This window comes from Mesorhizobium sp. M0833, assembly GCF_040319905.1.
Classification (GTDB): Bacteria; Pseudomonadota; Alphaproteobacteria; order Rhizobiales; family Rhizobiaceae; genus Mesorhizobium.
On sequence record NZ_JAMYOQ010000041.1, the window covers coordinates 1 to 50416 of the forward strand.

Annotated in this window: 50 protein-coding genes and 5 pseudogenes; 28 read left to right on the forward strand and 27 right to left on the reverse strand. The window is 61.0% G+C overall.

What is annotated here, in order from left to right; translation table 11 throughout:
- Positions 1-401: 401 nt before the first annotated feature.
- Positions 402-680: pseudogene (locus NKH98_RS29210) on the forward strand (integrase core domain-containing protein); the annotation flags it as partial.
- A gap of 124 nt (positions 681-804) precedes the next feature.
- Here NKH98_RS29210 and gmd read toward each other — a convergent pair.
- Positions 805-1875 carry a GDP-mannose 4,6-dehydratase gene (gmd, locus tag NKH98_RS29215; RefSeq protein WP_023718702.1) on the reverse strand — a complete coding sequence of 357 codons (1071 nt, stop codon included), beginning with the start codon at positions 1873-1875 and terminating at the stop codon, positions 805-807.
- A 131-nt stretch (positions 1876-2006) separates the two neighbouring features.
- Positions 2007-2323, reverse strand: a pseudogene (locus tag NKH98_RS29220) (nodulation factor ABC transporter ATP-binding protein NodI); the annotation flags it as partial.
- Positions 2324-3129: 806 nt separating this feature from the next.
- Here NKH98_RS29220 and NKH98_RS29225 point away from each other — a divergent pair.
- The 11 genes from NKH98_RS29225 to NKH98_RS29275 all read left to right on the forward strand — a co-directional run bounded on the left by NKH98_RS29225 (position 3130) and on the right by NKH98_RS29275 (position 14161).
- Complete coding sequence (locus tag NKH98_RS29225) at positions 3130-3426, forward strand: hypothetical protein (protein WP_352903713.1); 297 nt, start codon at positions 3130-3132, stop codon at positions 3424-3426.
- A 533-nt stretch (positions 3427-3959) separates the two neighbouring features.
- Positions 3960-4949 (forward strand): nodulation protein NodZ, encoded by a 990-nt coding sequence (locus tag NKH98_RS29230; RefSeq protein WP_352903715.1) that lies wholly within the window; start codon positions 3960-3962, stop codon positions 4947-4949.
- A gap of 152 nt (positions 4950-5101) precedes the next feature.
- Complete coding sequence (locus NKH98_RS29235) at positions 5102-5263, forward strand: hypothetical protein (RefSeq protein WP_352479197.1); 162 nt, start codon at positions 5102-5104, stop codon at positions 5261-5263.
- A gap of 55 nt (positions 5264-5318) precedes the next feature.
- Positions 5319-6779, forward strand: coding sequence for a mannose-1-phosphate guanylyltransferase/mannose-6-phosphate isomerase (locus NKH98_RS29240; protein ID WP_352903717.1), 1461 nt, complete (start codon positions 5319-5321; stop codon positions 6777-6779).
- 629 nt (positions 6780-7408) lie between these two features.
- Complete coding sequence (locus NKH98_RS29245) at positions 7409-7645, forward strand: DUF4917 family protein (protein ID WP_352903771.1); 237 nt, start codon at positions 7409-7411, stop codon at positions 7643-7645.
- Positions 7646-7943: 298 nt separating this feature from the next.
- The gene (locus NKH98_RS29250) at positions 7944-8402 is read left to right on the forward strand and encodes a (2Fe-2S)-binding protein (protein ID WP_352739852.1); all 459 of its coding nucleotides are present in this window, start codon (positions 7944-7946) and stop codon (positions 8400-8402) included.
- Between the two features lie 3 nt (positions 8403-8405).
- Positions 8406-10607, forward strand: coding sequence for a xanthine dehydrogenase family protein molybdopterin-binding subunit (locus NKH98_RS29255; protein ID WP_352903719.1), 2202 nt, complete (start codon positions 8406-8408; stop codon positions 10605-10607).
- A gap of 1072 nt (positions 10608-11679) precedes the next feature.
- Positions 11680-11985 (forward strand): DUF982 domain-containing protein, encoded by a 306-nt coding sequence (locus NKH98_RS29260; RefSeq protein ID WP_352479369.1) that lies wholly within the window; start codon positions 11680-11682, stop codon positions 11983-11985.
- 21 nt (positions 11986-12006) lie between these two features.
- Positions 12007-12291: a DUF982 domain-containing protein gene (locus tag NKH98_RS29265; RefSeq protein ID WP_352903721.1), complete on the forward strand. Its 285-nt coding sequence runs from the start codon at positions 12007-12009 to the stop codon at positions 12289-12291.
- 354 nt (positions 12292-12645) lie between these two features.
- Complete coding sequence (locus NKH98_RS29270; protein ID WP_352479367.1) at positions 12646-13284, forward strand: DUF1326 domain-containing protein; 639 nt, start codon at positions 12646-12648, stop codon at positions 13282-13284.
- Positions 13285-13288: 4 nt separating this feature from the next.
- Positions 13289-14161 carry a DUF2182 domain-containing protein gene (locus NKH98_RS29275; protein WP_352903722.1) on the forward strand — a complete coding sequence of 291 codons (873 nt, stop codon included), beginning with the start codon at positions 13289-13291 and terminating at the stop codon, positions 14159-14161.
- 5 nt (positions 14162-14166) lie between these two features.
- Here NKH98_RS29275 and NKH98_RS29280 read toward each other — a convergent pair.
- Together NKH98_RS29280 and NKH98_RS29285 are read right to left on the reverse strand one after the other, a co-directional pair.
- A pseudogene (locus tag NKH98_RS29280) lies at positions 14167-14356 on the reverse strand (multicopper oxidase domain-containing protein); the annotation flags it as partial.
- Between the two features lie 112 nt (positions 14357-14468).
- Entirely contained in the window at positions 14469-15221 is a 753-nt protein-coding gene (locus NKH98_RS29285) for a TetR/AcrR family transcriptional regulator (RefSeq protein WP_352903724.1), read from the reverse strand.
- On the opposite strand from NKH98_RS29285, the gene NKH98_RS29290 reads away from it, so the two are divergent.
- Positions 15220-16095: a class I SAM-dependent methyltransferase gene (locus tag NKH98_RS29290; RefSeq protein WP_352903726.1), complete on the forward strand. Its 876-nt coding sequence runs from the start codon at positions 15220-15222 to the stop codon at positions 16093-16095. The two genes, NKH98_RS29285 and NKH98_RS29290, sit on opposite strands and share 2 nt — an antisense overlap.
- Before the next feature lie 489 nt (positions 16096-16584).
- Here NKH98_RS29290 and NKH98_RS29295 read toward each other — a convergent pair whose 3' ends face one another.
- The 8 genes from NKH98_RS29295 to NKH98_RS29330 form a co-directional block, all read right to left on the reverse strand.
- Positions 16585-17139 carry a hypothetical protein gene (locus NKH98_RS29295; RefSeq protein WP_352903728.1) on the reverse strand — a complete coding sequence of 185 codons (555 nt, stop codon included), beginning with the start codon at positions 17137-17139 and terminating at the stop codon, positions 16585-16587.
- Positions 17136-17924, reverse strand: coding sequence for a DsbA family protein (locus tag NKH98_RS29300; RefSeq protein ID WP_352903731.1), 789 nt, complete (start codon positions 17922-17924; stop codon positions 17136-17138). Before NKH98_RS29300 ends, NKH98_RS29295 begins: the two co-directional genes overlap by 4 nt.
- 44 nt (positions 17925-17968) lie before the next feature.
- Positions 17969-18658 (reverse strand): SCO family protein, encoded by a 690-nt coding sequence (locus tag NKH98_RS29305; RefSeq protein WP_352903773.1) that lies wholly within the window; start codon positions 18656-18658, stop codon positions 17969-17971.
- Positions 18659-18720: 62 nt separating this feature from the next.
- Complete coding sequence (locus NKH98_RS29310) at positions 18721-19269, reverse strand: TlpA disulfide reductase family protein (protein WP_352903734.1); 549 nt, start codon at positions 19267-19269, stop codon at positions 18721-18723.
- Positions 19270-19276: 7 nt separating this feature from the next.
- A complete protein-coding gene (locus NKH98_RS29315; protein WP_352691287.1) occupies positions 19277-19717 on the reverse strand; it encodes a DUF411 domain-containing protein in 441 nt (146 codons plus the stop codon).
- A gap of 28 nt (positions 19718-19745) precedes the next feature.
- Positions 19746-21182 (reverse strand): multicopper oxidase family protein, encoded by a 1437-nt coding sequence (locus NKH98_RS29320; RefSeq protein WP_352903736.1) that lies wholly within the window; start codon positions 21180-21182, stop codon positions 19746-19748.
- Positions 21183-21321: 139 nt separating this feature from the next.
- On the reverse strand, positions 21322-21708 hold the full coding sequence (locus tag NKH98_RS29325; protein ID WP_352648263.1) for a hypothetical protein: 387 nt from the start codon (positions 21706-21708) through the stop codon (positions 21322-21324).
- A 137-nt stretch (positions 21709-21845) separates the two neighbouring features.
- Entirely contained in the window at positions 21846-22514 is a 669-nt protein-coding gene (locus NKH98_RS29330; protein ID WP_254819353.1) for an ArsR/SmtB family transcription factor, read from the reverse strand.
- A 70-nt stretch (positions 22515-22584) separates the two neighbouring features.
- Between NKH98_RS29330 and NKH98_RS29335 the strand changes: the two genes are divergently transcribed.
- Positions 22585-23322 carry an MBL fold metallo-hydrolase gene (locus tag NKH98_RS29335; protein ID WP_352903739.1) on the forward strand — a complete coding sequence of 246 codons (738 nt, stop codon included), beginning with the start codon at positions 22585-22587 and terminating at the stop codon, positions 23320-23322.
- A gap of 78 nt (positions 23323-23400) precedes the next feature.
- Positions 23401-24591: an MFS transporter gene (locus tag NKH98_RS29340; RefSeq protein WP_352903741.1), complete on the forward strand. Its 1191-nt coding sequence runs from the start codon at positions 23401-23403 to the stop codon at positions 24589-24591.
- A gap of 57 nt (positions 24592-24648) precedes the next feature.
- Here the strand turns inward: NKH98_RS29340 and NKH98_RS29345 are convergent, their stop codons facing one another.
- Both NKH98_RS29345 and NKH98_RS29350 read right to left on the reverse strand, forming a co-directional pair.
- Complete coding sequence (locus NKH98_RS29345) at positions 24649-24843, reverse strand: hypothetical protein (protein WP_352903743.1); 195 nt, start codon at positions 24841-24843, stop codon at positions 24649-24651.
- 160 nt (positions 24844-25003) lie between these two features.
- Positions 25004-25260: pseudogene (locus NKH98_RS29350) on the reverse strand (KUP/HAK/KT family potassium transporter); the annotation flags it as partial.
- Between the two features lie 123 nt (positions 25261-25383).
- On the opposite strand from NKH98_RS29350, the gene NKH98_RS29355 reads away from it, so the two are divergent.
- Positions 25384-26028, forward strand: coding sequence for a hypothetical protein (locus NKH98_RS29355; RefSeq protein ID WP_352903745.1), 645 nt, complete (start codon positions 25384-25386; stop codon positions 26026-26028).
- A 167-nt stretch (positions 26029-26195) separates the two neighbouring features.
- Here the strand turns inward: NKH98_RS29355 and NKH98_RS29360 are convergent, their stop codons facing one another.
- The 11 genes from NKH98_RS29360 to NKH98_RS29410 all read right to left on the reverse strand — a co-directional run bounded on the left by NKH98_RS29360 (position 26196) and on the right by NKH98_RS29410 (position 36642).
- Positions 26196-27107 (reverse strand): ABC transporter permease, encoded by a 912-nt coding sequence (locus NKH98_RS29360; protein ID WP_352903747.1) that lies wholly within the window; start codon positions 27105-27107, stop codon positions 26196-26198.
- Positions 27104-28204, reverse strand: a complete 1101-nt coding sequence (locus NKH98_RS29365) for an ABC transporter permease (RefSeq protein ID WP_352903749.1) — start codon at positions 28202-28204, stop codon at positions 27104-27106. The genes NKH98_RS29360 and NKH98_RS29365 overlap by 4 nt, the downstream gene beginning before the upstream one ends.
- Positions 28201-29727, reverse strand: a complete 1527-nt coding sequence (locus NKH98_RS29370; protein WP_352903774.1) for an ABC transporter ATP-binding protein — start codon at positions 29725-29727, stop codon at positions 28201-28203. Before NKH98_RS29370 ends, NKH98_RS29365 begins: the two co-directional genes overlap by 4 nt.
- Before the next feature lie 2 nt (positions 29728-29729).
- On the reverse strand, positions 29730-30824 hold the full coding sequence (locus NKH98_RS29375; protein WP_352903775.1) for a BMP family ABC transporter substrate-binding protein: 1095 nt from the start codon (positions 30822-30824) through the stop codon (positions 29730-29732).
- A 25-nt stretch (positions 30825-30849) separates the two neighbouring features.
- Positions 30850-32229 carry an amidohydrolase gene (locus tag NKH98_RS29380; protein WP_352903751.1) on the reverse strand — a complete coding sequence of 460 codons (1380 nt, stop codon included), beginning with the start codon at positions 32227-32229 and terminating at the stop codon, positions 30850-30852.
- Position 32230: 1 nt separating this feature from the next.
- The gene (locus NKH98_RS29385) at positions 32231-32890 is read right to left on the reverse strand and encodes a glutathione S-transferase family protein (RefSeq protein ID WP_352903753.1); all 660 of its coding nucleotides are present in this window, start codon (positions 32888-32890) and stop codon (positions 32231-32233) included.
- The gene (locus tag NKH98_RS29390; RefSeq protein ID WP_352903755.1) at positions 32887-33732 is read right to left on the reverse strand and encodes an aromatic ring-hydroxylating dioxygenase subunit alpha; all 846 of its coding nucleotides are present in this window, start codon (positions 33730-33732) and stop codon (positions 32887-32889) included. The genes NKH98_RS29385 and NKH98_RS29390 overlap by 4 nt, the downstream gene beginning before the upstream one ends.
- Entirely contained in the window at positions 33729-34379 is a 651-nt protein-coding gene (locus NKH98_RS29395) for a Rieske 2Fe-2S domain-containing protein (protein ID WP_352903757.1), read from the reverse strand. The genes NKH98_RS29390 and NKH98_RS29395 overlap by 4 nt, the downstream gene beginning before the upstream one ends.
- Before the next feature lie 142 nt (positions 34380-34521).
- Positions 34522-34791 carry an acylphosphatase gene (locus NKH98_RS29400; protein ID WP_352903759.1) on the reverse strand — a complete coding sequence of 90 codons (270 nt, stop codon included), beginning with the start codon at positions 34789-34791 and terminating at the stop codon, positions 34522-34524.
- Positions 34792-34910: 119 nt separating this feature from the next.
- Positions 34911-35414 carry a hypothetical protein gene (locus NKH98_RS29405; protein ID WP_352903762.1) on the reverse strand — a complete coding sequence of 168 codons (504 nt, stop codon included), beginning with the start codon at positions 35412-35414 and terminating at the stop codon, positions 34911-34913.
- Positions 35415-35607: 193 nt separating this feature from the next.
- The gene (locus tag NKH98_RS29410) at positions 35608-36642 is read right to left on the reverse strand and encodes a LacI family DNA-binding transcriptional regulator (protein WP_352648280.1); all 1035 of its coding nucleotides are present in this window, start codon (positions 36640-36642) and stop codon (positions 35608-35610) included.
- Positions 36643-36808: 166 nt separating this feature from the next.
- Here NKH98_RS29410 and NKH98_RS29415 point away from each other — a divergent pair, with 166 nt between their 5' ends.
- From NKH98_RS29415 to NKH98_RS29455, 10 genes and pseudogenes are all read left to right on the forward strand, one after another.
- Complete coding sequence (locus tag NKH98_RS29415) at positions 36809-37855, forward strand: sterol desaturase family protein (RefSeq protein ID WP_352903765.1); 1047 nt, start codon at positions 36809-36811, stop codon at positions 37853-37855.
- 96 nt (positions 37856-37951) lie between these two features.
- The gene (locus NKH98_RS29420) at positions 37952-38917 is read left to right on the forward strand and encodes a sugar ABC transporter substrate-binding protein (RefSeq protein WP_352509023.1); all 966 of its coding nucleotides are present in this window, start codon (positions 37952-37954) and stop codon (positions 38915-38917) included.
- 134 nt (positions 38918-39051) lie between these two features.
- Positions 39052-40062, forward strand: a complete 1011-nt coding sequence (locus NKH98_RS29425) for an ABC transporter permease (RefSeq protein ID WP_352903777.1) — start codon at positions 39052-39054, stop codon at positions 40060-40062.
- A gap of 9 nt (positions 40063-40071) precedes the next feature.
- Positions 40072-41094, forward strand: a complete 1023-nt coding sequence (locus NKH98_RS29430) for an ABC transporter permease (RefSeq protein WP_352704698.1) — start codon at positions 40072-40074, stop codon at positions 41092-41094.
- A 58-nt stretch (positions 41095-41152) separates the two neighbouring features.
- On the forward strand, positions 41153-41947 hold the full coding sequence (locus tag NKH98_RS29435; RefSeq protein ID WP_287219718.1) for an ATP-binding cassette domain-containing protein: 795 nt from the start codon (positions 41153-41155) through the stop codon (positions 41945-41947).
- Between the two features lie 138 nt (positions 41948-42085).
- Entirely contained in the window at positions 42086-43090 is a 1005-nt protein-coding gene (locus NKH98_RS29440) for a Gfo/Idh/MocA family oxidoreductase (protein WP_352903767.1), read from the forward strand.
- Positions 43087-44046 (forward strand): sugar phosphate isomerase/epimerase family protein, encoded by a 960-nt coding sequence (locus tag NKH98_RS29445; protein ID WP_352479339.1) that lies wholly within the window; start codon positions 43087-43089, stop codon positions 44044-44046. The genes NKH98_RS29440 and NKH98_RS29445 overlap by 4 nt, the downstream gene beginning before the upstream one ends.
- Positions 44047-44057: 11 nt before the next feature.
- Positions 44058-44366, forward strand: a complete 309-nt coding sequence (locus NKH98_RS29450; RefSeq protein ID WP_352509028.1) for a MocE family 2Fe-2S type ferredoxin — start codon at positions 44058-44060, stop codon at positions 44364-44366.
- Positions 44367-44371: 5 nt separating this feature from the next.
- Positions 44372-44458, forward strand: a pseudogene (locus NKH98_RS33055) (hydroxypyruvate isomerase); the annotation flags it as partial.
- Between the two features lie 50 nt (positions 44459-44508).
- The gene (locus tag NKH98_RS29455; RefSeq protein WP_352479337.1) at positions 44509-45333 is read left to right on the forward strand and encodes a 3-methyl-2-oxobutanoate hydroxymethyltransferase; all 825 of its coding nucleotides are present in this window, start codon (positions 44509-44511) and stop codon (positions 45331-45333) included.
- Between the two features lie 999 nt (positions 45334-46332).
- On the opposite strand, the gene NKH98_RS29460 is transcribed toward NKH98_RS29455, so the two are convergent.
- Positions 46333-47202, reverse strand: coding sequence for a LysR family transcriptional regulator (locus NKH98_RS29460; protein ID WP_352648298.1), 870 nt, complete (start codon positions 47200-47202; stop codon positions 46333-46335).
- A 234-nt stretch (positions 47203-47436) separates the two neighbouring features.
- On the opposite strand from NKH98_RS29460, the gene NKH98_RS29465 reads away from it, so the two are divergent.
- Positions 47437-47592 carry a YjiS-like domain-containing protein gene (locus NKH98_RS29465; protein ID WP_352648301.1) on the forward strand — a complete coding sequence of 52 codons (156 nt, stop codon included), beginning with the start codon at positions 47437-47439 and terminating at the stop codon, positions 47590-47592.
- A gap of 10 nt (positions 47593-47602) precedes the next feature.
- A complete protein-coding gene (locus tag NKH98_RS29470; protein WP_352903769.1) occupies positions 47603-48586 on the forward strand; it encodes an aldo/keto reductase in 984 nt (327 codons plus the stop codon).
- Positions 48587-48739: 153 nt separating this feature from the next.
- Here the strand turns inward: NKH98_RS29470 and NKH98_RS29475 are convergent.
- The coding region (locus tag NKH98_RS29475) for a hypothetical protein (RefSeq protein WP_352903770.1) at positions 48740-50416 on the reverse strand (1677 nt) is incomplete at its 5' end.

The following is a 50416-nucleotide window of genomic DNA, read 5'->3' on the forward strand; positions in this document are numbered from 1 at the left end:
AAGAGAAGCGAGTGACCCGCGGGGCGACATGGTCCGGAAAAAAGACAGGAAACGCTTGACCTCACCGACCCCAATCAGAGAAGCCTGCTAGATCCTCGCCAGTGCCGGATTTGAAGGTAAGCTGCGGCGGTATGATCGCACTTCGCGCGGACGGACCGTTGGTGTGCAGCAAGAGCGCCGAGTTCATTCGGCCAAGATTCTGCACTAGGCCGAGGTAGGTGAAGGCAGATAGCTATCCGGTAATCGCTGAGATATTGGAGATGATGTTCCCCATGGAGGTGTGTACCAGTATTATAAGTTTCCAAACTTCATGTACGAACGCCGTGGACGAGCTGCTGTGTGCGCTTGCTGTAAATCGCTTCCGCGAGTTCACAGTCGGAGGTTGGCTAAGACCCTAACGCGAGAGCTTCAACGGCCCCCTTCGCGATGAACTCCTCAACGAGACGCGGTTCACGTCCCTGGCCCAGGCCCGCGCGAGGCTCAATGTATGGCGCGCCGATTACAACGGCGCGCGTCCGCACTCGCACATCGGATGGCAGACACCCAACGAATGTGCATCGACCTTCAACCCGCGACGGTCGCTCGCGCTGCGCAACGTGAAACGCTCCGCGCCAGCACCCGTCGCGTCCACCGGCCATCAGGGCAAATCCACCCCCGGAAACGAACTCACGACTGGATAAAATTTGGGGGAAACGTCAGGGCGGCCATAACTTTGCAGTCTTCAGACGCGAGGCGGCCTACAACAGCGCTGCCCACCATGCTTGTGGCCCGCGACCCACACGGCTTTTCCCTTCAGATCGTACATTATGCTTCCTTCATGATTACCGATGTCTGCATGACCTTTAGGTCTTCCCGCACCATTTCCGCGGCGAGCTCGCGCACGGATGTCTCATGCACCCAGCCGAGCTTCTCCTTCGCCTTTGTGGCATCGCCCAGGAGAAGATCGACTTCCGTGGGGCGGAAGTAGCGTGGGTCTACCTGGACTAGGCATCTGCCGGTCTCGACATCATAGCCCTTTTCGTCGACTCCCTCACCACGCCATTCGAGCTCGACGCCGACATCTTCGAAAACCCATTCGACGAATTGGCGGACAGGGGTCGTCTTGCCCGTCGCCAGCACGTAATCATCCGGTTGATCCTGCTGCATCATCATCCACATACCACGCACGTACTCACGCGCATGGCCCCAATCGCGTTGAGCATCGAGATTGCCGAGATAAAGCTTGTCCTGCTTGCCGAGGTAGATAGCAGCGGCGGCGCGGGTGATCTTGCGCGTCACAAAAGTTTCGCCGCGCAGTGGGCTTTCATGATTGAAGAGAATGCCGTTGGAAGCATGGATACCATAGGCCTCGCGATAGTTGACCACGATCCAGTAGGCGTAGAGCTTGGCGGCGGCGTAAGGGCTGCGCGGATAAAAGGGCGTTGTTTCGTTCTGCGGTACGGATTGCACGAGGCCGTAGAGCTCTGAAGTCGAGGCCTGATAGAAGCGGGTCTTGTCCTTCAGACCGAGGAGGCGGATCGCCTCAAGAAGTCGCAATGTTCCGATACCGTCGGCGTTTGCTGTGTATTCCGGCGTTTCGAACGACACCTGGACATGGCTCTGAGCGGCCAAGTTGTAAATCTCGTCTGGCTGGGATTCCTGAACTACTCGGATGAGATTAGTCGCATCAGTGAGGTCACCGTAATGCAAAATTAGGCGCGGATCGGGATCGTGCGGGTCTTGGTAGATGTCTTCGATGCGACCCGTGTTGAAGGAAGAGGAACGTCGCTTAATCCCATGAACGACGTAGCCTTTTTCCAGCAGAAGACGCGTGAGATAGGCACCATCCTGTCCCGTTATGCCCGTAACCAGAGCAACTTTCCTGTTCTCGCCCATTTTCTTCCTGCTCTATGGTAGTTGAAGTTTCGAATCTGGCTCGCCACACCGGCGGCCCGCCTCATACCCTATGGTAGGATTTCGACAGATGCGGCGCGGAGCTCGTCATTGACAGTGTCAGCCAGCGAGCACACCTGCTCCGGCTTCGAGGCATAGCAAAACAGAGTCTCGCCGCTAACCTGCCTAAGTCGCACATGCGGCCTGAGTGCCGAACTCAGCTCACGGGGTGAGCGACATAGATTTCAATCACGTCGCACCCGATTTGCTCATCAATCAGCGAGTTAGGACGCCCTTCTGGGATTCTACATCCGTTCTCAAGCACGCACAGTCGGTTGCATAGCCGCTCCGCTTCTTCCACGAAGTTGGTGGCCAGTAGAATCGTATTGCCCTGCGCCAGCAGGGCACGTAGCCGTTCCCAGATAAAATGGCGAGCATGTGGGTCCAAGCCACACTAGAACTCCACCATCCCTCTTTTGCGCTGACCAAGTAATCTTTGCCTGCTTCAGCGTCTTCTAATGGAAATTGTTTTGATCAGTGAAATCGATTGTTTGGATGAGGTGCATCCATAAAATGGATTGTTTGACAGGCAGCGCGGCACATCGGCGGCACAAAGTCGTGGGCGCGAGGTTCGCTCCGCGCGAAGACAAAGTTCGTGGCAGTCGGGGGCTTTGGGCGAACCGCACATCTGAGACGGCGGCGAAAAGCCGGTTAGGGCATTACGTATTGACCTCCAAGGAATTTCGGGCGCGCTAGCCCGAAAACGGTAGCTGGGCTTCAACGATGGGCGGGACGAGGCGACCATCAAACTGTGTTTCATACTGTAGGCGATCGCAGTGCGGCGAATTTGAACGGCCGCCTTTGCCAGCCCTCGCCATCGCATCCGGCTACAGGTGCCGAAGATCTTCTCGATCCGAGTACAAATTCTGTGGATCGGTTGGTTCCAGGCGTCGAGCTTTCGGCCTCGTCGCGCCCCCACATAGCGGTTGCGACGATGCGCGGCCTTCCACCCTTGGCGCGCACCGCGTCGCCGAGATGATTGCCTCGGTAGGGGCTGTCGGCAAACACTTCGCCGGGATTGTCGAGCAGAGCATCAGGAACGGCGTTGCCGTCCTCGGTGTGGGCGCCGTGACGGCGATCTCCTCGACAAGGGCCGTATCGGCGTAGGCACCGAAATGGGCTTTGAAGCAATGAAACGCTGGTCGGCGCTTGTACTTGACCCAATGGCCCTCTTCATCATCTTCGCTGGCCGAGGCGATGATCGCCGCATCGACAGGCGTGCCGATCTTCACCTGGATCGCTGAACTGGCGGGTGATCTCGGCGAACAACAGGTCATGAACCTCAAGGGCCTGTCGAAAACGGACGAGAGCGGGTTCGCACAGGTGTCGGCTCTGACACCGAGAACCCGCAGAACCGCCGGAACGATCCTCCACATGGCTGCAGACGCCAAAATTCCTCTCTCGGCCATCGTCGCACAGCATCGCGTGCCAGTCGCTCAGTCCAGCCGGCTCGAAAGCTATCCGGCAGGAGTTGCGCCATGTTGGCGCACTTGAAAGCGTGAGAGGGCGCCGTGTCGCATCTTTCGATGGGACCGGACGCCATGATGGCCATAAATGACGTGGATGGCCTGCGCCTGACATTCGACGGCTGGCGGGTCCTGCACATCCGTCCTTCAGGAAACGCCCGCAAATGACATGTTACGTTGAGGCAGTTAAGAATTGGACTTGAACAGGGACTTTGTGGACTGCCTCGACCGGCTGTTTCGCTTAGCAAAGCGCGGCCCCACGTCAGCAGAGGCTCATGGTCAAGGAACGCCTTAGTATCCATCACATGGATGGGCCACATTCACGCAATCAATTTTACACATGTCGCCGGGCGCATTAGAGAACGCTGAATTTAAACCGGAAGCGAGTGTACCCGGCGTCAAGATTTGCGAGCGTCACAGAGATAAGGATAGGCAGTGCTGAGGGAGCTCTTCTGCCCCACGCGCAGCCTCTACCAAATTGCCCGGCGTAACGGTCGACTAGTATCGATTAAGAGATCCCAAGCCAGATGCAACCTCGTCTCTGAAACGAGATTTCCGAAAATGCAGGTCAGTGGATTGGTAAAGCGCAGGTTCGTCGTCTCTCAGAGGCGTACGGGGTTCGGTGATTGTCTGTGGTCGCTGGCGGCCGCTTGGCGCTACGCTCAGCGGTCGGGACGAACGCTAGCCGTCGACTGGCGCGGGTCCTGCTATCTCGACCAACCCTTCACAAATGCCTTTCCGGTGTTCTTCCAACCGATCAATGACATCGCTGGCGTACCGGCTATTTGCGACGACCGGATCAACGACTTTTCCTTCCCGGGTCCATTCTTCCCGGAGTGGTGGAATAGGCCAGCGATCGACTGCCTTTACCGCCCAGATGAGCAGATTTTCCAAGAGCGCGACGAGTTGGGCGAGCTCTTTCAGGCCGAACACGATGTCGAAGCGAACACAGTAGTGTGTGACGCTTGTTTGATGTGGCGCTGCGATGAGGATGCCGAGCGGCAGGTCTTCCAGAGTGTCAAGCCTCGGTCTGAAATTCAAACACGCATAGATGCCATTTACCAAGAATGTTTTGAGGGGCACAGCATCATCGGGGTTCATGTTCGACATGGTAACGGTGAAGACATCATGGACCATGCGCCCTACTGGGCCGATCCGGAGTTCGCCGTTCGACAAGTGTGCACTGCGGTTGATAAGGCTAAAGCGTTACCGCACCCCAAGCCTGTGCGGCTGTTCTTGTGCACGGACAGCGCGCAAATCCTGGATCATCTGTCGGCCAGGTTTCCCGATCTTCTCACCGTCCCCAAGCATTTCCGATCCGATCAAGACGGCCCCTTACACACTGCAGCACTTGGGATCGACGGCGCAATTTCCGCCCTCGTTGAGATGTATCTTCTCGGGCGCTGCGATACTGTAATTCGGTTTCCTCCGACGAGCGCCTTTACACGATATGCACGCCTTTTCGTACCGCGGGTAATTGAGTTCGATCTGAAGGACCCAAGTCGTTTGATTTTGATAGAAGGCAGCCAAAGAATCTCTCATCTTGATTAAGACGGCTACCTGGGCAATTCGGCAAATGGAACGAACAGGCATAGAGACATCGACCGCAATCCACGAGAGGCGGGCCATGGCATACGCTAAATGTCCCGCAGCTGCTCAGCTTGATCCGCAGGCTTGAGGATCCGGACACACTGCAGCAGTTCTTGGCTCCATTCGGGACTGTTGCCGACGTCGATGAAACCAACGGCCTTAGGGCACGAATACAGAATGACGAGATCATTCATCTGCGGCCGTCCGGCAACGCGCCAGAACTTCGCTGTTACTCGGAGCGCCGCAAGACCATCCTAGAGCGACGGCGGTCGTGACGCTGACGCTAAGGGCGCGGGCAATGACGTCCAGAGACGAAATCGAGGTTGTTTAATGAAAGTGGTTCCCGTCATCATCAGCGGTGGAGCCGGATCGCGGCTATGGCCCGCTTCGAGGCAATCGCACCCCAAACCTTTCCTTAAAGTAGCAGATGGACATTCTCTCATTCAGCACACTGTGCTGCGCGTCGGTTCGATAAAGGGCGTAGTGGAACTCGTCGCCGTGACATCTGGGGAACACCTCTTCCTTACCAAGGACGAGTTCGACGAACTAGATTCCGTGGTCCTGCCACGCACCTTTCTGCTCGAGCCTGAAGGCCGGGATACGGCCGCAGCCGTTGCGGCAGCCGCCATCCATGCCAAGGCAACGCAAGGCCCTGACGCGATTCTATGCGTCTTCCCAGCCGATCACATGGTTGGCAACCTGCCTGCATTTTTAGACGTCATGTGCCGGGCCATCGAACATGCGAAGCTCGGGCGGATCGCCACATTGGGCATCACCCCAACCAGACCGGACACGGCATTCGGCTATATCGAAGCGGATGGTGAGAAAGTCGTCCGTTTCGTTGAAAAACCGGATCTGGACACAGCCAAAGCCTATGTCGCGTCCAAGCGCTTCTTCTGGAACGCCGGCATTTTCTGCTTTAGCGCACAAACCATGCTCGACGAGATGGCATCGCATTGCCCCGCGGTGATCCAGGCCGTCTCCGACAGCTACGAGAACGGGCGCTTCAGTCAAGGCGAAGGCTTTGCCAAAATCGAACTCGCGCCTGAGCATTTCGGCTCCGCCCCGCGAATCTCGCTCGACCACGCTGTCATGGAGAAGACGAACAAACTTGCCGTGGTTGCCTGCGACATGGATTGGAACGACATCGGATCCTGGAACGCAATGGCCGATTTGATCGCCCCCGACGAAAGCGGGAACAGGATACGCGGCGATGTGCATATGGTCGACACGACCGGCAGCTATGTGAGCTCCGACAAGCGCGTCATCGGCACGGTCGGTGTCAGCGATCTGGTGATCGTCGATTCCCCGGACGCTTTGCTTGTCGCATCCCGCGACCGCGTTCAGGACGTCAAGAAGCTGTTCGAGGGCCTCAAGGCTTCAGGACATGAAGCTCACCTGGTCCATAGCACGGTACACCGGCCGTGGGGTACCTACACGGTTCTTGAGGAAGGCAAGCGCTTCAAGATCAAACGCATCGAGGTGAAGCCCGGTCGGCGGCTGAGCCTGCAGATGCACTATCATCGTTCGGAGCACTGGGTCGTGGTCAGCGGCTCCGCGAAAATCGTCAATGGCGAGCAGGAGTTGTTCCTGGCGACAAACGAATCAGCCTACATCCCCTGCGGCCATAAGCATCGGCTGGAGAACCCAGGCAGAATTGACCTGGTGATCATTGAAGTGCAGAGCGGCGATTATCTCGGCGAGGATGATATCGTTCGCTTCGACGACGTATATGGTCGAACGCAGATTTCACCCGCGCATGACGAGAAAGGTCAACGTGTCGCTGGCTAATTGCCACTAGGAAGGCCGTCTGCCCACTCAGGACCGGATGCTTGTGGAATCGGGAATTGACCAAGGCAGCGGCGAATGACCGCAATCGGCATCAGGGTGGGACAAATCAAACGGAAAGACCGGAGAGCGTAGTAACGCAACGCAGTCCCACTCTAAGCCTTTGATATTTCTGACTTTCCAAGCACCTTCCGCGCCCACCAAAATGTTTAATGTCAATGGCTTATGGCCGACTTCGCTCTGAAGTGGGCCAAATCGGCCTCGCTATCCCCGCAGCACTCAGTTGATTATTTTCGCATGAAAACGAGCAAGGACAGGGGGAGGGCGATCTTGTGCTGGCTTGTATGTCCAATCTTGCTCCTGTTCGTCGTCAGGTTGTGTGCAGCCGCATAGCGCGGCTATCGCGAGGCTGGAAGCCTCCGATCGATAGGTGCGGCGAACGGCGGCAACGAGGTGCGAATAGGATGGGTGAGCGTATGATCGAGAATACCGCAGCTGCGGTCTAGCGCGAAATGCAGCGTCTGTGACTCATCGGTCATTGCAGCGCGATGAACCGGAAATCATGACCCTAAGCCGCCCTTCATCAGCCCACCAGCGCCCAGAAGAAGGCGAAGATCCGTCACAATGCCTACCTGTACCAAGGCTTCAAGCAGTTCACCGCGAATGTGAAGACCGCCAGCCATTGCTTCTTCATTTTCGGCCATTCGCTCGCTACGAATGACGACCACATCCTTAACCGCATAGCGCGTGGCAAGTTTCGCAAGCTCTGTGTTGGCATCTATGGTGAACCAGCATCCGCGGATAACCAGCGGATCATGAACCACGCGAACGAGCTAAGCGGTGCAGCGCAACGAAAAATCGCCGCTTGATGTCGTCTTTTATGATGCTGCTACAGTTCATGTCTGGGGTTTAGGGTTAGAAGCGGAATGACTGCCAACCAGGTCATCGAGCCGGAAACTGACCGGCCGGTCGGCCCAAAAATGACATTCAGTTGCCTCCAGCCTTTCGACACGAGCCACTTCACGATCTCGCGATTGCCAGCTAGCGGCTTGTTGCTCGAGCTGCGCGATCCTAGTCTGTGGTCGCTATGCCTCAGCAAGAAGAGTCGGGTTTCTAGCCGGGCGGAGGGGCAACGAGATAGCCAGCTCAGGACAAGGAGAGCAAGCCATGGTCGCTTTTACCCTCAATGGCGAGGCGCGAACACTCGACGTCGATCCAGAGATGCCGCTGCTCTGGGCGATCCGTGACGGCATCGGACTCACAGGAACGAAATTCGGTTGCGGCCTTGCCCAGTGCGGCGCTTGCACGGTTCACGTTAACGGCATGCCGACGCGCTCGTGCCAGACCGCAGTCGGCGACATCGAAGGAGCCTCGATCACCACCATTGAGGGCGTGTCGGGCAAGATCGGCGAAACGGTCCAGGCCGTGTGGGCCGAGTTCGACGTACCTCAATGCGGCTATTGCCAGTCTGGCCAGATCATGTCGGCCGTGGCCCTCCTGACAGCGACGCCGAAGCCGACGGACGATGATATTGATTCGGCGATGAGCGGCAATCTCTGCCGCTGCGCCACCTATCATCGGATCCGCGCGGCCATCCACGAGACCGCCAACCGGCTGGAGACTTGAGGCATGTTGCAGTTTCTCCCGAAGCATAATGCCGTGGGGCCCACGCGCCGCCAGTTCCTCCTCGGCACGGCCGTCACCACCGCGGGCCTCGCCGTGGGCTACCGGCTAATGATGGCCGCGCCCGCCAACGCACAAACGACGCCTGCAGCGGTCCAGGCGAACCCCTTCCAGACCTATGTCGAGATCACACCGGAGAACCGAATCGTCATCCACTCGTCGCAGTTCGAGATGGGACAAGGCTCCTATTTCGGCATCGCCACCCTGGTTATGGAAGAGCTCGACGGCGCCTGGGCGCAGGTCCACGTGGTCGGCGGATATGGCAATACCGCGCTCTACGGCAATCTCGCCTGGGGCGGGGCCGCGCAGGGAACCGGTGGCTCCACGTCGATGAGCTCGTCGTGGGAGCGCTACCGCAAGGCGGGTGCTGCCGCACGGGCCATGCTGGTGGCGGCCGCGGCGCAGCGGTGGGACGTGCCAGCCGGCGAGATCACAGTCGCTTCCGGGGTCGTGTCGCACGCCTCAGGGATGCAGGCGCGCTTCGGTGAGCTGGCTGAAGCCGCAGCGGGAATACCGGTTCCCGACGACGTGCCGCTAAAGCCGCGCGACAAGTGGGCCCAGATCGGATCGGACAGCCTCAAGCGCTACGATTCCGCCGGCAAGACCAATGGCGCGCAGACCTACACGATCGACCTCAAGATGGATGGACTCAATACGGCCGTTATGATCCATCCGCCGAAGTTCGGCGCTGAGATCGAGAGCTTCGACGTCTCCAAGGCCAAGGCACTCGACGGCATTGTCGATGTCGTCCAGACGCCGCGCGGCATTGCCGTGGTCGGCAGGGACATGTGGACGGCGCTCAAGGGCCGCGATCTCGTGGAGGTGACCTGGAACGAAGAGAAGGCCGAAAGGCGCGGCACGGCCGAGATCATGGCCGAATACACTAAGGCAGCAGACGATCCGGGCGCGGCCACCGCGCGCGACGACGGTAACACTCCAGCAGCGTTGGCCAGTGCTGAGAAAGTCATCCAAGGGCACTACGAATTCCCCTATCTTGTCCATGCTTCAATCGAGCCACTCAACGCGGCCGCCCGAATCAACGAAGACGGCACCATCGACGTCTGGGGCGGACACCAGATGCCCGACCTTTATCAGGCGGCTGCCGCTCAAGTAGGCGGCACCACGCCGGACAAGGTGAGGCTGCACGTGATGAAGACCGGCGGCAGCTTCGGCCGCCGAGCGGTCTCGGACGCAGATCTCATTATCGAAGCTGTTTCCACAGCGCGTGCACTGGGACCCGGCAAGCCAGTGAAGGTGCAGTGGACCCGCGAGAACGACATGCGGGGTGGGCGGTACCGGCCGGCCTATGTGCACGCAGTCAAGGCGGGGCTCGACAAGGAAGGCAATGTCGTCGCTCTCCATGACCACATCGTGGGCCAATCGATCGCGGGCGGTTCGCCCTTTGCGGCGATGATCGAGAACGGCATCGATCCGACCTCCGTGGAGGGCGCCACCAACCTGCCCTATGCGATCCCGAACCTGAAGGTCGAGCTGACCACCACGGACGTGAACATCCCAGTGCTGTGGTGGCGTTCGGTAGGCTCCACCCACACCGCTTACGCAATGGAAACCCTGATTGATGAGCTCGCCGCCGCTGCGAACCGTGATCCGGTCGACTTCCGCTTGTCGATGCTCGGTCACCATTCACGGCATGCCGGCGTGCTGAAATTGGCTGCTGAGAAGGCAGGCTGGGACAAGCCTCTGCCGGAAGGCCGTTTCCGCGGCGTGGCCCTGCATGAAAGCCTCTCGACCTATGTCGCCGAGGTGGTGGAGATCACCTTCAACGATGGAAATGATTTCAAAGTCGACCGCGTCGTCTGCGCGGTAGATTGCGGCACCGCGATAAATCCTGACCAGATCCGCGCTCAGATGGAGGGCGGTATCGGCTTCGGGCTAGGCGCGATCCTCCAGGAGGAGCTGACCCTGACGGGCGGTGTCGTAGACCAAGAGAACTACGACACCTATATGCCGCTCAGGATCGAGCAGATGCCGCGCGTCGAGGTGCACATTGTGCCGTCCGACGAGCCGCCCACGGGCGTTGGCGAGCCGGGTGTGCCGCCGATCGGCCCGGCCGTCGCCAACGCGCTACGGGCGGCGACGGGCAAGACGATCCGCAAGCTGCCGATCATAAAGAACTTGTCAGCATAGCCGGGAATGACACCATGAAAACGGCCGCGATGAAGATCGCGGTCGTAGGTCGTTTTTGAACGCCTCCTGACAGGCGATCACCTCCATTCGATCAATTTTCCGGCGGCTGCCCGGTCCACTATCCGGTTTAGAGACGGTAACCCGTGTTCTGAACGACCGCAGACGGTCGTTGGTGCTGGTAGCACTGAAGAACCGCTTTCGAGACGCAAATGCCGTACGAAAATGTCTCGAAAGGGTCACGCTAGAGACTTTTGTACCACCTATTGCATGTCTGCTATCGCTTTCTGGGCGCGAGAAGCGGCCGGTCCTCTGACGGCCCCATAACAGGACATTGATGTCTTCGCGCTGAGCGTCAGCAGTTGGCTCTACCGCGACCTTTCTCAGGAAGGCTGCACACCGACGCGATCTTCCTTTCACCTTGCGCAAACCTCCCTTCCGAGTGAGGCGTTCAGTGCGTCGGCTTGGTGGACTGAGGCACTTCTGAGTGGGACAACAACATTGAAAAACATTGGAAAAGATTTGAATGCTCTGAAGTCCCACTGATCTCTTACCAATTGATTTTTATGGCTTTCTGAATACCCTCCGGGCCCACCATTGGCTCCTGCTGCCATTGCCCGCCGGTGCGCAGGAAAGCTCGGCCTCGAGCTCCGGCAGCGGCGGCAATTCGACCACAACCGGCTGGCTGGACACCTTGCTTTTGTCTGTCTTGCACGGCTTGATCCGGATCCACTTCTCCACGGGTCGGACTGCCCAGTGCGGCAAAAGGGCGGCTGCGGCGTGAAAATAGGACAGGAGAAGAGGCCGATCTCGTCCGCGTTCTGCGCAGAGGGTGAGCGTGTGCCATAGACCAAGCGAGTGACGTTCGTTCAACCCACCGGCTGGACCGAGCGGGCCGTCGCCTGAGTAGCACTCACCGTGTCCGTCGTAACGGACGACTTTTGTCTGATAGTGCACCGGCTTCATGCGGTCTTGACGTCGAAAATCGGCCTTCACATATTTTCCGCAGGTTGCTGCCGATTGCTGGGGCGACCATCCTCAACCACCTGAAATCGTTCAAAGATTGGAGGTTTCGATGAGCGAGAGAACATTTGAGAGTCCCGTGTTCGTGAGAGCCGCGGAAGGTCTCATTCAAGAGATCGCCTGTCTTGAGGATGCTTTCGATTTTCTCGACGAATGGCCGAAGCATCGGCGAGGCGTGATCTACGAAACGGCAAAGCGCGCGTGTCACCGCGCCTACGACGGTCTCATACCGTTAAAAGTCGCGCGGGATGCGTTCGCCGGCTTTGCCCGCTCCGTGAAGATCCTCGAGGACGTCGCAACGGCGATGCCTTGGGTGGCAGCCGCAAAGTCGGGCGAGACGGGCGGCGTTGCCGCCTGACCGTTTCGGAGGGAGGAAATCATGCTTTCTCAGCCCTTCGAAAAGCCCGTTCGCGTCTGGGTCGGACTCGGATTCCCGAGGCAGCTGAATTCGGTCGTGGATGCCTACCAGTTCGTCACCGACTGGTGCGGGAACAGCCCTGAACAAAGGGCTGCGATCCGCGCCTGTAAAGCCGCATTGGCCGGCGAGATCGACGCGGAGACGGCGCGCGGCGTTCTCGTGCAGTTCGCCAGGAAGAAAGACATCCTGGTCGAAAACGGAATGATGCCGCCGGTCACCACTACCGGGCAGGTTCTGCAAGCTTGATCCGCGGGCGGTTTCAGAGGCGGTGGCCATCGGGCCGCCGCCCAAAAGGTGCGCCGTGCGAAAACGCGCGCGTCGATGCGCCGGCAGAGTTTGCTGGCGGTTTCTATGTGCACCGCACTCCACTGGGTTGGGCGGTGAGCAAGGTTAAGGTCACAAGCTGTCAGACCTTGCGCCTGTTTCGCTGACTAGATGGGGTAACGGACCGCCAAGCAACCCGCGAGCGGAGCGCGCCACCCAAGCGCCGTAGCAAAGTGAGCCGCCCGCTTAGCGGCCCATTACCCCGCCTAGGTAAGACGTGGCGCCGCGAGCGCCGATGGAGTAATCTTGCCCCATCAGTTCTCGGGAGTAAGAGCCATGAACGCAGTTCCTCGATGGCGGCTCGCAGGCGACTGGTTCGACATCTGCAGCTGCGACATCCCTTGTCCTTGCGAATTTGCACAGCGGCCGACCGGCAATCACTGCCAGGGCGTGCTCGCCTGGCACGTGCGTGAGGGCCAATACGGCGACGTGAAGCTCGACGGCCTGACGCTGGTGGCGCTCGGAGAGTTCGAAGGCAATCTCTGGGCCGGCGAGGCAAAGGCCGTCATGGGCATGTACCTTGATGAGAAGGCCAACGAGAAGCAGCGCGAGGCGCTGCAGACCATCTTCGGCGGGCAGGCCGGCGGCTGGCCGGCGGGCTTTGCCGCCAACATTGGCGAAATGCGCGGCATGGAGTTTGTGCCGATCGCCTTCGAGGTGGCGGGCGACCTCGCCACCTGGCGGGTCGAGATCCCTGGCCGCGTCGTCGGGCGTGCGGAAGCGCTTTCGGGGCCGACTACCCCACCCGGCAAACGCGTGCAGACGATCAACCCACCGGGCTCCGAGGTCGGTCCCGGCCAGGTTGCCACCTGGGGCCGTTCCGTCGAGGTCAGCACCAAGGGCTTCGGCCTCGACTGGACGGGCACTGCCCGCTCGAGCAAGCACATACCGTTCGAGTGGACCGGCCCGAGCTAAGGCGGTGGCAGACCCACGCGCCATCGGCCGGTTCTCCTTGCCGCCGCTTGTCAGAAGGCAGGGCGGCGTGCCACTCGGCCTGCTTGCTTCCCTCGCCCTCCTGACGGCGGCAGCCTGGGCGGTGACGCTCTACCAAACCCTCAGCATGAACATGCCGATGGGCATTGCCGTGCGCGGACGGATTGGAGGCGTGGAGGGTATGGCCGGCATGGCGATGGGCGGCATCGCCGCCGAGCCTTGGTCGATCGGCAACGCCGCCGTGTTTCTCGCGGTATGGACCGTGATGATGGCGGCGATGATGCTGCCTGCTGCTATGCCGATGATCTTCATGTTCGCGTCGGCACAGTCAAGGCGCGAACGCCGCCTTGCAGTTCCGACCTGGATCTTCGTCGCCGGCTATATCCTCGTCTGGGCTGGAGCCGGCTTTCTAGTGTATGCGCTGGTCCAGCTCGGCAGCGATATCGCGATGAGCTTCGATCCGCCTCAGCGTTCGCGTTGGGCGCCGCTCGCGCTCGGCGCGACGCTCGCAGCGGCTGGGCTCTACCAGTTCACGGCGGCCAAGCACATCTGCCTCGGGCACTGCCGCTCGCCACTGGCCTTCATTGCCGAGCACTGGCGCGACGGGCGGATCGGCGCCCTTCGCATGGGGCTGCGGCACGGCCTGTACTGCCTCGGCTGCTGCTGGGCGCTGTTTGCCGTTCTGGTCGCGGCCGGTGTCATGAGCCTCGCCTGGATGCTGCTTTTGACGCTGGTCGTCTTCGTCGAGAAGCTGTTGCCGCGCGGCCGCCGCTTCGAGGCGACGGTGGGGATCGCGTTGCTCGCACTCGGCATCGCGGTGGCGAGCGGCGCGGTGGCGATGCCATGGATGGCAGGGTAGCGCCGACGACGGCTCGGCCCGACATTAACGATGTCGGCAAGGAAGCGGGCCGAAGGGAAAATCGTCTCTCCGTCGCGGGTGACCACCTCGAAGAGCCCGCCATGGATGTGCATGGCGTGGGATGAAGCCGTTGTTGGTGCCGATGAAACGCACTTTCAGGGTCTCGCCGACCTTCACGCGGATCGTCTCTGTCGCGAGCCGCTGGAGTGGAGCTTTCTCCATCGGCACTTCGGCAAGTCCAGCCCGATAAGTCCTCCTGGCGGCCGCTATCAGGCGCCACGTCTGCCGCGCCAAGGCCAATCCCGTTCTACGAATCGGAGCCTGGCATATCCCAGGCGCCGACACCGTTTCCCGCCATTCCCTGGAAGAGATCATCCGCTTGCGCCGGTGAAAGGTTCGTGTCGGTGGCGACCCACCAGGTGAGGACCGCAAGAAACGCGCCGGCGATGAACTGGACGGCGAATTCGACGGGTACTCTACCTCCACCGAACCGCTTTTCGACAAGTTCTGCTCGAACGGCGCGGCGGATACGCTCGCGCAATTCGTCATGGATCGTGTCGCCGCTGCTCGCAAGCAGCGCGTGGTGAAGCGACCGGAACGCAAGTGCGTGTTCGAACATGGGAAGGCTAAATGCAAACAGGCGAGTACCAATCTCGTGACTTGCCGACATGCGCCCACGGCTTAGCGACCCCAGATGCGCCTCGATGGTCGCGCTGCGTAGAGCATCCTTGTCTGCGTAGTGGGTATAGAAGGTCGACCTGCCGACATTTGCTCTCTGGCAAATGTCGTCGACCGTGATGGCCGCATATGCGTGCTCCGGGATCAGGGCAATAAGCGCATCCTGCAGCAGCGCGCGCGTCCGCGCGACGCGGCGATCGATGGTGTTTGAGTCGCTCGTCCGGTCGATTTTTATGGTCATCGCCACTTTCGGCGCCTGCTTCTGGACATTCAAAGGTCTGGTGTCCGGAATCTCATGCTGGACATTGTGTCCAGTATGATACGCCAAGTCCAGAAGCTCAAATCGTATATTGGACAGGCCGCGACGGAAGGTCGCCGACATGCACTTATCTGGTCACCGCGCCGGCAACGGACGGCATTCGCGCAAGGGCGTGATCGCGATGGCCCTGCTTGCCAAACTGTCGCTCGTCGCCGGCTTCCTCTCTCTGGCCAATTTTGGCATGGGCTACATCGGCGCCGGCGCCTGGGTGGCGGCATTCCACGGCCTTATCCTAGCAGCAATCGCGATCGTATTGCTCTGGGACTTCCTTTCTCGCATAGGCCTCGGCGGAAAAGGCACGCACGGCGCGAGCGACAGGGGGATCGGCATCGTCCTGCATCGGGCGGCGGGCTATGACTGGCTTGCGCGCGTTCTGACCTTCGGCCGCGAGGGGCGGTTTCGCGAGCACATGCTTCGCTTGGCGAAGCTCCGGCCCGGCGAAGCGGTGCTTGATGTCGCCTGCGGAACGGGAACCCTTGCGATTGCCGCGAAGCGGCTAGTGGGTTCTGATGGAAGCGTCACGGGCGTCGATGCATCGGCTGAAATGATCGAGAGGGCGCGCGCCAAGGCCAAAAGGTCTGGCCTCGATCTGACTTTCGTCAACGGGACGGCGCAGAAGCTTCCCTTCAAGGACGCGCAGTTCGACATTGTGATCGGCACGCTGATGCTGCATCATCTGTCGAAGCCCGTTCGATCGGCCTTCGTCCGCGAGGCAGCACGCGTCTTGAAGCCCACTGGCCGGCTGTTGCTTGTCGATTTCGGCAGGCCGGTACGCAAGTCCAGATTGCCGAGACTTCATCGACATGGTCACGTGGACATGAATGGGATCGCCTCGTTGTTGACCGAGAGCGGATTCAAGGTCGGCGACATCGGCGCCGTCGGCACCAAGAACCTGAACTATGTTCGCGCGACGACGGACAAGGTCCGATCAGCGTGACCGAGGCATGCGACAGCCGCCAGACTTAAGCGTCGCCCCGAAAAGTCACGCGACATGGAGCCCGGGACTCGAAGGCATTGCAGTCTGGCGGGTCGTGCGAACTGAGCGCTGGCCTTGCCGACTCGTGGCAGGGTCGTCGACGTGGGTCGTGACGGCAAGCCCCTGATCCGCATGTCGTTGCTGATCTCGGCCGAAGCCCGCCGCGGCGGCCAACGTCTCGGCGCTTCAATCGGTCAGCGTTGTAGATATTTGACGAGCGCCGCGATCGCGAGCACGAGGGCGACCAACACCAGGATCCAGATGAGGCCCATCCCACCCATCAACCACATGCCCCCTGACCCATCCATCATGGAAATGATCCTCTGGCGCGAAGGCTGAGTTCGCCGCCCACGATTGGCGAGTGCAAGCTAAGTTAAGTCGCCGGCAACCTCCGTCAAGACAACGGTGATTCCGGTTACAGAACGGGGAAAGATGCATACTCCGGCAATTCTACATTCCCCCGCCGCAGCCGTCGGACAGGTCCCATACGTTCACAATTTGCCTGCCGTCAAAGCCGTGTTCGTGGATCAGGTATTTCGCCAGTCCGCCATACACTCTCCAGCGCCAGCATGGGCAGCAGCAGGGGCCCTTCTCCTCGGAATTGGCCATCGCGTAATCGTAGGCCTTCTGCTCGTCCCCGGTGAGCTTCAGATCGTAGTAAGGCAGCATCTGCTGCGCGGTCGCCGCCGGTATGTCGTACGGGTCGCTGGGGATCATCGGGATGGCGCGATATTGGGTAAGCCCATTTACCTGCTCGCGATAGCGTTTCAGTTCCATCGGGCTGCAGCACGAGCCCTTGATGCGCGCCATCGCGGGCATGGTCGCGATCGACTCGGTAAACTTGGCCGAGCAGGTGCTGTTGCCGTTCTCGCTGAGATCTTTGAAACGTTTGGTCAATTCGGGATCGTCGGCAGCGATTGCCAAATCCGGTCCGAGAAAGCCTGCAGCCGTGGCGGCGCCGAAGACGCCGAGAATGACCGTGCGTCGATTTGGGGTCCTTGTCATTTGCCGCTCCTCGCCTGCTCGATGAGCTTCTTCAGCGTCGCAAGATCGGTGGCGCCGGGAAAAATCTGGTCGCCGGCGATAAATCCCGGCGTTCCCGTTATTCTCAGCGCCTGGGCCAGTTCCATGTTGCGGTCGATCAGCGCCTGGATGTCCGGCTGCCGCATATCGCCCTTCATGCGCTCGACGTCCAGCCCGGCCTCGGCGGCGATCTTGAGGACGGCCGCCTCGGTCACCCTTGTCTTGGACCCATAGAGCGCCTTGTGAAACGCTGTGTATTTGCCCTGCTTGTCGGCGGCGAGCGCCGCCTTGGCCGCGAATACCGAATCTGGGCCGAGGATGGGGAATTCCTTGTAGACGATCCGGAGTTGCGGATCGTCGGCCGCAGCCTGTTCCATGACCGGCGCCATCTGCCTGCAATAGGGGCAATTATAGTCGAAGAACTCGACCAGGGTAACGTTGCCCTCGGCGTTGCCGCCGACTGGACTTTGCTTGTCACGGAAGATGTCGTCCGCGCGCGCCTTGAGCACCTGCCTGGCCTGGGCTGCATCTGCTTCACGCTGGCGCTGGTCCAGGCTTTTCAGCGCCTGCACGAGAACCTCCGGATGCGCCAGGATATAGTCGTGTATCCGCTGGTCGAACTGATCCTGGGACATTTCGCCTGCAGCATTCGCCTGTATGGCTTGAAAGCCCGGATTGAGCAGGAACCATCCTGTCAGGCCGGCAAAGAGCAGGGCGCGGGCGATGCCGCTGCAATACCTGCCTGCATCTCTTGGCTTGGTGAACATGCGCATCTCCCTTTCTTGTCGTCGAGAATGTCGGTGCCTCTCCGTCAAAAGAGGCCCTTCAATTTTGCCAGCCAGCCTTCGTCCCGTTCGTGGTGCGTGCGCTCGACATTGTTGGTGAGCGCGTTGACGAAGGTGACGAGATTGACAGGCGCGAAGTTCAGGCCGTGGAAGTTCCCCCGCCAGCGGCCCTCCTTGTCGATCACATGCGTGACGATCCCGTGCATCTGGTAGCCATCATTGGTCAGGCTGAATTTGTGACCGAAGGCTTCCGCCAGATTGCGCGTCATATCCTCCGGCTGGCCCGGGGCAGTGGTCAGGAACAGCCAGTTGACAGGATCGAGCCCATGCGCCGGTCCATAGGCATTGAGCACATCGGGCTTGTCCTTTGTGGGATCGGTGGTGATCGTCACGAAGGTGACCTGATCCTTCATCGGCGTGCTATTCACCATCTTCTGGATCTCGGCGATCTTCTCGGCATGCAGCGGGCAGACGTCCGGGCACGATGTGTAGATGAAATGGAGGACGACGACCTTGCCGATGAGGTCGGCCGGCCGCACGATGCGACCGTCGGCGGTGCGCAGCGTGAAATCGGGCGTTGGCCTGTCGATCTGCTGGAAATATTTCTCGTCGTTCTGCAGCATGGCGTCGACTTCGTCCATTGAATGCGCCGGCGCTCCATGCGTGAAGCCGGCGATCAGCGCGGTGAAGACGATCAGGCCGCACAACAGACGCATCCATTCGTTCCAGGCGGATGAAACGTCCCGAACCGTCGGCTCGTCCCGGTTTCTGGCAAGCATCAGCCTTTTCCTTTCGGGCTAGCGGCAATACGGCTGCGGATGAAATCGACCATGTCGGGAGAATCCCATTCAGCCGGCCCGATCAGCCGGCCGATCTCCTTGCCGTCGCGGTTGATAAGCACGGTCATCGGCAGGCCCACCGCGCCGAGCGTGAACATGACTTTGGCCGAGGTATCGATGTTCAGCGCAAGGCGTGTAACGCCGGTCTCGGCGAAGAATTTCTTCACGGCGTCGGGACCCTTCCGGTCCATCGACAGCGCGACGACCTCGAAATCCGGTCCGCCGAGCTTGGCCTGCAGCCGGTCAAGCGTCGGCATTTCCTTGCGGCAGGGCGCGCACCATGTCGCCCAGATGTTGAGCAGAACCACCTTACCGGAGAAATCGGCGAGCGTTTTCGGCTTGCCGGTGCCGTCCTCGAAGCTGATTTCCGGCACGGCGGCGGGCGTATCGAGCAGTGTGAAGTTCTCAGATGCCCCCGCTGCCACGGAGGGCGGCGGAAACGCCAGCAGCGAGCAGACAAGGAAGATAGCCCATTTGCACTTGATCACGGTGCGCTCACTCGGTCGCATAGACGGTCGGCGCCTTGCCGTCCTTGGTGAAGGCGTAGATCGTCCAGGTCTCGGACTTCTCGCCGCCCATGCCGGGCGCGCCTGCCGGCATGCCGGCCAGCGTGATGCCGCTAATGGCTGGCCGCTCGGTCAACAGCTTCTTGACGATTTCGACTGGCACAAGGCCGTCGACGACATAGCCGTCGACGATCAGTGTATGGCAGCCCTCAAGGTCCGCCGGCACGCCGGCATCGCTGCTGATTTGAGAGAGATTGTTGACCGGCTTGATATCGACCTTGAAGCCATTGTGCTCAAGGTAGTTGGCGTAGGATTCACAGCAGCTGCATTGCGGGTTCTTGTACATGACGGCGTTGATAGTCGCGGCGAAGGCGGGCAGCGGCGTTGCGATCAGCAGGGACAGTGCGGCAAGGCGGTAGGTCAGTTTCATTGCAGTTCTCCTTGGTTGGATAAAACTTTCAGGTCACGTGGAACACTGTCATCAGGCCGGCCATCTGGTGATCGGCGACATGGCAATGCAGCATCCAGTCACCGGGATTGTCGGCAACGAAGGCGCATTCGATCGTGTCCTTGGGGGCGAGCAGCACCGTGTCCTGCCATTGCCGGTGCGGTACCGGCAAGCCGTTGCGCGAAAGCACCGACAGGCTGAAGCCGTGAACGTGCATGGGGTGCCACCAGGCGGTTTCGTTGCGCACAGTGAGGTGGCAAGTCACGCCGCGTTTGAGCGTAAACTGCGGCGCCATGCCGGCATCGCCATCGCCGGTCATCGACATGCCGTTGATTGCCCAGGCGGCGGCGCCGTTCATGCCGGGCATCGCCATGCCCATCATGCCGCCGACGCCGGCCAGCTTGCCGCCGCCCATCATGCCGCCTTGCAGGACGATCTCATGCCGTTCAGCCTTGGCCAGGTCGGGGGCCGGCAGCGGATTGGCGGGCAGGCGACGCGGAGCATCGAGAAGATGGTGGCGCAGCGGCGGTGCCTTGTCATAGGCAAGCGTTGTCAGCGTGTAGACGAGGCCGTCATAGAAGTCATCGACCACGGCGTGCCTGCTGCCGGGACCACCCTGCATGTCGAGCATAATGTCGATGCGCATGGCCGGTGCCAGCACCAGGCGGCCGTCTTCCGGTTCATGCGGGTCGCAGGGCTGGCCGTCGACCGCGACGATCACCGGACGGTGACCCTCGAAGCGCAGCGCCACCATGCGGGCAAGGCAGGCATTGGCGAGTCGCAGTCTGACGCGCTCACCTGCCGTCACGCTCAGGTCGGCCGGCGCCGCGCCGTTGATGGTGACGGCATTGCCGACGCGGCCCGACATCGACGCATCCATCATGCTGCCGAAGCCGCCGGCGATCTGGCCGTCACTGGTGAGCCGCCAGTCCTGCAGCAGCCAGAGGAGATCGCGGTCGGCGGCGACGGGCTCACGTTCCTCAACGATCAGCGGGCCGGCGAGTCCACGGCCGATCTGTACCAGGCTGTCGGCATGCGAATGGTACCAGAAGGTGCCGGCATCTGGCGGCGTGAACTCATAGACGAAGTTCTCGCCCGGTCCGATCGGCCTCTGGGTCAGGCCCGGCACGCCGTCCATGGCGTTCGGCAAACGGATGCCATGCCAATGGACGGTCGTGTCTTCGTCTAGTCCGTTCTCGACAGTGATGCGGACCGGCTGGCCCTGCCGCAGGCGCAATGTTGGGCCGGGGGTGGTGCCGCTATAGGTCCAAACTGCGGTAGACGGACCGTCGGCGCCATTGAGCAGCGCCTGGCCCGGGCCGACCTTGATCCGGCGCTCGTCCTCGGTCGAGGCGCGTGCAGGACGCAGCGAGCAGGACACGGCAGCGCCCGCCGCCGCCGCAAAAAACCCGCGGCGCGATATCGAATGACTGAAATCGTATCTCACCCTGCTAGCCCTTTGCGATCTCGATCGATGGCGAGCCACTCGGCATCGAACTGGAATGCTGTATGCGCCCGCGCGCGCAACGATGCGCAACACAGGCGATCACGCGCCGGGAATCAGCCGCCTCACGGCTGAAACGGCGTCAAGCGCTGAGTCGGGGAGGGTATGGGTCGGGTAGGGAACTTCGTCCCTGCAGCAACGGGGCAGCTTGCGTCGATGGCTGCTGCACGTGGAGAACTGCCGTCACCGCGAGGTCTTGCGGCAGCACCGCCAGCACCGGTGCGATGCAGGTCGGCGGACAATGCATCGGGTTGCCACTGTCGCCGATGTCTTTGAGGCACGCCTTGCAGTCGCCGTTCATGGAAGCACCGGCCAAAGTGCCTGTGGTGGCACCGGTGGGCATCGCCATAGCGTTCGCCATCTTGGCCGACATGACGCTGGCCTGAGCGGCAGACAGGCTGAACCCGGCGGTCAGGAAGACCGCTATTAGCATGACGAGGAGATGTTTTGGCGACAGCCGGGCCATCATCCGCCTAGGCTGGCCGCAAAATGCAGCTTTTGCAAGTCCCCGATGCTGCGACATCAAGACTTGCGCGATAAGCAGCGGTGATCGCGGAACTGGTGGCGTCATGTTGTTCGACCGAAAACTTTTGGCTGCGGGACCACTCAGGCCGCTGCCTCAATTGGAAGGCCTGCGGCCTTCCAATCGGGATACCCGTCCTCGAGCCGGTGAGCGACATACCCTCGCGCCCGCAGTGCCGCGACAGCCTCGAACGAGAGAACGCAATAAGGGCCGCGGCAATAGGCAATGACCTCCCGTTTCGCGGGAAGTTCCGCCAGCCGGTTTTCAAGTTCAGCGAACGGGATGTTGAGCGCTCCCGGTAGATGTCCGAGCGCGAATTCGTCCTCCGACCGGACATCGAGAACCGTGACAAGGCCATCACGCAACCTTGAGACAAGCTCTTCACGCGACACAGCCTCCAAGGCGTCGCGAGCCTGGAAATAGTCGGTCATGACGCGGTTGACCTCGGCGACGTTCCGCTCGCCCACGCGCCCCAGAGCCTTCATTAATTCAACCACCAGAACATCTCCTGAGAGGCGATAGAGCATATGCTTGCCATGCCGCTCGGCCTCGACAAGTCGCGCGCGTCGAAGGATTTGAAGGTGGCGCGAGGCGTTGGCAAAGTTGAGGCCGGCCCGAGCCGCCAGTCCTTCGACGCTGCGTTCACCCTGTGCGAGGTGCTCCAGCAATTCCAGCCGGTGCGCATGCCCGAGCGCCTGAGCCACCTCGGCAAGGCTGGCGAAAATCGCCTGTTTTGGTCCAATGCTTGACACGACTGTTCCTCGGTGAAACATTCAGCAGAATAATTGAATATTACCGCAGGCGAGGTAGGGAGCGCAAGCCATGATCCTCCGTCAATTCCTCCATTCCGATCCCGTCGCCGCATCCTACCTGTTCGGATGTGGTGGAAAATCGGCCGCTGCGGTGGTCGATCCGGTCGGTGACATTGCGCCTTACCTTAGGGTCGCCGAGGCGACGGGCATGCGCATCCTCTATGTGGTCGACACGCACATCCATGCCGACCACATTTCCGTCGGGCGGTCGCTCGCTGCAGCGTCCGGCGCGGAATACCTGCTCTTCGAAGGCGCGGAGGCCGGGTTCCCGTTTCTGCACGCCAAGGACGGTGACGTGCTCGAACTCGGCAATGTGATGATGGCCGTCATGCACACGCCCGGGCATACGCCGGAGCACATTTCGCTCTTGGTCACCGATCGGACACGCGCGAGCGAGCCGTGGTTCGTGCTGACAGGCCACACGCTGATGGTTGGCGATCTCGGGCGAACCGAACTGGCAACCGACGCCGAGGCCGGCGCGCGGACGCTGTTTTCCAGCGTGCGCCGTCTCAAGCAACTGCCGGATCACGTCGAGGTGCTGCCCGGCGCATATTCCGGCTCGGTCTGCGGGCGCTCGCTCAGCGGCAAGCCGACATCGACGATTGGCTTCGAGAAGCGCTTCAACAAAGCATTCCGCATTGAGGACGAGGGCACCTTCGTCGCCACGATGGTCGCCGACATACCACTCCCGCCGCCGGATGCGGCGCGCAACCGAGCCACCAATGCCGGGTTGGTCGCCGCGGCCTGACCGATGGGCGTTTCGCGGTCAGCAGGCTCGACTGTCAGACTTGGGCTTAGGGAAAACTGGCGGCAGTTTGCTCTCCTGATGCTGGTGAATGCTTTTGTCGGCGGCATGGTCGGGATCGAGCGAACGGTCGTGCCGCTCATCGGATCGGAAGAGTTCGGCATCACGTCAACGACACTTGTCGTCTCCTTCATCGTGAGCTTCGGCGTGGTCAAGGCGCTTGCCAATCTCGTCTCCGGCCAACTCGCCGATAGCTGGGGGCGCAAGCGCGTTCTCGTCCTCGGCTGGCTTGTCGGCTTGCCGGTTCCGTTCATGATCATCTGGGCTCCGAGCTGGGGATGGGTGATTGCGGCCAATGCACTGCTCGGCATCAATCAAGGACTGGCCTGGTCGATGACTGTGGTCATGAAGGTCGATCTCGTCGGTCCGAAATCACGTGGCCTTGCAGTCGGCCTCAATGAGTTTGCCGGCTATCTCGCCGTCGGCGTAACGGCATTCCTCACGGGCTATCTCGCTTCGCGATACGGCCTGCGCCCGGTGCCCATCTATCTCGGGATCGGCTACGCCATCGTCGGCACCGTATTGTCGGTGCTGCTAATCCGTGACACGCGCGACCACCTCCGGTTGGAAACATCCGCTCACGAAATGCAATCCGTGCCGATCAGTTTCCGGGAGGTGTTTGCGCTGACCTCGTTCCGGAATCGCAATCTGTTCGCGGCTTCGCAAGCCGGCCTCGTCAACAACCTCAACGACGGCATGAGCTGGGGTATTTTCCCATTGTTCTTCGTGTCCTTTGGACTTGGCATCGAGCGCATCGGCATCCTGAAGGCGGTCTATCCCGCAACATGGGGAATCCTGCAGGTCGTCACCGGCCCCTTGAGCGATCGCTGGGGCCGCAAGGGCCTGATCGTCGCAGGGATGTGGACCCAGGCCGGCGGTCTGTTTCTTACCGCCGCCACGGGCCGGTTCGAATGGTGGCTCATCGGCAGTCTTCTGCTCGGCCTTGGAACGGCAATGGTCTATCCAAGTCTGATCGCTGCCGTTTCCGACGCCTCGCATCCTAGCTGGCGCGCCCGCTCGCTCAGCGTCTATCGGTTCTGGCGCGATCTCGGCTACGCGATCGGCGCGCTCTCCGCAGGTCTCATCGCCGATCGCTTCGGGCTCACGTGGGCGATAACATCGATTGCCGCATTGACGTTTGTCTCTGGCGCAATTGTTGCCATCGCGATGCAGGAGGCCGCCAAAGGTTCGCGCCGACCTTCCCGCAGATAGTCGATCGGGGGGTCGGCCTGATATCCGATGGCACTCACGGACTCGCTCACGCTCATCCTACGGTACATTGGTGTTGCGCAACTGGCCATCATTGCCGGCCTGGCCGTTCGTGATCTGCGCTTCAGTCTCGTCGGCTACCTCGTTGCGGTGTTCTGCTTTGGGGTTGCCTCCAGCACCAGATTGCGAGCCTGCCGGCTCGGCAATCCTTAGCGTGTAGTATTCGATCGGAACGCCCCTCGTACCGACGCGCATCAGCTTGTTCCTCGCTAAAGGAACGCGTTCAGGCAGTATGCTCGCATGGGTTGGATAAATCCATATGATGTCGACGCGAGCCACTGCGCCTGTGGGCTCACGTGGGTTGACGGATGGGCAGGTGCCAAGTCGGACCAGCGCCTACTGTATATGCAGAAGCTTAGACAGCCACCTGGGTTCCGATCTCGACCACACGTCCGGTCGGAATCTTGCAATATTCAGTCGCATCAGCCGCCGTGCGCGCCAGCCCGGTGAACAGCTTGTCCTGCCAGACCGGCATGCCGGAATTGGGCGATGTCTTGAGCGAGCGCCGCGACAGGAAGAAGGATCTCGTGATGTCGAACTTCCAGCCTTCTTGCGGCAGATCGCCAGCGCGCGGGGGATGTTGGGCTGCCCCATATAGCCGAAGGTCAGCGTCCCGAAAAAACCTTGGTCAAGCAACGGGGTAGAGCCCTCCAATTTCTGGAGCAGGGAACTTGCTTCTTCACGGGAAACACCGGAGGAATGATGATCAACTGAGAATTGATTCGGAGCTTGTGCATGCGCGGGGTGCAAGCGGCTTTGGCTGCGCTGATTCTGACCGGTTCCTTCACTTCCGCCCTCGCCGACAACAGTTCTCCTTCCATCTATTTTGCAACCGAAGATCCTTTCGCTGCCGGTCAACCGACGAAGAACGACGTCTATGTTTTTGGGGGTGTCTTTGTGACCGGGTCCTTCGGGGATACTATCAACGTCTTCGGGGCCGACTATACGAACAATTACATGATCGGAGCTGCTTACGGCCGTGATTTCGCCGATGTTGGCGCCGGTTTTGTCCTTGGCGGTGTGACTGGGGCTGCCATAAGGTTTGGCGAGGACGACGATACATCCGGAGAGCTTTGGGCCGGGATGCGACTTCGCCACCAGGGCCTTGTCATCGGCGATCTGGCGATTGCGCCAGCGCTGACGGCCGGTGTCAGTGCCGTTACAGGCGTCACCGAGATCGAGCACGCCCGCGAAATCCATTACGATGGCGATGCATCCTTCCTGGGTTTTATCGGCGCGGAGCTTTCTTTCAGACTAAGGCAAGCTCCCAACGTCGAGCTTGTCTATCAACTCCATCACAGATCCGGCGCCGGTGGCACGTTTGGAAACATGGGAGAGGGTTCCAACGCGAATACTGTTGGAGTGCGTTATCGCTTCTAGCTGACGCCTGAATGCTTCGGGTCGGGGCTGACATTCTATGAAGGTGCGCCGGTTGCCGCCGCCCGTAGGCGACGAGCGGGGCCGAGTCGGCGCGCTGGATGGCGTCAGAGCGCGGGGCGCAATCCACCATTCTTCACGGAATCCTTGATGGGCCGTACCAAGCGACACTATCGTTCGAAAGGTTCTCCCAGCGAAGCCACGCCGTTGAGCTTGAGCAGACGCCGGTTCGAAGAGATGATGCCGAGCACGATCACGGTCACGAGATAAGGCAAGCTCGATAGAAGTTGCGAGGAAACGTCCAGCCCTGTCGCCTGGGCCGCGAGGCTTGCGAGGGACACGGCGCCGAAGAGGCACGCACCGAGGAAGATACGGCTGGCAAGCCAAGTGCCGAAGACGACGAGCGCAATCGCAATCCAGCCGCGCCCGGCGATCATGCCATCGGCCCAGAGCGGAGTGTAGACCACGGATGCGTAGGCACCGGCGAAACCTGCCAACGCGCCGCCGAAGGCGACCGCGGCGAAGCGCACGGCGATCACCGGATAGCCGAGCGCACGGGCCGCCTTGGGGTTCTCGCCGACGGCGCGGACGACGAGGCCTGTTTTGGTGTAGGCGAACATCGCCCAGATGGCGACGGTCGCGGCAAGCGAAAGCCACACGACAACGTCTTGGGCGAACAAGCCGCCGATCACCGGCATATCCGAAAGCCCGGGCAATGAAAGCTTCGGAAGCCCCTTAACCGTGAGGCTCTCATAGCTCTTGCCGAACAGTGCCGAGAGGCCTTGGCCGAGGATGCCTATGGCAAGGCCTACCGCAACCTGGTTTGCGCGAAATCCCAGCGCGATGACGGCAAAGACCAGGGAAAGAGCCGCGCTGGCGAGGCCCGCGGCGAGGAAACCGAGGAGATGCCCGCCGCCTTGATAGACGATAATGAAGGCGATGACGGCGCCGAGGGCCATCAGTCCCTCCACCCCGAGGTTGAGGACGCCGGCCCGCTCGGCCACCAGTTCGCCGAGCGCCGCCAGGAGAAACGGCGTAGCCGCCGCCAACATCCCGGCGATGATGAACTCGACGGCGTTCATGACGTGCTTCCGTGGGCGGCATGGCGCCATTCGAGCCGGTAGCGGACGAAGGCGATGGCGACGAGATAGGCGAGCAGCAGGCTGCCCTGGAAAACCCTGACCGCAGCGACCGGCAGATTTGCCGAGACCATGGCGTTATCGCCGCCGATATAGAGGGCCGCCATGAGCAACGCGGAAAAGGTGATACCGACCGGGTGAAGGCCACCGAGATAGGCCACGATGATGGCGGCATAACCGTAGCCGGTCGAGATGGAGCGCTGCAGCTGGCCGAGCGGCCCGGCCACCTCGGCCGCTCCGGCGAGGCCTGCCGCGAAACCGCCGATGAGCAGGGAAAGCCAGATCGCCCGTCCTTCGTTGAAGCCGGCGTATCCGGCCGCGCGCGGCGCGAGGCCGCCGACCTGCAGCTTGAAGCCGGTGAAACTCCTCTGCATGAAGATCCAGGCCGCAAGGGAGAGCGCGCAGGCGATAAGCAGCGAGACGTTGACGCGCGTGCCGGGGATCAGGATCGGCACCATCGCGTCGGACTGGAACATCACCGATTGCGGGAAGTTGAAGCCGTTTGGGTCCTTCCAGGGGCCGAGAAGCAGGTAGTTGAGCAGTTGCGCGGCAACGAGCGCCAGCATGAGCGATACGAGAATCTCGTTTGCATTGAGCTTCACGCGCCAGAAGGCGGTGAGCGACGCCCACAGAGCGCCGCCCAGCGCACCGATGACAAGCATGGAGGGCCAGATCCATTGGCCCGTTGCCTCTGGGAACCAGATGGGAATGGCCGATGCGAAGATCGCGCCGAGGATGAACTGGCCCTCGGCGCCGATGTTGAAGACCTTTGCGCGAAAGCCGATCGCAAGCCCCTGCGCGATCAGCAGTAGCGGCGCGGTCTTAAGCAGGACTTCCGAGAAAGAGGCCCAGGACAGGAAGGGCTCCAGAAGCATCGCGTGGAAAACGGCTACCGGATCGCGGCCCATAAGGAGGTAGATCCCGAGATTGAGAAGCGTCGCCAAGGCGAGCGCGACGGGCGGGGCGATCAGTTTGACGGGAAGCGAGGCATGCTCCCGGCGAACGAGAACAGGCAGGAGCGGCGCGGACAGAGCGCTCATGCAGGGACCTTTTTGGCCGTCGAATGCGCGCCGATCATGTAGCGGCCGATCTCCTCGGGTCTCGTGTCGCGCGTCACCAGCGGCGGGCTCAGCCGGCCTTGATGGATCACCTGGATCGAATCGCAGAGTTCGAACAGTTCCTCCAGTTCCTCCGAGATGACGAGGATACCCATGCCTTCGTTGCGCAGGGCAACGAGGCGCCGGCGGATGGCGGACGCGGCGCCGATGTCGACGCCCCAGGTGGGTTGCGCCACGAACAGCAATTGCGGGGACAGCATGATCTCTCGACCGACGATGAACTTTTGCAGATTGCCGCCCGAAAGCGAGCCGGCCTCCGCTTCCGAACCGGGCGTGCGCACGTCGTATTGCCGGATGCAGTCCTCGGTGAAAGCCTTCACCTGGTTCGTGTCGACGAGGCCGCGTTTCAACAGGCCGAACGGATGGGCGGTCAGAAGGCTGTTGAGGACGAGCGACATTTCCGGCACCGCGCCGCGGCCGAGCCGTTCCTCGGGAACGAAGGCGAAGCCCAGTCGGCGGCGGGCGGCCGCGTCGAGCGCGCCGACATCCTTTCCCATCATGTAGATACGGTCGGACTGTTCGCGCGGCAGCACCGTTTCGCCTGAAATCAACGCTGCCAGTTCACTTTGCCCGTTGCCCGATATGCCCGCGATCCCGAGGATCTCGCCGGCCCGGACCGTCAGGCTGACGTCGGAAAGCGGCACGGCGAAGGGATCGTCCGGCCGCCGATGGTCGAGGCCGACGATTTCGAGGCGCTTTTCACCGCCGGAATGCGCAAGCGCCGGCATGGGCTGCGGCATGTCGCGGCCGATCATCATCCGGGCGAGGTCGTGCGCGTCGTGGTCGCGCGGGTCCACGCGGCCGGTGATGCGCCCACCGCGCAGGATGGTCGCGCGGTCGCAGACCGCGCGGATCTCCTCCAGCTTGTGCGAGATGAACAGGATGGACACGCCGCGGTCGCGCAGCCGCCGCAATGTCTCGAATAGCTTGTCCACCGATTGCGGGGGCAGGACGGAGGTCGGCTCATCGAGGATCAGGAGTTGGGGTTCGGTCATCAGGCAGCGGATGATTTCCACCCGCTGCCGCTCTCCGACAGAGAGCGCGTGCACATGGGCGAGCGGATCGACTTCGAGTCCGAACTCGCGGCCGAGCATGCGGATGCGATCCGCAAGATCCGATTTGCCCCTGGGCACGACCAGCCGGATGTTCTCCACCACCGTCAGCGTCTCGAACAAGGAGAAATGCTGGAAGACCATGCCGATCCCCTTGCGCCTCGCATCCGCCGGGGAAGCAAGGGCCAGGGGTTCCCCTTTCCAGGTCGCCATTCCGGCGTCCGGCTGCTCGACGCCATAGATCAGCTTCATCAGCGTCGACTTGCCCGCTCCGTTTTCCCCGAGGATCGCATGGATCGAGCACGGAGCCACATCCAGATCGATGTCTCTATTGGCATGGATTTGGCCGTAGCTCTTGGAGATGCCGCGCAGCGACAGGAGCGGGGTGGTCACGGTCACTTGGGCAGCGGCGTGGTGACACCCTTGACGTGCCAGTCCATTGCGACGATCTCGGCATCGGTCATCGTTTTGCCGGCGGGGACTCCCTCGCTGCCGTCGGCCTTGGCGACCGGACCGGCAAAGGGCGAGAAGCTGCCGCCGGCAATCTTGGCTTCAACCTCTTTGATCCTGTTCATCATGTCGGCCGGGATACCCGGGTTCCAGTCAACGACCTTTACAACCTTGTCACCGACACCCAGGAAAGCGTTGACGCCCTTGAACTTGCCGGCGAGGTGGGCGTCGACCGAGGCTTTGAAGAAGGGTGACCAATCGGTCGCCACGCAGCCGAGATAGGTTTTAGGCGCGTATTTCTTCATCGACGAATTGAGGTTGAAGGCAGGGACGCTGGCCTCCTCGCAGGCCGACACGACGGAGGGCGTGTCCTGCGCGTTGGAGAAGATCACGTCGCATTTCTGCGCCAGCAGCGCCTTGGCGGCTTCCTGCTCCTTGGCCGGATCGAACCAGGAGTTCACCCATACGACCGAAACCTCGACATCGGGTTTCACTGCTTGCGCGCCCAGCGTGAAGGCGTTGATGGAGGTGATCAGTTCGGGAATGGCGAAGGCGGAGACCGAGCCGAGCTTGCCGGTCTTTGACAGCGCGGCGGCCGCCATGCCCATCAGGTAGGTACCCTGGAAATATTGGGCCGCGAAGGGCGAGAAGTTCGGCGCTACCTGGAAACCGGAAGCATGCAGCACGGTGACGTCGGGGTTCCGGCGCGCGATCTGCAGGGCACCGTTCTGGTAGCCGAAGGAGCCGGCGATCAGGAACTTGTTCCCGTCGGCGACCACCTTGTTCATGATGCGGTCGGCATCGGGTCCTTCCTGTATATTCTCGATGATGGTGACCTTCACCTTGTCGCCGTAGGCTGCCTTCACCGGCTCGAGCCCGTCGGCGAGCGCACGGCCCCAGCCGACATCGCCGACCGGCGACGGGACCACGAGCACGATGCCCAGAGGTTCGTCGGCAGCAAGCGCGCGGCCGCCCGCCGCTGCGACGAGGCCGGAGGCGGCCGCGCCCTTCATCAATGTTCTGCGGGTAAGATTTGTCAGCATGTAGGTTCCCCTTGTTTTCGGTTTAGAATTCCACGGTCGCGAGCGCCGCCTCGGCTTCCGCGAACAGCTGCACCTCGTCAAGCCCCGGGAACTCGCCCTTGGCCCAGACGATGCGGCCGTTGATCATGGTCATGTCGGTCGGCATGCCGATGCCCACCTTGGCAAGCAGGCTCAGCGGATCGTGCCGCGTGCCGACATAGTCCATGCGCCGCGTATCGATGGCGAAAAGGTCGGCAGCCATGCCAGGCGTCAGCCTGCCGATGTCGCCGCGCCCGAGCAGCGCCGCGCCCCCGGTCGTCGCATAACCGAGAAAATCGGCCGGCGGCGGAACGGGATGGTCGCGTGTCGATGCCGACAGACATTGCAGCATGTAGGCGGAGTGGATGCAGTGCATCAGGTTGGAATTGTCGTTCGAGGCGGCACCGTCGCAACCTAGTCCTATGCTGAGGCCGAAGGCCGACATCGCCGGGATATCGGTGATTTCGGCGCCGACGAGATAGACCGGCTCAGGGCAATGCGAGACGCCGGTACCGCTTGCGGCCATCTTGCGCAGCTCGTCGTGGGTTAGCTCCCAGCAATGGGCATAGAAGGCATCCGGCCCGCAGAAGCCGATCTCCGCGCAGTAATCCACCGTGCGCATGCCGTGACGGTCCTCGATGACCGGGCTTTCGCCCTCGCCGACATGGGTATGCATACGCACCCCGCGATCACGCGCTAGCGCCACCGATTCCACGAAGGTCTCGCGATAGCAGTTGACTGGCTGGCAGGGCGCGACGGCGACCTGGCGCATGCTGAAAGGGCCGGCATCATGATAGGCGTCGATCAGCCGGGCGCAATCGGCGATGAACTCGTCCGTCGTCTCCAGCATGGCATCGGGGATGGTCGAGCCTTTCGATTTCGGCAGCGTGTTGCCGCCGCGCCCGGCATGGAAGCGCATACCGAGGAGTTCGGCTGCTTCGAACTGCCGGTCGATCAGCCGCTTGCCGGCCTTCCACGGAAAGCAATACTGATGGTCGAATGCGGTCGTGCAACCGTGCTTTATCAGCTCGGCCATCGCCGTGACCGAAGCGTGGTAGAAGCATTCCTCGGTCAGCCGCGAGAAAATGGGATAGATCCGGTCGAGCCATTCGATGACCGACAACTTCGTCCAGTCCAGATCGGCGCGGTTGCGCACGAAGCATTGAAAGAAGTGATGATGGGTGTTGACGAGGCCGGGATAGACGAACCAGCCGGCGGCGTCCTGCGTGACGGTCCCGACGGGCAACTCTCCCTTGTCGAGGCCTTCGCCGATGGCCCGTATCGCCGGGCCGTCGGTCAAGACATCGACATTGCGCCGGATGTCCGGACCGTTGCCCTCGTCCACGATGACCGCTGCGCAGTTCTTCAGCAAGTGGCCCGCCAAGTCACGCCTCGCCGGCTTCGAGGACGGGCTCGGGCTTCAGTTCGTGCAGCCGGTGGATGCCGGGCATCTCAATGAAGCCCTCGAGACTGCGGATCGCCCGCGACCAGAGCCGGATCGCGGGATAGGGGTCGAGCGAAACGCCGCCGTCCGGCGCCAGCGCCACATAGGGGAAGCAGGCGACGTCCGCGATCGTCGGCCGGTCTGACGCGAGGAAGCGCTGGCCGCGGATATGCTGTTCGACGAGGCCGGCTTCCAGCTCCCGCAGGGCCGCTATCCCCTGCCCATGCAGGGTGGCGATATCGCCCGGACGCAGCAGCATCTCGTGCAAGCGCGCCGCCCCCAGGCTGCCGGTCAGCCGATGCGAGAAGGAAAGCCATTGCTGGACGCGTGCCGCCCGCAGAGCAGTATCGTTGCCCAGCCATTGCGGTGCGGCCTTCGCGGCGAGATAGACCAGCATGGCCGAGGATTCGGTCAGGACGAGGTCGCCATCCTCCAGGATCGGGATCGAACCCGCCGGATTGAGCGCCATGAGTTCGGGACCGCGATGCTCGGCGCCGGGATGGAAGTCGACGGGGCGGATGTCAAGCTTCACCCCGGTCAGCGCCGCCATCAGGCGCGCCTTGTAGCAACTCGGGGACAGCACGTAGTCGTAGAGCTTCATTGCGCCACCAGTTGCGCGCCGTAGGTGTAGCCGTGGCGTTTCAGCCAGCGCCGGTAGGCAACCGATGTCAGGTCCGCCCTTGTGGGGATCTCCATGCCCGGATCGAGCGGCAGCAGTGTCGGGATCTGGTTTTCGAGAATCGACCGGTCCTGAAGGAAGATCGTCTGCTGGAAATGGATCAGATCTGCCATCGATGTTTCGTCGTCGAACAACGCCATCCACGGCCAGACGTCGCACAGGTCTTCGGCAAGCGGCTGCACGAAAAGCGTGATGACGTCCCATTCACCCGGGCGCGGCGGGCAGGTCTTGTAGAGGATCGAGCAGGTCGGCGCAGGCACGCGATACATGTATTCGGTGGTTATGCCGCCTTCCGCCGACTTGGCGGCCTGCGGCTGGTAGAACTTCACCTGGGTCGCCCAAACCTCGTCTTCGTCCTCCCGTATCTCGACCTTGTAGTTCGGGACTTCCGTGTGCGGTTCGGCCCCCAATATGTCCGTATGCACGAAGGGGAAATGCGCAATGTCCAGGAAGTTCTCCACCGCGCGCAGCGGCGAGCAGCGCACGCGCACAACCCCGACATCGACGAGCCGGCGGCCGGGCTGATCAGCCTCGGGGATGGCAAAGAGCGCCTTTTGCGGGTCGCCGAGCGACGACCAGACATGGCCGTAGCGGATGCAGACCGGCAGGGCACGTCCGTTGCTGCCCGTAACCTTCGCGTTTCCGTCTGCGCCGAGCCTCACCCCGATCGGCTCGCCCATGAGCGCCGTCTGGCGCTCATGCGTGTCAAGTCGGCCGGCAAGGCCGACCGGATACCATTCGTCGATCATCGCGTTGCGGGTCATTGGGCGACGCCACTGCGCAGAATATCCTCGGCCGTCCGCCGTAGCGTCTCGGCTGCCCTCGACGCAGCGATACGCTTGGCCGGACCAGTGCCTTCGTCGACCAGAACATGCATCAGCGTCCGCGCTTTCCCCTGGGGGGTCAGCAGCAGCCGTAGGGTCTGGGCATTTTGCGCGTAGTCGAGCAGGCCTCCGTCGACCTTCGTACCGGCGGCCGCCTCCAGCGCGGCGATGCCCGCCTCTGCTATCATGGAGCGAAGAGGGGCCAGGCCGTCGAACCGCGGCGGCCGAGCGGTGGGTTCGCCTACGGAAATCCATATGATTCCGCCGCTGTCCTCGACGGGCTGTGTTGCGACACCAATCGTTTCCGGCGGCGTCAGGCCCGGATGGGCTGGAATGCGCAAGCAGTTTCCGGCCTGGGCATAGCTCCAACCGTGATAAATGCAGGACAGGGCCTCACCGCGTACGAAACCACGGGAAAGGCGCACGCCGCGATGAGGGCATCTGTCCGCAAAGGCCGCCGCGCGGCCGGACCGGCTTCGCCAAAGGGCGATCGGTCCGACCGGGGTTTGCGCCGGCATTACGGTTCCCGCTGGCAAGTCCGCGGAGAGGGCAACTGGCATCCAGGAGCCGGACGGATAGGGCAGCATGCATCAACCTTCGAACGACATCGACCCATCTTCCCAAATGCAGATTCGCGGTCAAGACATGACGATCAGCCCGATTACGTTTGCACAATATTTTCGCACTGGCAACAATGCCCAAAAAAGAGGCAGAGGCCCTGGTCCCAACCTAGCCTGATTCGTTCTCTATCGGCGTCCGACGAATGGCCTCGACCCAGACATCGATTGGTCCAAGAGAGCACCCCATCTCCATCATATCGACCAGTTCCGCAGGACCGGCAACGTCGAGTTCGATCCGGTCGGCACCGGCAACGAATATTGCCGGCGCGATGCCGAGCTTGGCGGCATGACGCTCGATCCATGGAAGAAAGGATGCCGCTTTGACATCGCCGAGGATTGTCATGCGCTCGCGCGTAAAACGTCGGTCTTGCTCGTTCATGAAGGACCCTAGCAACAAAATTGATGTACAGATACGTCGTATCCAATCACGTGGCTAAGGGCGTGAAAAGGCGGGCGGATCTTTCGCCGACAAGAACGCTCGTCATCCTCGCCGACCGGTCAAGACCGGTCGCTGCCGTCCCGATGCTCCTTGGTAAGCGACAGACCTTTGACGGGCCATGCCCGGTAGCCGGTCATCGAGGGATCGGTTCGGAACTGCGTCGCAAGATCGGTCATCCGGCTCCAGGACTTTCCTAAAAGCGTATTTTCGGGAAACCAAGCCAGACGGCACCTGCGGAATAGTGGCGCCGGGGTCGCGGAACCATACGGAACGATGCGGGAAGATTTCTGATTTATACGAAAGGAGTACAATTCATTGAGGTCGGCCAGGCACCACCGACGGCTGGCGGTTGGCCAACTCCTGAAGGGCTCACGCAAAGGGCTTATCGATGGCCACAGCGTTGGTTGTTCAAAGCGCTGCAGCCGGGATTGCTCGGCGCCGGAGATGGCGCGCAGCTCTTCGTGGATGATGCGAAGCAGGCATTTGGTGTGGCCGATTTCAAAGCGTCCGGTGGGGGCGGAACGATACGAGACAATACGGGAAACTCTCTGATTTAAGCCCACGAAAAAGCCAATAAAATCAATAGTTCGAGGACGCCCTCCAACAGTGCGTGACAGTGACCGTCCTACCAATAATGAATGGTGCCTTTAAATTGTTCATGCAGTCTCGACGAGATTCGGAACCAGCGATCGGCAGCCTTGGCCGGACTAGCCCGATCCGCAAAGCACCGCTTGAATCATCGCCGAGATAAAAGCGTCAGATGTTTTCCGGCGTGACTATTTCAAAAGGTATAGACCGCTGAAGGGTCGCGACCGGTGCTTGCGGTCCAATCACGTCAATCATCGTCTGCACAAGCAGGGCCGAGGTTGCCTCGAGTGGATGACAAAGAGCTGCAGTGATCATTCCCTCGGACAAGCCTTTTCGCGTGTCGGGGCCAATGTCACGGCAAACCAGCTTGATGCCCGCCCGCCTTTCGGCAGGGATCTCTCGCAGCGCACGGAGCACTCCAGTTATTCCGCCGCCCACGATCAGAATTCCTACGAGATCATCAGTCGTCTTCAGGAGTTCGGCCACCATACGGTAAGCCTCGCTCGATTCCTCATGAGTAGGGCGACTTTCTTCCACTGTGAGCCGCGGAGCGTGTTCGCGCAAATACGAACGGAAGCTGGCATCTGAAACATCTTGGCATTGATATCGGTGATTTCCTATGAAAACCGCAATGCGACCCGGACCTTGGGTGGTTTGCGCAATCAAGAATGCCGCCGTACGCCCCAGCTTCCAGTTGTCCGTTCCCACATAGGCCGCTCGTTCCGGCGCGGATTGGTCCGTAATGTAAGCAACAACGGGCTTCCCCATTTCCTTCAGTGAACGGATTGCCTGTCCTATTATAGGGTGATCTGGTGCGATCACCGCGACTACATCGCAGGTGTCGCCGAGCGCCACGAGTCGGCTGGAGATAGTCTCCGGCGTCAGGAGATCCACAAACTCGACGATGGCCTCAACAATTTCGTCGCGACGATCGCGACAAGCTGCGATGATTTTCTTCCCGAACAGTTTGTAGAGCTCACGGGTCGATTGCTGCAGCAGGAAACCAAATCGGTGATGCGGCGACAGTTTCTTGGCCCGGTCGTCGATCGCCCCGATCCCATAGAATCCGATTTCTTCGGCTGCGCTTTGTACTCGTTGCACGGTCTTTGGGCGAACGGAAACCGTCCCGCTGAGGATTCTGTTCACAGTCGCCACTGATACGCCAGCGGCTTGAGCGAGGTCGCGAATGGTAGGCCGCCTCATTGATCCTCCGCTGCTGTATCATCATGATTGACACTAAATGATACGAATGCGACCTAAATACTATTTTTGTGTTCCGACGATATCAAGCCTCCGATATGAATCGCCTCCGCATTGAAGCCCGAACTGGTCCAAGGCCGGTTGGATGGTCGGTCAGGAGGCTATTAGGATGGATGACCTTCAGTATGGAACGCGCGACAAACGCGGAAACTGGGTCCCGCACCGCCGCGCCGAGCCGGTGCCGATCTGGCATCGCCCGTTCAACGCCAAGAAGGTACTGGCTTGGTTTCCCGAGTTTCTGTGGCCTTGGAACGCCTTCCACATGGCCACGGCAATCATCTGGGTCAACTTGCTCATTCCGAGCTGGGACAGCCTGGCAACCTTTTCGCTGCTCAACTACCTTTGGCTGTACGGCCTGAACGCAGGGGGCATTTTTCTCTTCTACGGGTTCTTTGAGCTGCGCTATTACATCCAGCGCAAGCAAGAGACGCGCTTCAAGTATAATCCAAAATTCCCCTCCGACGCGCCGTCCGACGTCTTCTGGTTTCAGAGCCAGAATATCGACAATTTCAGCCGGTCGTTTTTCATCACTATACCGCTGTGGACCGTGGTCGAAATCGTGATGCTGTGGGCCTACGCTAATAGCTGGGCGGTCTGGCTGCCCTGGACGACGAATTGGCTTTACCTATCGTTCCTCGTCATCATCGCGCCGGCCGTGCATGAGATCTATTTCTTCTTCCTGCACCGCGCCATCCATTGGCCGCCGCTCTACAAATGGGTGCACTCGGTTCACCACAACTCGATCAACCCCAGTCCGTGGTCGTCGCTGTCCATGCATCCGGTGGAAGGGTTCCTCTACCATGCCGAAGCCTGGCTGCACCTGCTGATCCCATCCAACCCGGTCTGCGCGTACTTCACGCTGCATGGGGCCGGCTTCGGAGCGGTGAATGGCCATCTTGGGTTTGAGACCTTCGAACTCACCGACAAGATCAAGCTCGATAGCCATTCCTACGTCCACTACCTGCACCACAAGTATTTCGAGGTGAACTACGGAGGTGACGGTCTGGTCCCTCTCGATAAGCTTTTAGGCACTTGGCACGACGGTAGCAAAGAAGCTGACGAGGCTATGAAGGCGCGCTTCCGCAAAAAGAAAGAAAAGCTGCGCGCGCAACAGGAAGCCCGCGGCGGCCCGGCCACTGGAATGCCGGCGGAATGACGATCAGACGCTGTCTCGACTAAGCCGAGAGGAGCGGGTGCGGGGCAGCCAGGCTTTTGTTGAAACCCGCGGGGCGGGTAAACCGGGAGGAAGACTATGAAGCTTTTCAAGATACTTGTGTCCACAGCAGTGCTGGCTGCGTACAGCACCAGCAGCACGCTCGCCGCCGACATCTTCGTTATCGGCGGCAAGCCGGACGATCCATTCTGGTCAATCGTCAAGCGTGGTGCCGAAGACGCCGGTAAGGTGGTCGAAGCTCAAGGTGGTAAAGTCACCTGGCTCGGGCCGCAGAACTACGACAATCTGGGTGTGGACGCGGCCGAACTGATCCGCCAAGCCATCGACCAGAAGGCCGACGCCATTGTCGGTCCGGACTGGGTGCCGGAAGCCATGGATCCGGCGTTCAAGGCGGTTGTGGACGCTGGCATTCCGCTTGTTATCTACAATGCCGGCGGTTTGCAGGCGGCTGATCGCCTCGGCGCTATGAACTATGTCGGCTCGGACGATTACAAAGGTGGCGTCGCCGGCGGCGAGTATCTCGCTAAGGCCGGCAACAAGAAAGGCGTCTGCATCAACACACTGCCGGGTGCGGCCAATATCGAGGCCTACTGTGGTGGCTTTAGGGAAGGGATGAAGAATGGCGGCGGCGAGGCCGATGTGTTGCCGTTGCCAGCTACCTCCTTCGGCTCGGCAACAGCAGTGGCGCAGGCGGTGAAGGCCTATCTGCTGCAGCATCAAGCCGTGACCGCGGTGTTCACCATCGGCAATGTCGACGCCAATTCGGCCATGAACGGTATTACCCAGGCCGGCAAGGCCGGGCAGGTTCAACTCTGCGGCATCAACTTTGACGAGACCATCCTGAACAACATCAAGGATGGAAAACAGGCCTGCGCGATCGACCAGCAGGGCTACTGGCAAGGCTATCTCGCCGTCTCAATCTTGAATGGCAAGGTAAACTACGGGCTGACTGTGCCGACGCGCGAGATCCTCACCGGTCCTGGTATCATCGACAAGAACACTGTCGAGCTGACCATTGCCGGCGTGAAGGCCGGCGCGCGCTAGGTGTCCTTACGGCCGCCCCCCCGGTGAGGCGGGCGGCCAGTGCATTCTACTTCCATAGCGACCGCAATTTTTGGCGCTCGATAACTCGCGGATTACCCATGACGGCACATCCCGTGACATCCACCCCAACGCCGATGGCAAATCGCGGCCGTTCTGGACTGGCCCCAGGTCGTCTGGCACGGCGGCCCGAGACGGGCTCGTTCCTGGGCATGGTCGCAGTCTTTTTGTTCTTCGCCATATTCGGAGGCAGTGGCTTTTTGTCAGCAGCCGGTACGGCCAGTTGGCTGAGCATCGCCTCCGAGATCGGCATCATCGCTCTGCCGATAGGGCTGCTGATGATCGCTGGTGAGCTGGACATTTCGGTCGGCGCCGTGATTCCCGCGGCCTCTCTAACGGCCGCGATCATATCCGGCTACTATGGCCTGCCTGATTGGCTCGGCATCACGGCCGCCCTTGGGCTCGGTCTCGCCATCGGCTTAATCAACGGCGTGTTCGTCACGCGAACCGCGATCCCGTCCCTGATAATCACAATAGGAACGATGTTCGGCACAATGGGCCTGACGCTGGGCCTTACGGTGATGATCGCCGGCAGCACCGGTGTCTCGCTGGTACCCGACGAACTCACGAAGATGCTTCTCGGCCAATATCTCGGGGGCATGTTCCAAGTGACGATTCTCTGGTGGCTCGCCTACATCGCCGCCCTTCTCTGGCTCCTCCACATCTCGCCCGTGGGCAACTGGATCTATGCACTCGGGGGCGACAAGGAGAGCGCGCGCAACGCGGGCATCCCCACCAAGCGGCTTACCATCGGTCTATTCATGCTTTCGGGGTTTTCCGCCGCGTTCGTCGGAGTCAGCCAGGTGATGGTCTACCAGAGCGCTCAGGTTCTGGCTGGGCAGTCCTTCATCTTCAATTCGATCATGTGCGTAGTCATCGGAGGCGTTCTGCTTACCGGCGGATTTGGCTCTGTCGTAGGTATCGTGTTCGGCACGATCACCTTCTCTATCGTAAACCAGGGCATCTACTTCACGAGTATCGATCCCAACATGGGAAGCGTCATCATCGGCGCGCTTCTCCTGATCGCCGTACTCACCAACGACACCTTTCGGCAGCTGGCGCTCAGCTACTCATCGAAGAAGGCTTGAGGAACCGCCATGACTGAGGCAATCAAATCCTTGTTGCGCCGCCCGGAAGCAGGCTCGATCCTCAGCCTGATCGGGGTGGTGCTGTTCTTCGTATTTTTCGGTGGCGTGGACCTGGGCACACTCCTTGGGGCGGCGAGTTGGGTGAACTTCGCCGCCAATCTCGGCATTGTCGCCATTCCGGTCGGTCTGCTGATGATCTCGGGTGAACTCGACATCTCCATCGGCGCATTGATTCCCGCGGGCTCTATGACCACCGCCATCCTTAGCGGCTACTATGACCTGCCCATCGCGGTGGGCATGGCCGGCGCCCTGGCGGTCGGTGTGGCGGTCGGCCTTGTCAATGGTTTGCTGACGATCCGCACCTCGGTGCCTTCGTTGATCATTACGCTCGCCACCCTGGTTGCGATGCAGGGCTTGGTGCTCAGTGGGTCCGTGTTGCTAACTGGCAACGCTAGCGTTGCCGTCACCGCGCCGGAATGGGCCAAATTCCTGTTCGGACAGCTTATCGGTGGAAGCCACCAGGTCATCATCGTCTGGTGGGTGGTGTTCGCTGTCATCATTGGCTTCGTGCTGCACAAGACCCGCTTTGGCAACTGGCTGTTTGCAATGGGCGGCGATCGCGTCAGCGCCCGCAATGCAGGCATTCCGACAAGCCGCATGACCATCGCACTGTTCGTGCTGTCCGCCGTCAGCGCCACATTCGTTGGCATGTGCCAGGCGATCCTGTTCAACTCGGCCCAGGTTTCCGGCGGAATGAACTTCATCTTCAACGCGATCGTGTCCGTGGTGGTCGGCGGCGTGCTGCTCACGGGAGGGTTCGGCTCGGTCATCGGCATCTTCGTCGGTACCATCACGTTCGCCATTGTCAGCCAGGGCATCTACTTCACCCAGATCGACCGGAACTGGTCGAACCTGATCATCGGCGTGATGCTTTTGACGGCGGTGCTGATGAATCAGGCATTCCGGGAACTGGCTCTGTCTTACCGGCGAGGTTCAAAACAAAGCGTGCCGAGGGCACCCATACAGCACTGAGCGATGCGGCTGCAGTTGCGATCAGCGACTGCTTGGAAGAACGAAAGATGCGATAATTATGAGCGAAAAACCTGCCATTCTCGAACTGAAAAATGTCAACAAGTCTTTCGGCCCGATCGACGTGTTGCATAACATCTCGCTGCAAATTCGCCGGGGTGAGGTCTTGTGTCTCCTCGGCGACAACGGCGCAGGAAAGTCCACTCTCATCAAGGTCTTGGCAGGCGTCCACAAGCCGACCAGCGGCGAGATACTGATGGACGGAAAGGCGGTCAGCTTCGACCGTCCGAGCGCTGCGCAGGAGCGGGGCATTGCCACCGTGCACCAGTTCGGCGGAACGTTCCCCTTAATGAGCATCGGCCGCTCCTTCTTCGTTGGGTTGGAGCCGACAAAGGGTTGGGGTCCGTTCAAGATCTACGACCGCAAGCGCGCCAACGAGATCGCGGTGAAAGCGGTGCGGGATTTCGGCATCACGCGTATCGACGACGGTGACCGGCTTGTTGGTGGCCTGTCAGGCGGGGAACGCCAGTCTTTGGCCATTGCCCGCGCCGTGCATTTCGGCGCTCGCGTTCTGATCCTCGATGAGCCGACAGCAGCGCTCGGCGTCAAGCAGGCAGCTCACGTGCTGCGCATCGTCAATGAAGCCAAGCGGCGCGGTCTCGCGGTCGTCTTCATCACCCACCAGGTGATGCACGCGATGGCGGTGGGAGACCATTTCGCCGTCCTCATTCGCGGTGCGATCGCCGCCGATTTCCGGAAGCGCGAGAAAACCCGCGAGGAGATCACCGATCTGATGGCCGGCGGTGAAACCATGGCTGACCTCGAGGCGGAAATCGAGCATGAATTGCATGCATGATCACAATGAAAATGCGCCGCCTCTCGAGCTGGATGGGCGGGCGGCCCGATCGTTTTCCTCGGGAAACCTCTGCCTTCGACCGGCCCTGATGACCCTTGGCGCCACCAGCCTCTTCACGTCGAACAAAGCAGAAGAAATATGACAATACGGATTGCGGTGATCGGTGCCGGTGTGATGGGCGCCGACCACGCCAGGATAGTGGCGGAAGACCTTCCCGGAGCAAGCCTTCAGCTGGTGTGCGACATGGATGAGGCGCGTGCCCGCACTGTTGCCGACACCTTTGGTGCGCTCGACATCTCCACCGATCCAGAAGGCGTTGCCGCGCGGAAGGACGTGGACGCAATCATCGTGGCGAGTCCCGATGCCACGCATGCGCCGCTGTCGAAAGCTTGTATTGCCGCCGGCAAGCGTGTGTTGTGCGAAAAGCCCCTCTCCCAAGCGTCCGCTAACTGTATCGCGGTGATGGAGGCCGAACAGAAGTCGGGCGCGAAATTCGTCCAGCTTGGTTTCATGCGGCGCTACGATCGCTCCTACGAAGAGATTAAGCGGGCGCTCGCAGACGGCCGCCTTGGCCGGCCCCTGATGATGCACAATTTTCACCGGAATGTCGAAACGCCGGCTGCAGATTTCACCGGCGCAATGGCTATCACCAATTCGGCTCCACACGAGTTCGATGTCGTGCGCTATGTGCTCTCGACGGAATATGCGTCGATTTCGGCCTTCCAGCCGAAGCGCTCAGATGCCCGGGTCGCGCCTGTCTTCATGGTGCTGGAGACGGTCGATGGCCAACTCGTCAACATCGAGATCAACAACAATGCCGCCTATGGTTACGATGTCCGTGCCGAGCTGATCGGCGAGCGGGGCACCGTTGCGATGAACAACGTCGCCTACACTCGCATCGATTCTGCGCTTACACAGAGCACGAGCTACGACTCCGACTGGCGGACCCGCTATGCCGATGCCTACCGTCGGCAGAACCGCGACTTCCTACGCTTCGCCATGACTGGTGAGTTCCCGGCAACCGCTGCGAATTGCTGGGACGGTTATTGCGCCGCCGTCGTTGCCGAGGCGGGCGTGAAGGCGTTGCACGAGGGCCGCCGCGTACCCGTCCAAATGATCGCAAAGCCGGAGTTTTACGCGTGAAGCTGGGTTTCGTTTCAGACAGCCTCGGCAACCTGCCCTTCGAAACGATGCTGGATCATGCGAAGCGCATGGGTGTCTCCGGCGTCGAGGTGAACACCTGTGGCTGGTCCACCGCGCCGCATTTTCGGCTTTCGTCCATGCTGGGCAACAGGGAAGGCCAGAAGCGCTTCGTTGGCGCGTTCGAGGCGCGCGGGCTAGAAATCATCAGCCTCAACGCAAACGGCAATCCGCTGCACCCGACCGACCCGGCCCAGGGCGAAGGGCTGAAAACCACTATTCGCGTCGCGGGCGAAATGGGCATCCGGACGGTCTGCACCATGAGCGGCCTCCCGGCCGGCAACGCTGCAGATACAATGCCCAACTGGGTCGTCTCGTCGTGGCCGCCGGAAACACAGGCCATTTTGAAATACCAGTGGGAAGAGAAGCTGATTCCCTTCTGGACCGAGATCGTGGCGTTGGCTGAAGAGAACGGCGTGGAGCGCATCGCGCTTGAACTCCACGGCAACCAGTGTGTCTTCAACGTGCCCTCGCTTCTGAAGTTGCGACAGGCGGTCGGACCCGTCGTGGGGGCGAATCTGGACCCTTCGCATCTGTTCTGGATGGGTGCCGACCCGCTGGCGGCGGCTCAATCTTTGGGCGAGGCGGTATATCACGTTCATGCCAAGGACACGATGCTCAACGCACCAGTGCAGGCGACGACATCTCTGCTCGAGAATGGCAGCCTGATGGATCTTCCAGCCCGGTCATGGAGCTACATCACGCTTGGCTTCGGCCATGGCGAGGAGTGGTGGCGGCAATTCTGCTATCGCCTCAAGATGGCCGGCTATGACGGCTGGCTTTCCATCGAGCATGAGGACGTGCTCCTGAACTCTCTGGAGGGACTCGAAAAGTCCGTGGCGCTACTGCAGGGGGTCATGCCGTCCGCCCCCGCCGACTACAAACCGCAAGCCATCTGAAGGAAGGTTCCATGCCTTGGATCGACGCCTGTGCCGCCGCCGACATCGAAGCCGAGGAAGCCAAGCGCTTCGATCATGGCGGTCGCACCTTTGCGATCTTTCGAAATGATGCGGACGAATATTTCTGCACCGACGGGCTTTGCACGCACGAGAGTATTCACCTCGCTGACGGTCTCGTAATGGGGAATACAGTGGAGTGTCCTAAACACGCATCCGTTTTCGACTTCACGACTGGGGACGTAGAGACCCCGCCCGCTTGCGAGAATCTCAAGACGTACAAGACGAAGGTCGAAAATGGCCGCGTCATGATCGAGATCTGAGCCATATGGACCAGCCGTTCCAGCTTGCAGCCTGCGCCGAGATGCTCTGGCGCGACCGCCCGATTACTTGGCGCGCCGAAATGAATTGGCCATTCATCGCCAAGGCGCTGTTTGACTGCCTGATCCCCTGCGGAGGCTGATTATGGGCATGTATCACAACCGTCCTCATGTCGAGGACATCCGCAAGATGAAGAAGAGCGGACAGAAAATCTCCATGCTCTTCGTCAGCACCCCGGATGAGGCGGCTGCCGCAGCCGCTGCCGGCATCCATATGCTCTCCATCGAAGGTCGATATTTCGATCCGGAAATGCGCCAAGCAGCCGGCGATTGTTTCGTACAAGTCGGTTTGCCATATGGCAGCTATGGGAGTTTCGCGGGCCGCCCGCTCGCAACAGCGGAGGACTATCTGCGTGCAGCGTTCCACTTTGCCGGCACAGGCGGCGACGCCTTTTATTGTGCGGCGTCATACGACATCCAGAAGACGTTATGCGACAACTACATTCCTGTCGTTGGCCATATCGGCCTAGTGCCGTCTTATATCACCTGGACGGGTTGGCGCGCAGTCGGCAAGACCGCGGACGAAGCAGTGCGCATTTGGCGACACACCCAAAAGCTGGAGCAAATAGGAGTCTTCGGCGCGGAGCTGGAAGTCGTCCCAGATCGCGTCGCGAAATTCCTCACCGAAAACTCCTCGCTTGTCATGCTAGGCATGGGCGCTGGCAAATATGCCGATGCGCAGTACCTCTTCACAGAAGACGTTTGCGGTTACGGCAAGAACCATAAGCCGCGACACGGAAAAGTTTATCGAAACCTTGGCCCTGAGCTGGAGAAGATTCAGGACGAGCGCGTCGCTGCCTTTAAGGACTACAAGGCAGACGTCGATTCAGGCAGATATCCCGGTTACGAGCACACGGTCCCGATTGTGGATGCCGAGTTCGATATCTTCATGAAGATAGTTAAAGGTTGAGAACTATGTCTGTGGGCTCATCTTATCCCTCACGGACATGCGGTCGACAGCGCGTATCAGTTGACAACCGCCGAGCGCCATCGCTTGACGAGCTCAAAGCGCTGATTGCCAAAAGGGAACTGACACTTCCGGAGAAGTCGGAGGCTGTCGCCCGGGTGATATTTGCGGAGCCGGATTACGTGGCTTTCGAAAATGCCACCGCAATCGCGCGCCGATGCCATGTATCACCCGCGACCGTGTCCCGACTTGCATCGCGTCTCGGGTTTGGGTCGTTTGTGGAAATGCAGAGCTGCTTCCGAAATCATATACTGCATCGATTCAAACTTCAGGAAGAACACGTGAAGGCGAACTGCTGAGGATCATGTGCACGGACTTTTGACCCCGACAGCCGAGTGCTCTTTCCAAACTTGACGGCGATCGTAATTCCCGAGGCGGCTGTTGGGAGCTTTTTCGCTTACGCCCACCTTGCGCAGTTCCGGCCCCTGCTGAAGCCTGTCGAGAATGGCGACCTGGTGGGTGAGCGATTGAGGGCGGTCGCCCTGCCGGGTCATGCTCCCGGTCATACCGGCTACGCTTCGACACGGACGAGGACCGTTTCCTATTCTTCGGGGACGTCGTTCATGTGCCGGCCTTGCAGTTCGGCAATCCCGCGTTCAGTTGGGGCCATGACGACGATCAGCCGACGGCGCGCGCAACCCGCCTGAAGGTTTTCAGTGACGCGGCCAAGGCGGGGGACGTGGATCGCCGGCGCGCACCTTGGCTGGCCGGGCATCGGTCGCGTGGTGCGTAAGGGCGAAGCATACGGCTATGAGCCGGCAGGAGGACGAGTGACCGGATAGGCGGCCCGGTGCTGATCGGTTTATACTGCTCTCTTCGCCCAAGGCAAGGATCTCGACGAGCAGCGCGCCTCACTCCGGCGTCCTCAACAGCGGCGGCGCATCGTCCGGCCCACAAAATATCTGATTCTTGATCCACTGGCGGCCGATCGACGCCTGAGGCTTACCGGATCGGCGTCTCGCCGCGAAACAGCGGCTGGTGCGCCCGCATCAAGGCGGCAATCCGGTCGGCGACTTTTCGTACCGGCGGCGAGTGACGTTCCTCGTGATGGGTGACGATCCATTGGTCGGTTTCGAGCTCGGGGATAGGCTGAGCGACGCGAACCAGCCGCGGATCGCTGTCACCGACGAAGCACGGAAAGACCGAAAGGCCGGCGCCGGCGGCCACCAGTTCACGCACCGCATGGGTGTTGTTGCCACGTACGGCGATGCGGTCGCCGTGATGGGCTTGCAGCCAGCGCGCCGATGCAACGTTTGCGCCTTCGCCGGTGACGCCGACGAACAATCCAGCGGCGATGCCGTTGATCAGGTGACGTCCGGAATAAATGGCGTGAGCGACTTTGCCGCTCTGACGGCCGGCCAGCCACTGCTCGGTCGGACGCTCGCTGCGGATGCCGATGTCGGCGGCACGGCGGCCGATGTCGACCCGCTCGGTCGTGGTGACAAGCTCCACCCTTATGCCGTCATCGACCGTCCAGATCTCGCCGATATGGGCGGAAACGAAGGCCGACGTCCATGGCCCGGCCGAGACGCGGACAATGCGGTCGGGCAGGTTTCCCTCGCGCCAGCGGGTCAGCGACTGCATTGCTGCCTCGACGTCTTCGGCGCGCCGCAGCAGTTCTTCGCCGACCGGGGTCAGCCGGTAGCCGGTCTGCTGGCGCACGAACAGAGGTTCGCCGATCTGCTTTTCCAGCGCGGTGACGCGTCGTCCAAGGGTGGCTGCGCTGAGGCGCGTGGTTCCCGTCGCTGCGCTCAAGCCACCCAGCCGCGCAACGTCGAGAAACAACCTCAGATCGTCCCAGCCGATATCCATTTTGCAGAAATGAAAAACTCCTTGCGACCGTGGCTGTAGCGCGAAGGGCCATCATGCGCAAGTATGCAGGCGTTGGACGCGTTGGACATTCTTGCTTGGCGGGACAGTGACAAGCGCCTCGGCTGGCTAAGAAGCCACCGCAATCTTTTCGATCGCGCATGCGCTTCGCGCCGATGCTTTGCGCTTTCGACCAACCCAAGCGCGCGGGCATTCTGCACGCCAAAGGAGACGATCATGTTGGATGAACTTCGACACCGTTTCGCCCGCTGGCTTGCCTATCGCCAGACGCTTGCGAGCTTGAGGCGGGCCCCAGACAGCACACTTGCGGATGCTGGCATTTCTCGCGAAGAGATCCGCGAGCATGCCCGCCACGCCAGCGTGCGTCGTTGAGGAACCGGGCATGCAGATGATTGAGCTTTGGGATGGCCGCTCGGTACCGGGCATTGGCATCGGCACCTGGGCGGCGGGTGGCCCCGCGCGTTGGCGTGACACGGCGACAACCTATGGCGAGGTCGATGACATCAGGTCGCAAGCCGCGCTGGCGATGGCCTATGAGATCGGCGCGCGGGTGTTCGACACGGCGGCCGCCTATGGCGCCGGCAATGCCGAACTGATCCTCGGGCGAGCGTTGAAGGGTAAGGACGAAGCCGTCATCGTCACCAAGGTCGGCTATTTCGGCGATCCCGAAACGCGCAAGATTGCTCCCGAGGATGCCTCTGCCGCAGCGATCCGGACATCGATCGACAATTCGCGGCAGCGCCTGCAGCGCGATTGTATCGACGTCGCGCTGCTACATATCAACGAGTATCCGATCAAGCGCGCCGGCGAGGTGTTCGATACGCTCGGCCTGTTGCGCCAGGAGGGCAAGATCGGCGGCTTCGGCTGGAGCACCGATCACCGCGAACGGCTTGCCGCCTACGCGCCGCGCGAGGGCTTCGTCGCCGTAGAGAACGACTTCAATGTGTTTACCCCGGCGAACGGGCTGATGGCCGTTGCGGCGCGCGAGAACCTCGTCTCGTTCAGCCGGCTGCCGCTGGCAATGGGGTTGCTCACCGGCAAATACACGCCGGCCATGCGGCTGCCCACCAACGATGTGCGCGGCGGCAATGCCGAATGGATGGTATTTTTCAGGGATGGCGCCGCCAACCCGCACTATCTGTCAAGGCTCTCGGCAATCCGCGACCTGCTCACGTCGGGCGGACGCACGCTTGCGCAGGGCGCGCTCGGCTGGATCCTCGCCAAGTCGGCAATCGCGCTGCCGGTTCCCGGCTTCACGCGGCCCGAGCAGGTCGAGGACAATCTCGGTGCGCTGGAAAAAGGGCCGCTGCCGGCAGCGGTGATGGCCGAGATCGACGCCGTGCTGAAAATTGCCGAGACTGCTTAGGGTGTGGCGAATCCGAAATTCGCATTGGCGATAACGCGACCAACTTCGATCTCTCTGCTGTCTGCCGATATCGCATTTTTCTTAGTCAAGCTTCCGTGGCGCGATTGAAGGAGCGGCGGACACGCTCGAGTTGAAGGTCCGCCGCTCCGGTTTTCAGATCAAAGAGTGATGCTGCCACGGGAGATGGGTGGCGAGCTGCGCTTGAGCTGCGCCGCCGACCGCGTCGCTGTCGAGAGAGAGCGACCCGGTTGAGCTGTCAAAGATGATGTGGTGGGAACCATCATCCGTGGCCGTACCAGCAGGAGACGCATGCAATGAAAGCCCGCCCGACTTAAGCTCGGCAAGAGCGGCTTGATCGAGGTGGAGCTTGTCCTGAAGCTTGCTGAAGTCGAAGGCATCGTTGCCTCCGTGACCCGACATGATCTCGGCTGCGGCGCCGTTCTTTGCCTGGGCCCCGACATTTTCACCGCTCTGCACGGTCTGGGCGAACCCATGGCCGGTCAGGTTGGTTGCCGTTCTGTCGGAGTGATTGTTGGTGGCGAGAAACTCCGAGCCGGCAGAAAGAGCATGGCTCAACACAGCCAGCACCCGGTCAACGCCGCTGCCCAAATCGTCCATCTTGTTGCCGCCAGTGTCGACATGGGAGGTGTCGTTGCCGCTATGGCCCGCCATTTCGTCGGTGCTTGCACTTGCATGGGAGGCATCACTGGTGGCCTTTCCGTGACTGGCCGTGCGGTGGGAAGTCGCAGCTCCAGCAGAATTACTATCGCTAGTGCTGGCGTCGGAAGGGGCGATGGCGGTAGCAGTCGCAGTAGAAGTGCCATGGCTGGTCTTGGAGTCGGAGGCGGCCACAGTAGAGCTATTATCGGCAGCGGTGGCAGTGGAAGGCACAGTTGCAGTGGAACTGCTATCGCCCGTCGCGGCTTCGGAAGAGGCCGCGGCAGTCGAACTGGTATTGCCGGTGGCGTCGTCGGAAGCGGCAGTTACAGTCGAACTGCTATCGCCGGTGGCGTCATGGGAAGGGGCAGTCGCAGTCGAAGTGTTGTCGCCGGTGGCGTCGGAAGGGGCCGTGGCAGTCGAACTGCTATCGCTGGCGGTGGCGTCGGAAGGGGCCGTGGCAGTCGAACTGCTATCGCCGGTGGCGTCATGGGAAGGGGCCGTGGCAGTCGAACTGATATCGCCGGTGGCGTCATGGGAAGGGGCAGTCGCAGTCGAACTGCTATCGCTGGCGGTGGCGTCGGAAGGGGCCGTAGCAGTCGAACTGATATCGCCGGTGGCGTCATGGGAAGGGGCAGTCGCAGTCGAAGTGTTGTCGCCGGTGGCGTCATGGGATGGGGCAGTCACAGTCGAACTGCTATCGCTGGCGGCGGCATCGGAAGGGGGTGTCGCGGCAGCGCTGCCGTCGCTGGTGTCGGAAGGTTCGGCCCCGGTGGTAGCGAGGTTGTGCTCCCGGAAAACGGCTTGCAATTCGGAGGAGCTTTCAAGCGCGGTGTCGCCGTTCTGCGTTCCCCATTTGTAGGTGTAGTCGAAGCCGGGCGTCGGAACCAATGCGGCCCAATGATCGATCATGGTTTGCATCTGTTCGGGGGTGGGCATGACATGTCTTCCGCCATCGGAAGTCTCCCAGTTACCGCCGCCAAAGGCCTGATATACCGGAACGATGTTGTTAGCCGGGATGCCCGACTTCACCGCTGCAGCCACGGCTCGATCGATCATGTCGTAATCGACCGTGTCCGTTCCCGTGCGCACCGGATAGGGGTCTATTCCGAAATAGTCGATATGCGTGTTGGCCGGATTGTAGGTGTTCGTAAAATCCGGATTGGTCGGGGA

Coding starts and splice junctions, on each gene's coding strand:
- NKH98_RS29285 (WP_352903724.1), bottom strand. CDS start 15,221: ATGTCGGCGACCTTCCGTCGCGGCCTGTCCAATATACGATTTGAGCTT.
- NKH98_RS29410 (WP_352648280.1), bottom strand. CDS start 36,642: ATGAGGCGGCCTACCATTCGCGACCTCGCTCAAGCCGCTGGCGTATCA.
- NKH98_RS29430 (WP_352704698.1), top strand. CDS start 40,072: ATGACTGAGGCAATCAAATCCTTGTTGCGCCGCCCGGAAGCAGGCTCG.
- NKH98_RS29435 (WP_287219718.1), top strand. CDS start 41,153: ATGAGCGAAAAACCTGCCATTCTCGAACTGAAAAATGTCAACAAGTCT.
- NKH98_RS29225 (WP_352903713.1), top strand. CDS start 3,130: ATGATCGCCGCATCGACAGGCGTGCCGATCTTCACCTGGATCGCTGAA.
- NKH98_RS29450 (WP_352509028.1), top strand. CDS start 44,058: ATGCCTTGGATCGACGCCTGTGCCGCCGCCGACATCGAAGCCGAGGAA.
- NKH98_RS29250 (WP_352739852.1), top strand. CDS start 7,944: ATGGTCGCTTTTACCCTCAATGGCGAGGCGCGAACACTCGACGTCGAT.
- NKH98_RS29335 (WP_352903739.1), top strand. CDS start 22,585: ATGATCCTCCGTCAATTCCTCCATTCCGATCCCGTCGCCGCATCCTAC.
- NKH98_RS29415 (WP_352903765.1), top strand. CDS start 36,809: ATGGATGACCTTCAGTATGGAACGCGCGACAAACGCGGAAACTGGGTC.
- NKH98_RS29345 (WP_352903743.1), bottom strand. CDS start 24,843: ATGCGCGTCGGTACGAGGGGCGTTCCGATCGAATACTACACGCTAAGG.
- NKH98_RS29470 (WP_352903769.1), top strand. CDS start 47,603: ATGCAGATGATTGAGCTTTGGGATGGCCGCTCGGTACCGGGCATTGGC.
- NKH98_RS29400 (WP_352903759.1), bottom strand. CDS start 34,791: ATGAACGAGCAAGACCGACGTTTTACGCGCGAGCGCATGACAATCCTC.
- NKH98_RS29300 (WP_352903731.1), bottom strand. CDS start 17,924: ATGTTCACCAAGCCAAGAGATGCAGGCAGGTATTGCAGCGGCATCGCC.
- NKH98_RS29440 (WP_352903767.1), top strand. CDS start 42,086: ATGACAATACGGATTGCGGTGATCGGTGCCGGTGTGATGGGCGCCGAC.
- NKH98_RS29340 (WP_352903741.1), top strand. CDS start 23,401: ATGCTGGTGAATGCTTTTGTCGGCGGCATGGTCGGGATCGAGCGAACG.
- NKH98_RS29305 (WP_352903773.1), bottom strand. CDS start 18,658: ATGCGTCTGTTGTGCGGCCTGATCGTCTTCACCGCGCTGATCGCCGGC.
- NKH98_RS29290 (WP_352903726.1), top strand. CDS start 15,220: ATGCACTTATCTGGTCACCGCGCCGGCAACGGACGGCATTCGCGCAAG.
- NKH98_RS29365 (WP_352903749.1), bottom strand. CDS start 28,204: ATGAGCGCTCTGTCCGCGCCGCTCCTGCCTGTTCTCGTTCGCCGGGAG.
- NKH98_RS29260 (WP_352479369.1), top strand. CDS start 11,680: ATGAGCGAGAGAACATTTGAGAGTCCCGTGTTCGTGAGAGCCGCGGAA.
- NKH98_RS29460 (WP_352648298.1), bottom strand. CDS start 47,202: ATGGATATCGGCTGGGACGATCTGAGGTTGTTTCTCGACGTTGCGCGG.
- NKH98_RS29455 (WP_352479337.1), top strand. CDS start 44,509: ATGGGCATGTATCACAACCGTCCTCATGTCGAGGACATCCGCAAGATG.
- NKH98_RS29425 (WP_352903777.1), top strand. CDS start 39,052: ATGGCAAATCGCGGCCGTTCTGGACTGGCCCCAGGTCGTCTGGCACGG.
- NKH98_RS29295 (WP_352903728.1), bottom strand. CDS start 17,139: ATGACAAGGACCCCAAATCGACGCACGGTCATTCTCGGCGTCTTCGGC.
- NKH98_RS29230 (WP_352903715.1), top strand. CDS start 3,960: ATGCAGGTCAGTGGATTGGTAAAGCGCAGGTTCGTCGTCTCTCAGAGG.
- NKH98_RS29355 (WP_352903745.1), top strand. CDS start 25,384: ATGCGCGGGGTGCAAGCGGCTTTGGCTGCGCTGATTCTGACCGGTTCC.
- NKH98_RS29240 (WP_352903717.1), top strand. CDS start 5,319: ATGAAAGTGGTTCCCGTCATCATCAGCGGTGGAGCCGGATCGCGGCTA.
- NKH98_RS29465 (WP_352648301.1), top strand. CDS start 47,437: ATGTTGGATGAACTTCGACACCGTTTCGCCCGCTGGCTTGCCTATCGC.
- gmd (WP_023718702.1), bottom strand. CDS start 1,875: ATGGGCGAGAACAGGAAAGTTGCTCTGGTTACGGGCATAACGGGACAG.
- NKH98_RS29325 (WP_352648263.1), bottom strand. CDS start 21,708: ATGATGGCCCGGCTGTCGCCAAAACATCTCCTCGTCATGCTAATAGCG.
- NKH98_RS29270 (WP_352479367.1), top strand. CDS start 12,646: ATGAACGCAGTTCCTCGATGGCGGCTCGCAGGCGACTGGTTCGACATC.
- NKH98_RS29360 (WP_352903747.1), bottom strand. CDS start 27,107: ATGAACGCCGTCGAGTTCATCATCGCCGGGATGTTGGCGGCGGCTACG.
- NKH98_RS29390 (WP_352903755.1), bottom strand. CDS start 33,732: ATGACCCGCAACGCGATGATCGACGAATGGTATCCGGTCGGCCTTGCC.
- NKH98_RS29385 (WP_352903753.1), bottom strand. CDS start 32,890: ATGAAGCTCTACGACTACGTGCTGTCCCCGAGTTGCTACAAGGCGCGC.
- NKH98_RS29265 (WP_352903721.1), top strand. CDS start 12,007: ATGCTTTCTCAGCCCTTCGAAAAGCCCGTTCGCGTCTGGGTCGGACTC.
- NKH98_RS29395 (WP_352903757.1), bottom strand. CDS start 34,379: ATGCTGCCCTATCCGTCCGGCTCCTGGATGCCAGTTGCCCTCTCCGCG.
- NKH98_RS29315 (WP_352691287.1), bottom strand. CDS start 19,717: ATGAAACTGACCTACCGCCTTGCCGCACTGTCCCTGCTGATCGCAACG.
- NKH98_RS29255 (WP_352903719.1), top strand. CDS start 8,406: ATGTTGCAGTTTCTCCCGAAGCATAATGCCGTGGGGCCCACGCGCCGC.
- NKH98_RS29420 (WP_352509023.1), top strand. CDS start 37,952: ATGAAGCTTTTCAAGATACTTGTGTCCACAGCAGTGCTGGCTGCGTAC.